Source organism: Coxiella-like endosymbiont of Rhipicephalus sanguineus (assembly GCF_018687865.1).
The window spans coordinates 1-42,126 of sequence record NZ_NIQB01000001.1 but is presented as its reverse complement, the minus strand read 5'-3'; the positions used below and the strand labels follow the sequence as shown (position 1 = coordinate 42,126).

The following is a 42,126-nucleotide window of genomic DNA, read 5'->3' as shown; positions in this document are numbered from 1 at the left end:
AGGACAGGATTGCTTCACTTTCAAGGTTAGCGTTTCTTCATTTTCGTTATATTCACTCTCTAGATCGAGTACCGGCGTCCCAGCTTGATTGTACCACCGTTTAAATTGATCGAAATTGTTGCCCGAAGCATCTGCCATCGCTTGAATAAAATCTTCAGTGGTTACCACTTCTCCATCATAACGCCAAAAATAAAGATCCATTGCTTTACGAAAAACTTCAGGCCCTAATAAGGTTCGCACCATACGGATCACTTCTGCGCCCTTATTGTAAACCGTGCTCGTATAAAAATTATTAACTTCAATGTACGAACGGGGGCGAATAGGATGGGCCATTGGACCCGCATCCTCAGCAAATTGCACGTTACGCAAATAATTAACACTTCCGATACGGGCTACACCTTTTGAAGTCACATCCTCAATAAATAATTGATCCCTCAAAACAGTTAATCCCTCTTTTAAAGTAATTTGAAACCAATCACGGCAAGTTACACGATTACCAGACCAATTATGAAAATATTCATGTCCGATCACATTTTCGATACGGATGTAATCTTCGTCAGTAGCCGTTTTTGAATTAGCTAAAATATTTTTGGTATTAAAAATATTAAGCCCTTTATTTTCCATCGCTCCCATATTGAAATCACTTACTGCAACAATCATATAAATATCAAGATCGTATTCGCGGCCAAACTTTTCTTCATCCCATTTCATTGCTTTTTTTAAAGCTTGCAAAGCAAAAGGCCCTTGATCTTTGAATCCTTTTTCTAAATAAAGACGTAATGCTACTTCTCTACTTGATTGAGTGACAAAAGTATCTTCCAATAAATCGAAATTTCCTGCTACTAAGGCAAATAAATAAGAAGGCTTTTTCAAAGGATCTTTCCAATGTACCCACTGTCGATTATCCTCCAACGTTTTTGTTTCAATCAAATTTCCATTTGATAATAAAAAAGGATATTTATCTTTATCTGCTGTAATCGTCGTGGTATAACGCGCTAACACGTCTGGACGATCTAGAAAATAAGTGATTCGACGAAATCCATGCGGCTCACATTGAGTGCAAAAATTATCCCGCGATTTATAGAGGCCGCTTAATTGCGTATTTTCTTGCGGTTTAATTATTACTTCGGTCTCTAGAATAAATTCTTCCGGAACATCGGGAATTGTTAAGGAAAAATCATTAATTTCATAATCAGTAGACGACAATGCCTGCCCATTAAGTGCTATTCGCTTCAATGTCATCGCTTCCCCATTAAGTATTAATGGCGGTGATGTTTTTATTTTTGGATTACGTTGTAAACTTAAAACAGTCTTGATGCTGGTTTCTTCTTCATGAAGATCTATGTGCATATGTACAGTATCAATCAAGAATGAAGGAAAATGATAATATTTAAGATATATAGTTTGCGGTTTTTTATCACTCATTATTAACCTCACATTTAACCAGCTTGAGATTTTATCTCTGACAAGTACAGCACATCAATAGTTAAATATTTTAAAATGAATCTCTAGCATTATAACCTATTGATTAAAGAATATTCACTAAAAGACTGCTAAAAAATTCGATAATCTACTACATTCTAGTTAAATTTCCCTCTTGAGCTTATAAATTTGGATGTTATAATGATTGGATGTTATAATGAGAAACTTGAGGCTTAATGGAAAATGTTTTTCCATTCTGGTTTTAATCCATAAACAACTAGGAGTAAGACCTTGGAAGGAATTGCAACTATGCAAGCCGATTTTTTAGTTCAAAACCTGAAGTGAAACCCATCACGACCGGTCAATCGTTTGGGTCGAGTGTCCAACAATCATTGCAAAATTATTTTGCGCAACTTGATGGTCAGGATCCTGCTAATCTCTACAACATGGTTTTGGCTGAAATGGAAGTACCCTTACTAAAAGTGGTAATGCGCTATACCAACGGTAATCAAAGCAAAGCAGCTAAAATTTAGGAATTAGCCGAGGAACTTTGCGTAAAAAACTCGCTATTTATCAGATTGATGAGCCACCTCGTTGATCCCCAACAAGCAATTAAACATACTTAATTAGTGTGTTGCAGACAAAACTGATATTGTTGCGTTTGTACAGCAGCTAATCAAACGTGGTATTGAGATAATAGCGAGCGGCGGAACTGAAAATCTATTAAGAGAACATCAAATTTTGATCATCGATGTCTCTGCCTACACAGGGTTTCCGGAATTTGGACGGTCGTGTAAAAACATTACATCCCAAAATTCACGGTAGCCTTCTAGTCAGGCGAGGGCTCGATGATGATGTTCTTAAAAGCAACATGCCCCATTCAACCTATTGATTTACTCGTTGTAAATCTTTATCCCTTCTCACAAACCATAGCGTCTCCAAACTGTACACTTGAGAAAGAATTTCAGTGCGGTTACCGTAGTGGTCGACCCTGAGGATTATTCATTGGTTTTACATGAAATAGATGCCCATCAAAATTCAACCACATTATCTACACGTAGATTTTTAGCTCACAAAACCTTTGAACATCTCTCCCATTACGATGCGGAAATTGCAACCTATTTAGCGCACGAGACTCCTTCTCCCTTTACGCCAGTATTGCCGGTAACTTTCAGAAAAAAATAGATCTTTGCTACGGAGAAAACCCTCATGAAGCTGAAGCACTTTACAGCACTACCCACCACTACCCGACAACTTAACCGAAGCTAAGCAACTAGAAGGAAAATCATTTTCGTTTAATAACTTACTTGGCAGCGATTGCGCTTATCGCACCATATCGGAAGGAGCACAAATAACCCCCGTGTGCGTTATCGTTAAACACACTATCATTAAACACACTACCCCTTTGTGGAAGGGCTGCTCAAGCAGAAGATCAGTTAGTAGCCTATGAAAAAGCTTACGCTACCGATCCTCTTTCTGCCTTTGACAGGATCATTGCTTTTAATTCAACACTAGAGGCTAAAACCGCAAAAAAATTTAGCTAAACGATTTGTTGAAGTGATTATTGCCCTCGACTTCGCCCTCGATGCTTTAAAACTCTTGAAAACTAAACCAAATTTTCGATTTCTAAAAGCTAAACTTTCCCAGAGTAAGAAAGCAAGCTACTCTTTCCACTCAATTAATGGGGGGGTGCTTGCCCAACAAGCAGACACCATCGGAATTGAGCCCAAAACCCTTATAGTGGATAATAGTCAGCGCCAACCTTCAAAATAAGATCTGCAAGATTTGTATTTCGCATGGCGAATTGTTAAATATGTAAAATCAAACGTGATAGTCTGTGCGAAAATAGAGCCACTTTGGGAATCGGCACCGGCAAAACTAGTTGAGTATTCGCTGCTAAAATTGCTGTGATGAAAGCGCAAGAAGCTGGCCTCTCGCTAAAAAATACTGTAATGGCTTCCGATGCGTTTTTCCCTTTAGTAGTGACGGTATGGAAGTAGTAGCAAAAGCTGGAATTATTGCCATCATTCAGCCCGGAGGGTCCGTAAGAGATAAAGAGGTTATCGAAGCCGCTAACAAAAGCGGACATCACAATGATCTTCACCCATCAACGTCATTTTAGACATTAGGACCGAAAAATCCCCTTAAGAGCTATGAAGCTTAAGGAATAAATTACATACAATTAGGAAAATTTATAAGTCGAATCGCTATAACCCCCAGCAAGGTCACTCTTTTGCTCCCCTAAATTTAAAATAATATCGTAACCTTCTTTTGTAATTGCTTTTCATTGCGCTGTTTTATAGGGAATGACTGATGCTAAGTGATAGTTATTAGGTTTCATATAAAGATGGGCCTACTTTGTATATCCTGTATCTTTCAAATTCATTATGGTAGATGCTCGATGATTCTCGTAGCCCCCCGTAACAAAAAAATAGCAACTATTGTGTTTAATAGCCTAATTATAAGTTCAAACGTTGGTACAATTGTTGGATCATTCGCATGCACTTCTGCATTATTTTATTCTGTTCTCGTGCCATCAAAATCTAAGTTTTTGATGTTGGAATAATTAGATAATGCGGTTTTATCAATATCTAATACAATAGCCAATTTTTTCGGATGAGGCGTTTTTTAATTATCCCGGATTCGCTGGGCCAAGTAACTCTCTCTGCTTGATGAGTTATTCGAGCAACGTCCTGGTTATAAGTGCCTAAGTTGTGATAGAAGACTATTTCTTTTTTAATATTTCTAAATTTTCAGGATGAGATACTAGAGAAAGAATAGGCATTAAATCTAGTACTCCAATAACTATTTTGCTTATTATTTTTCTTATTTTCATTCTCTTTATTAGAAAAAAAATTAGAAAAAAGCTTTTTCTGGCTTTTTTCTTTCAAATAAATAATATAAACATAAATAATATAAATAACTTTAATTATTTTTCATCATCTACCAAAGGTAACCTTAAACCGGTAACCTTAAACCCAAGCCCGGGACCGCTGACCGGATAACACCGGCTGCTTTTTCTGGTTATAAGTGATTAGAAAAACTATAACGAATATCAATTCTACTTAAGTTTGGTTATTTTGAAGGTCCACTCTTACCGTCTTTATGCACATCAAAACTTACCATTTTATAATCATCACAGCTGAAGGGATATTCCATGGTAACCGGCATTTCTGCGCTTTCTCCTGGCTTAAAGTTATGATCCGCCCATCTCGGCGATCTGGGGGTAAACGCAATGGGTTTTCTGAGTTACGAAAGTCAAAGAGGATCCAGTTCCATTGGCAAGGCCGATAGTGGATTTAAAGGTACCTGCAAAACCACTAGTTGCTGGACAACCAACAACCCCGCACTCAGTATGTAACTAATTGTTTTTTATAAAAGCTCTCGTTTCGTTGAACGTTGTCCCTTTTCCAAATTATTATTACAAACATAATCATAACATTTTACGCCAATTACGTACTTAAAATTAGCGTAATTACTTCGGACCCTAAGCATCCCAAAGAGAGGAAAGCAGAAACTGCCTTTTCAGGCTCATCAGCGGCCCTTACCCACAGAAATAACTACTACATTTATGACTCCCGTACTCAAAACAGTCCCTAGCCGCTCTAAACCAATACCTTCGATCGCTACAATGGAGTAAAGGGAGATTTCTAACCAATAACATAGGACCCCTAATCCATGAGGTGAAAAGTCATTGTTTTTATAGTCGTTTCATAAATAGGCTTAAACGCGATATAAGAAGGAGGAAAGGCATGAGCACATGCTAACTCGTAAAGCGAATGAGTACTAATACCTAAGCGTAAGTTAGCAGCGTGAATAACAGAAATATCGGCAGTTACTAAATCCTCTTGTCTTAAATGAACGCCATAAACACCAGCCTCAATGGCAACAAGTTTCTAATAATCATTAATAAAGAGTTTACTTGATAGTGTCGAGCCAAACGTACACTTTCAATTACAGATTGTTTAATAAGCGCTAACTTTTGATTTTTTAATTCGTAACTGTATCGTACGAATTCCCCAAGTTAATAACTTTCGCACCCATTCAACGCTATCAAAAATAGGATAAAAACCCAATTCACCACAACTTAAAAAAGAAGCTGAAGAAAAATTGCCTTGTCGTGCCACCGACGGCAAGTCAAGCGAACGTTGAGGAAAACCCCACCGCCCTAAATAAGATATTGTTATTAATTTCAAAATTCTCATGAATTGCTTTTGTTGGATATACATTTATCTTAAAATAAGAGAATTTTCTAATCAATATCCTCGAGCCAAAGCAGAACTAATCGCTGAGCTTAAACTACACCCCGTTCCGCGAGTACAGACCTTCTTAATTTTGGAATTAATTAACCAAAATTTCCGCTTGCTATTTGTAAAAAAAATCAACTGACTTCACTCCTAATTCTAAAAAAGCTGCGCTGCCATTGCGATATCTTCTAGCGAGTAAATTTTTTTCTGAAGTAAAATTTTAGCTTTAGAAATATTTAGGAGTTAAAAAATCTACATAGAGAAAAATAAGATCTTTTAAAGCACTAAATTCGGTAAATGAGATACCAGATGTTAATTTTAGGACCGGATCACAAACGACAAAACCTTTATAATTTTACAAATAAGAATTTTTACAAATAAGAATTGATCGTAGCCAAAATTATTTTTTTTACCTAAGAGTCCAAATTTAATGACGGATGGCACAAATGCTTTTTCTAAACTCGTAATTTGAATTTTGATAAGATGAGACAAATAAAGAATTTCCAACACCTGGTGCGCATTCTGTGCTATGAGAGCAGTGATAATAGTAGCTGCGTGAACATCAAAATCATGGCATTTGAGCAAATCAACTTGGCAACCTGCGCTGCCCAAGCAATCAGAACTGCCTATTACCTAAACAACAGCTTTTTTCATTTCGGAAGGTTCGAAAAAAGGATTTATCGATCAAAAGTGTTGTAGCTTTAGCGATATTACGTTTTTTAATTATGCCGGCTTCATAGCCCAATCGGTCAGATTTGATCGCATGGGCAAAGGCAAACCGCCCAAGCCATGGAATAGAATCATTAGACAAAGCTACCGCCGAATTTAATAAAACGGCATCAAAACCCATTTCCATAAACTCGTACTGCATGTGAGGGCCTTCCAATGCCCACGTCAATAATCAATGTGATATCGGGAAATCTTTCTCGCGAGAGGCGCAACGCATAGGGGTTCATTAATTCCTCCTCCCCAAGTGGCGAAGTCCAAGGTATTAAAATACGACAGCCGACAATCGATTAAACTGCTGGCACAAAATCAGGTCTTCCGTACAATAGAGCCACACACCTCAAACCCTTTTTTAATTAACGTTTCAGTGGCTTCTATCAAGACGAAAGGATTGGGCTGTAGGGTAGGTGGTATTCATCCTCAATGATTTCCAATTTAACCTAATGCGTATTAAATAATTCTCGGGCTAGTTGAATTCTCGGGCTAGTTGCGCTGTTATTAAAGCTTCTTTAACGGTACAGCATCCCGCTATGTTCGGTAAGATGTGACAACCCAGTGATTGTATTAACTCCCAAAAATAATTCTTTTTTTTGCGCTGCATATCTGAGTTATTACTTCGATACAATCACCTGGTTGAAGGACGATTTTTCATAATTGAGATGATTAATTACTACTTTGTTAATCGCCACGGAAAAAACTTCTGAAAAGCATTTATTAACTAGTAATTTTTTCAATGTAGTTTGAGGCAAAATTATCAGAGGTTCACTATTTAAATAGATGTTGAGCAATTTAATTACCCTTCTCACCCTCTCCACCCCTTCTCCAAGCAGGAGAGGCAAAACAATTTTTCAAAGATTTCATTTAATCAAGCCTAGTGCTAACAAAAAACTATGTCGATAGAGACCATTAATAGCGATTAAACCATGTTGCCAATTAATGCGAGGTAGATTATCGAATAAAGCAGGTCGTAAGGCTGTCACTGTTTCTACAATTCGGGCCTCGGCAAAGCCTCGATGAAACGCTATAAGCTGCTGATAATAATTCCAAACAAGTACGCACAGAAATGGACGAAGTATCTTCTGATTCAATTTCGCTTGCGCCAACTAGGTAAATCTGATTAGGCCGCGGAACGATGTAAACTCTATAATGAGGATATAGCAATTGAATAGGACGACTTAAATGTACATCAGGGGGACGTGCAAGTAAATTAATTCCCCTCGAAACAGCAGCACGTAAATTATTAAATTGATCGCTTCCACCAATTCCTCGATAATCAAATAAATATTGTTTTCCTTTCACAAAAAACTAATTAGGAATTACTTTCTCTACAAATGTATTTTTATGCCAATTCACAGTTATTTTTTTTCGCTAACGCTTATAAAAGTAAGCGGGAATCAATGTGCGCTTCCAGAGGTAAAAATAACCATCTCTAAAATTTAATTCTGGTTCTAATTTTTTAATTTCAGATTGAGATAATTTCTGAATACATAATTCTTTCATTTTAAATTGCATTTGTTTCAAGCATTGCTCTTTTTCTCCTGTATCTTCTGAGTGTGGAATCACGAGCGTTCTTTTTTGTTAAAAAAATTTGCTCAGACAACGCAGTCAACTATAGTAGCTATTGTTTTAATGAATATACACCCTGACAAAAAATCATTTTATGTGATGTTTCGCATTCAGCCACTGGCGATAACATTCTTACTGCAGCATAAGCGGTACTTTTTTGTCCGCTTTTATTATCCTTAATTAAATAAAGTCACCGGCCATCCTGCTAGATTTAATTACCAGGCTAACAAACAACCTATTAATCCAGCGCCTACAATCCGAGCTTGAATTTTCAAAGCACTTTTTCTTTTTCTAAAGCACGAACTTCGTAGCTTATCTTATAAGCACAAAACTTAGGCCCACACAATGAAAAAAATGTCAGTGTTTTCCTGATTCTTTCGGTAAGGTTTTATCATGAAATGTACAGGCTGTTTCTGGATCTAACACTAAATTAAATTGATCGTGCTACCAAAATTCAAATCGCGCTCGGGATAATAAATCATCATGTTGTCGTGCGGCTGGATGTCCTTTGGCTAAATCCGCCGCATGTCCGGAAATTTTGTAAGCGATTAAAAAATCCTCAACATCTTTTTATTTGGCAATCCTAAATGTTCTTTCGGCGTTACATAAGTCAGAAGCACACACCCCCTCTGCCAAGCAATCAACGCCACGCCAATGCTGCTTGACATATGATCGTAACCAGCAACAATGTCAGTGGTTAGTAGGCCAAGCGTATAAAATGGCTCTTCTTGGCAATACATTAATTTCATAGTCATATTTTCTTGGACCAAATGAAAGAGAATGTGTCCCGCTCCTTCATTCATCACCTGCACGTCGTGTTCCCAAGCAATGTGATTTAATTCACCTTGAATTTCTAATTCAGTAAATTGTGCTTCATCATTAGCATCTGCAATAGAACCAGGTCACAACCGATCACTTAATGAAAAACTGACATCGTAAGCACCCATAATTAAAGAAAATTTTCTTGACGATGTAGCGTGCACCATTTCACCATAATCGAACCACCACGAAAAACAATTCCCGTTATACGTTTTTTTATCAGAGGAATAAATCACCAAAAAACACCAATGTGGATTGCAAAATAATCAACGCTTTGTTCGGCTTGAGAAATTAATACTTCGCAAAAAATATCCTAATTAAGTTCTACAATGTTTCCATTCACTTTCTCTAAGGCTTCATAAAACGGGACTGTGCCAATAGGCACTGGAAAATGGCGTAAAATCATTTCACGGATTTTTTTAATTTTCTTTCCTGTTGATAAATTCATTACGGTATCAGCCCCCCCACCACACGACCTAAATTATTTTTTCTAATTCTTTGTCGAAGAATGAGCGAACTACCGAATTGCCAATATTTGCATTTACTTTAACTAAAAATCCCGCGCACCAATAATCATGGACTCACATTCAGGATGATTAATGTTAGCAGGCAAAATAGCACGTCCTTTGGCAATTTCATCACGAATAAATTCCGGAATAATTTGTTGGGGAATTTGAGCTCCTAAGGAATTTTGATGTAAACGTATTTCGCGTTCTTAATTAGTTTCGCGCGAAGCTTTTTGTTTTTGATTTTCACGAATTCCTAGATGTTCGATTTCTGGGATAATGATTCCTCGTTTTGCATAGGTTAATTGCATCATAGACTGGCATTTTTTAATCTATGGTTCACGCAATCGAGGCAATCCATGCGAGGCTTGAAGGGCAATATTCTTATCCAAGTAGGGATTTGAAGTGAAGTATCGTAAAGAATTAAGGCATACCCATTCGTCAATTGAATTTTGCAGATCCCTATACGAAGATTAGGAAAAAGTTTTCCATGATAATAATTTTTTTCGAAGCAGGATAAGAAATCATAGTTCTCCTTCAGGAATACGAAGAGAAGGGAAAGCATAGAAAACAGGTATTTCTCTTTTCTTTGAAAGCATTATCTTGTGCAGGTTCAACAGGTCTAATTAAATCGTCTCAGCTTTCGCTCCCCGAGAGATAATGAAAGAATATCGGATTAACAGCTCAAATAGCAAATGGAAGGCAAAATAAATTACTCTCTAATCTTGGCTGGAGGTTTTTTCTTAAGCAGGGAAGCTTATGGTGCTACTTATGCTAATTAATGGTAAGCAAGCAGAAGCTCCGGGGATTTCCATCCTGAACACCTCACCTTTCTTCCCTCTCTTTTCAGAATAAATAAATATAACGAAGAAGTCCTATTACAGTCTGTGGAAGAGCACCATAGGCAATTACCTGTCCTATCAAGGTAGATCCGAAAACACTAGGAAAAATAAAAATATTCCTGAAATAAAGACAAGAGTTTCACTACCTCCAAATTGAAGCTCCAAAGGATTTCTTAGAAAACGCCCAGTAAAATTAGGTAAAATTAAATTTAAAAACTACAACCACCCACCCAGCTTCCAAAATACAAAAGTATTTTGCCCCTATCGCCTCTCGTTCATATTGTTCTATACCACAAGCTGCTCGAGCAATAATTTGGTTTAGATTGTACAAATCAGGGTATTATTCGACCCTACAGCTGGGATCTAGAAAGATGAGTTCAAGGACAGTATTTCTGTATTCACAAACTTGGATGGCCGTTGCATTTTCAATCGGGAGCAGGAGAACGCATCACGGTGGCTCCCCATTGACGAATATTATCCTCATAATATCCTTCAATAATTATGGATATGAACTTGTTAAAAGCGACGCTTTCGTAAGTAGGAGCGATTCCAACATCTTGATTACTCATCAGACAATCCGCAAAGCGAATGTATACTTCTTCCGCATAAATTTTGACGGGCACGGCAATTGTGCACAAAACTAAAAAGCAACCCTGACCATGACGACAAATTTGCTCTCATGCCCAACCAACCATCTGCATAACAATGCTTTCTCGCAAAGATCTGAAACCAACTTGATAATTTCCGATTGAAAAGAGGGGAAGATGCACTATAAATTTTCCTAAGATTATTATTCGCTATCTTATTATAATGTTTTTGTCAATCATACTCGATTGAAATTAATGTTTTATTAAACTCCTATTTCCTCTCTCTAGAAAAATGCTACCATGTCGCTCTATGAAGGTTTTTATTGTCGGCAATGGAGAAAGGGAGCACGCTTTAGCATGGAAAGTGACCCAATCAGCTCAGGTTAAAAGATCTGGGTTGCTCCTGGTAACGCCGGGACCGCTCTGGAAAATAAAGTTTAAAATATTTCTATCAATGTTTCCAACATCAATGCATTAATTAATTTCACGCAAAAAATAAAATAGATCTCACCCTTGTGGGTCCCGAAGTGGCCCTAGCCGATGGAATTGTCGATCAATTTCATCAAGTAAATTTAACCATCTTTGGACCAACATAAGCAGCTGCACAATTAGAAACCTCCAAAAATTTTTGCAAAGCGTTTTTGAGTCGTCACAATATTCCTACCACAAATTTTGTAACTTTTAAAAATCAAAATGACGCTTTAGCATATCTTTTCCATCAATCTTTTCCTATCGTTATTAAGGCGAGCAGCCTTTCAGCTGAAAAAGGAGTCTTTATCACGTAATCGTTAACAGAAGCAAAAGCACTGTTATTTCCATGATGGAGGAAAAACAATTCGGCATAGCAGGACAAGAAATCGTAGTTGAAAAATTTTTATCCGGCTATGAATTAAGCTTTATTGGAATGGTCGATGGCGAACATATTTATCCCTTTCTGGTTTGCAAGATCATAAACGGCTCTTAAATGGAGATCTGGGTCAGAATATGGGTGGTATGGGGGCTTATTTAGCCGTTCCACGGTTATCGGATACCTTAGAAGAAAAAATAATGGCTAAAATTATATAACCAACTATTACCGGCCTAAAACTATTACCGGCCTAAAAGAAGAAGGAATTACTTATGTCGGATTCTTATATGCAGGATTGATGATCACGCCAGATAATGAGCCAAAAGTATTAGAATTTAACGTACGCTTAGGCGATTCCGAAACCCAACCCCTTATGATGCGCTTACGTTCCGATTTAATTAAATTAATTTTAGCCGCTCTGTCTGTTAAGTTAAATCAAGCAAATAGTATTTGGGATCCGGGGGCTGCCTTGACTGTAGTCATGACTGCTCGTAGTCACTCTATGAATTATGATAAAAGAACATATTATCGAAGTATTAGACCGTCTACTAATTTCCAATGTTAAAATTTTTCATGCGGGCACGCAAAAACCACAACGGCATCGTCACTGACGGCGGACGTATTCTTTCTGTCACCGCCTTAGGCATCGATTTACGCGATGCGCAACAAAAAGCTTATCGTGTGGTTGATCAAATTAGCTGGCCATGTAATTATCGGAACAATATTGGTTACCGCCCTATTACTTGATTTTCATCTTAAAAGAATTAAAGTTATTGCCAAATCGTAATTTGATCGAAATGATCTCACAGGAAGCCAATCGAATTAATTTATTATCTCGATAGGGTGCTCGAAAGGTTTGTCGTTGTATTTTACCATTCATAGTTTTAGGTAAAGTTCTAGAACAAATAAACAATTTCATAAATTTTAATACCAAAATTTTTGCTGATGCATTCACGGATATTTGTAAATAGAGGTCGTCATTCATTTTCGTTCTTAACTCCTTTTACTTCAGAAATTACAATTAATTGCTCTTAGCTCTCCCATTCAACAGAAAAAGCCGCAACGCCAGATAATCGGACACTTGGATCACTTTCGCTAACTGCTCATTCAATATCATCGGGTAAATAACTTTTACTTCGAATAATGATTAAATCTTTTAAGCGACCATAAAAAATAATTCCCCATCAACCACGAAACCTAAATCCCCAGTACGAAGATGAAGCCCCTGTCCTTCTTTGATGTAGGCGTTAAAGATGTAGGCGTTAAAAACGCCATTGGTCAAAATTTTATTTTCCCAATAACCTAGGGTTACGCTTGGTCCACGTAATCATATTTCTCCAACCTCACCCGCTATCAAAAAATGCGTAGATTTAGAGTCAACAATTATTAATTCGCAATCTTCGAAATATCTTCCCACACTTAAAAACGACCGATAAATGACAGAAATCCAATTAACCACACTGCCAGTAGCATATAAAATAGATTCCGAAAATCCATAGCACGGATAAAACTTAGTTATGGCTAAACCTACAACCTGAAAATTTTTGTGAAAATTCACGACATTTTTAGGTGGTTCATTTCTAAGCTGGAAAAAGCTACTCGCCAATAAATTAAATTGAGTGTCTGTAGTTGTTTTTCCGTAACACGTTGCACACATAATTCATACATAAAATTTGGTCCGCTACTAATTTTACATCGGACATCTTGGAGATAAGCTTAAACCAAATTATAGGGACGTCGCAAAAAATTCATTGGCGATAAGAGCATGCTTAGGAATACCATCAAAAAAAAGAAAAAATATCCCTTTAGTTTATTTCTTTTCCTTTTTCAAGTCCAATCGATCTGTCGTTATTTTTTTGAAATTGAATTATCTTCTTTAGCTAAAAAAATGAATAATATTTTTCAATCGTCAATACAATCGACGGACTTACATTTTTAATAATGCTCTGCAAGTGTGGCACAGAAACATCAATACAGCCAGGTATTTGATTCGGAGGATAGTCTGGTACGCGCAATAATACCGGCATACAAAAAAGAAAATAAAGCAATAATAAAATTGATATTGGTGTCATAAATTAATAAAGCCCTATCGTCACAGTTGACTGTTTTTAACAATAATTCAGCTAATCTATTGCGCTTTCTTGTTTAATCCGGCATAAGTAATTTCCTGCTTTATGCAGCCCTGGCTATTAACCAAACGATAAGCAATAGAGTTTGATTTTTTAACGCTTGGTGGTGTACAAGAAGCATAATTAAAATATGTCATCAGGTTTTTTCATTAATCTTTTTCTCGATATAATCAATTAACTCGCTAACCGTTTCTATTTTAAGAATATCGTTTCCCATTATATTTAGAACGTATTCCATATTAATCGCACTGATTAAATTCACTATATATAAGGAATTGAACCCTAAATTGGTATGAAATTTCGAGGTATCATAAATATTTTCTATAAATAAGGAGCCCAATATTTATCTCATCGTTGTATAAGATCACGATTATCAATTTCCCACGGATGGAATCCGGATTTTCTGTAAGCTTCATATAAACTGTAGGGAGTAAAAATACCTAAAGCCTCCCCAAAAAACTCTTCGCGCAATTTATTTTTATCGATAGTAATTGGTTTACCTCCTATAAGCTGATCAATTGCCATAAAATATAAAACGCTTTTAAATAAATCTTCTAAAACAAATCTTCTAAAACCATTTCGTTAAACGTCTTCCATTCGTTTTTATGCGCAGAGTTCTCGGTGGGCATATGGCCATACATATCGGTATAACGATCAAAACAAACACCTTTATGTTCCAATTCTTCCACGGTGTGATAGCCAAATAAATAGGCCATCATAGAGTCAATCTCTTGATATTTTTTCTAAAATAAGAATAAAAAATAAGAATAAACCGTCGAAGCACATAAGCAGAAAGATTTTCCAATAAACAACCTACTCGAAAAGCTACTCAGAAATCGCGATCGGGGTGATCGATTCGGGTCTAAGAGTTTAAAAAATTCATCATGCTGTTTTTGAATAATTATAGGGATTTGCGCATACCCCACAAGATTTCAACCCTTCATTAAGTTTTATGGTGCAGACGACAATGATTGCCTTCCTGTTTAATAAACTCTTTTGCATTAAACCAAAAGGCGAGCGGGGAGGGGTTAATTAGCGATAAAGCTTGTCGCATCGCTCGCATAGCATACGCTTCTATAACATGAGTATTCACCGAAAATAAATTCAGGAAATGAGATTCTAGTGGATCATCAGCAAGCTAAATTTGACTGAATTTCGAAGGACAATCGAAGTTAATTTTTGGCGACATTGGAGCTTGATCTCAGGTGGTGAGAAGAGAGGTTGAGACATTAATCATTTCTACTAGTGCTACCTCCTGGCTACTCTTTAAAAAAATTAAATTATCATTAAGTTAGAGCCCAGTCAATTATTAAGCTCAGAGCGCTCATAGGGCATAGGGGACTGCCCTCGGATTCAATCCTAAGCGCTTTAGTAATTCAAGTTCCTAATTACACTAGCTGCTCAAGTACATTACAGGTATAATAACCAATCGGATTGATTTTATGAAGTTTTTGCGTTGATCAGCAGAGAAATCCTCAATAATTTTCTAACCGGTGAAATGGCAATCGACGGTTTATTGACCAATGGTATCGAAGAGTAATCGAAAGTATTTGATTCTCAGATGGCCATTAATCCTTTGGTCGATGCTTGTGCCCCATTGCTAACTATTGCCACCCAACTGAGGGTCCAAAATCACAGACCTAATTTCAATAAACTGCATTTCCAATTATCTGATGACATAAGAGTTTTTGAGGCTAAAATTCATTCTCGAGCTTACCATTCTCATATCGTTTTAGCTGCACGCTATTTCATCTGTGTATTGATCGATGAAATTATTCTTCAAACAAGCTGGGGGAAAGACAGCGGATGGCGGCAAATAGGCTTGTTAAAGACTTTCCAAGGGGAAATGTGGGACGGAGAACGCTTCTTTTTCATTCTTAAACGAAGCACTGAAGAGCTAGCTCTTCATTTGGATCTCCTCGAATTAGGTTATCTTTGCTTAAGCTTAGGATACCAAGGAAAATATGGTGAAAAACCTGATGGGTATAGGGATTTTTCAAGATTTTTCTAAGTTACTCCTTGATCAAAACCCAAATAAAAAACGTATTTGGCGTTTACCTCCCTCTATGGGCTACCATAAGTGCTCTTGTGGTTGTTTTGATTGGGATTTATCTTTCCTACCATATTTATCTCAATAAACAGTAGCGCCTCTTATTCAAAGATTAGTAAAGTGTATCGGCGACTCAGACTAGCCAAAAAATCTCGTGAAATTTCTTTTACTTCGAAATAAAACGAAATGGATATTATTATTTAGTCTTAAAAACTCAGTAAAAACTACCCTTCTGTCTCGTTCTGAATTTGAATTAATTTCTCCCCATCAAAAATCTTTAAAAACTATTAAAATACTCAAGCTATTAATTGGTGGATTCAGCAGGACGCTGTCTTTATTGATCTTCCTGGAAAATATTGTTCTACAAAAACTCTCAACGAAGAAACCAAAGGTCTTTGGCAAATGCTTCTTGAATCATTCAAAGGCAAACGCCGACCGAATGCAATTCTCTTGACAGTAGATTATTTAACTCTTTTTCAAGATCAAGAAACTCTTTCTGAAGAAGCTCAAGGAGTAGCATCACAATTACAAACCCTATTCGCTCTAGGACCCATCCCTATTTCCCTGTTTTCCTCGTGATTACCCAATGCCATCGTTTGAGCGGTTTTTTAGATTTTTTAGATCTGGGACCAGTAAAGAACGTCAACAATCCTTGAGGTTTAACTTATTTAAATAATTCAGAAAAATTACCTTTAATTCAGAAAAATTACCTTTTCCAAAATTATTGAAAGAGCGCTTTCCCACTTTTATTAAAGGCTTTCCCCACGTTTATTCTGACGTCTTCATTATAAACAAAATCTCACCCGTCGGGTGTGAATTAAAGATCTGCCTCTGTAATTCGAAAAATTAACTGAGAAATTAGAATATTAGATCGATAACTTGCCCATTGATAAAACGCTTTTAGCAGGCATCTATTTCACTAGTAATCAACAAAGTGGCACATCCGTAAATATAATTAACTCAAGCTATTGCCGAATCTTTTCTGCTTTCTGATGTTTCTTCTCAGCTAACATGTTACCGCTCACAACCTTACTTCGTTCAAGGGATGTTCAATAAAGTGATCCACGAATCAACGCATTTCTTGCCACCGCCTATCCAATCTAGTTAGAAGCAACTCTGCATTTACCCATCGGCAATTTTAGTAATTTTAGGCACCTTTCTGTTTTGAAATCACAGCTACCATCAGAATCTGAAAATTATCAATGCGGTTAAAACCTCATTACCCACTCTCACGAACAATAATTCGCTTTCTCACGTTGAGCAGCTGCAAGAAACCTTGATGGCTCTTAGTGACAAGAAAATTTCTAAGATTGGATTTAACCAAGCCGCTAAATTACAGAATCATATGCAAAATCTGTATTCACAATTAATTTACAATGATTTTGTTCTTTATTTGGATGGAATTTTAACTACAGAGATTCATGAAATGATCAATTATAACGAATTTACTCTATACCAAGCTTTGCAAACCTATTTCATGTTGACGGAGTCATTGCATCGTAACGGTGACGTTATCTGAAATTGGTTCAGTCAACATTGGAAAAAACAATACCCCAACCAAACCCAAAAACAGCAACAATTATATCGCCATTCAAATAATCTTTTACAATTGCCTTCCTTCGTATGGCCAATTGATGAAAATACAATTATAAAAGCTTGAACAGCTTTACAGAAAAGCCCATTACCCGAAATTGTATTTGCCATGGTGTGGACAGCCAATATGAACAAAATTAAATTCCGCTCTCCTTTCAAGGAACGGACCTGTCGAATACAAATATTCCGATATTTTATCAAGTGGATTATTTTAAATGAATTTATTATAATCAAATTCCTAAATTAGCAAAGCTCGTTAGCCACTGTGACTGGATTTATAGGTTCGACGGAAAGTAACCTTACTTCAAAACAATTAAATACGTTAAATAGACCAAACCAGAAAAATTTATCTAAATAATTATCTCACAGCATGGCAACAGGCAATTAATCAAATCAAATTGACTCCTCCCTTCCCACCTGCTTAAAAGAGGCTATTAAGGATCTTCAAATGTTGGATGACAGCTAATCGTTTTTTTGGCAAACGATAGAAAAGACAGTAAATGATAATGCTATTCAGAATTATTTAAATAACACTAAAGAATTCGATTTAATGCGCTTTATTACCGCTGGGGACAATCAACTCCTTGTGCAATCGAATCTAAAAGCGCTCAATTCAATACGTGGAAAAAATCACTACCTCAATTGATCCCATCCAAGCTGCTTATAAAAACACAGTGCAACGAATGCAAAATGATCGAAAGGATGATCCTTTAACACATGCACAAGCGATAGCAACAAAAATACCAGCACCTATTAATTAGTGGGTTCCTATTCTTTCTTAAAAGATATGGAAATCTATGCTTGAGAATTCTCATCAATACTTAAATTCAATTTGGACCTCTCTAGTGGTGCCTGATTATAAGCACTCTATTTTTATTCCATATTTTCGAAGATTCCATAACCTACGTCTTGCTTAAGAATTTTAATCATTTCTTTAGACCTGATGGCGTTGTAGAAACGTTTTTTTAATGATTATTTGGTACCTTTTGTGGATAACCTCACACCCTTTATTTGGACCTAGAAGAAATTAGACTGTGAAACGACCCGAATCCCTAAAACAAGTCTCGACATGATAACTCGAGCTTCGATAATCTAAAAAATGTTTTATACCAATAACCCAGATGAACCAATACTCAATTTCACATTAACTTCCACGAGTTTCTCTCCGAACGTAAGCCGTTTCACTTTTAAATATCGGTGGTCAGACAATTAATTTCGAACCGGGTATTAACCCTGTGACACAAGTCAGTTGACCAGGTTTTGAAGGTGACTTCGTCACCTTCAGTTTCGATACCTTAACTCCGCACAAACCGACTACCACGTTAACAGGTCCTTGATCATGGTTGTATTTGATCCAACAATCTCAAATAAAAACAATCAGCAATCACAAAACTTTCCAACTGGCTATAAGATTGGAAAGCAACATAGCTCATTATCAGCTCACCGCTGATAGCCCGATTAACCCCTACTCACCCACACTTCTATCCGCATTTCGCTGCCTAGATAATCTATAAGATTCAATTACTACTTTAAGAATTTGAATATTTTATGAAAATTTTCTTTAGTAATTATCTATGAATCGATCAATTTCGTTGGTTTTTATACTTCTTCGATACTATAGTTCTAAATATGAATACGACCTTTCTAACTAAGTGGAAGAAGGAATTGAACCATGAAATCACCACTTATACCTACTTTCACCATAGCTTTGCTATTGGGTAATATGGAGCTCTCATAACTACGACGATAACTTTGACATCGCTTCAAGCTATTCTGTGGACTTTGACGGTGAGGAAACAGCTGGAGAGGATTTTCTTGATAGTCAGAATGCTATTTTTTTAGACAACAGCCCTTACAGTCTCATTGCTGAAGCCGAAAACGTGGTAGAAAGCTACGATAAGCCTAGCCAAGCGAATTCGCCCTCCGGGAGAGCCCTCCGGGAGAGTGAGTTTTTATCTTTAGTACCCGTATCCTCCGATGGTCCACTTATGATTCGGACGGTTACCTGGTTGCAAGCAGTAAGGCTAATGGGGAAGGTATCAATTACTGTCCGAGCTTAAGCAGACCTTGTCAAACCCTAACGGGTAACTTTCGAATTTCACGCAAAGGGGACACCAGTTAGTGTGTCCAGTCGTTTCCCTCTCACACAAGGGGGGGGCACCTATGCCTTATTGCATGTTTTCAAGGAGGCGATACTATCCATGGTTCCCCATATATCTCAAATCGTAACACCAGTCATCGCTGTATTCGGGTTTATCCCAGTACCCGCACAAGCTTGGCTTTCCAAATATTTCATGCGTCCGGGAACTAAAGTAATTGTATTGCCTTAACTAGGAGCTAGTCGGTTAGTGCATCGGACCACAAACAAACACCCCTTCTCTTTAATAACTCCAAAAAAGTCCGATGCGCTATTTTTTCTTCCTTATTCGCCGCTATAACCGGCAAATTCTTACGGTCGATATCTAATCGTCGAATTTGAGGCGATTGCATAACTAGGGCAGGATCTTGCTGTTCAAATAATTTAGTTTGACCACCGGTCATCAACAAATAGACCTGGGCTAGAAGTTCAGCATCCAATAACGCCCCATGATATTCACGGTTAGAGTTATCAACATGGTATCGTCGACATAGAGCATCTAAATTATTATGCTGTCCAGGATATTTTTGTCGGGCAATTACTAAGGTATCCAAAATTTTACAATAATCAGGGATCATTTTGAAAGGCTTTCCGGTCAACTTCAATTCATGATTTAAAAAACCCACATCGAATGAAGCATTGTGAATGATTAATTCAGCTCCTTTAATAAAAGCAATAAGTTCATCAACAATATCGTTAAATGAAGGCTTATCGGCCAAAAAGCTTTCCGTAATGCCATGGATATCAACAGCGTCGCGTTTGATAGAACGACCCGGATTAATATAGAAATGTAGATATTGGCCTGTTAAACGCCTATCAACCATTTCTAAACAACCAATTTCAATAATCCGGTGCCCCTCTTCTGGAACAAGACCGGTCGTTTCTGTATCTAAGATAATTTGCCGCATAAAAATCCTAGTTCATTTAAAACAACAATTCATCAATACCACGATTGGCTAGATAATCGGCAATCTCATTTTCGGGATGGCCACTATGCCCCTTCACCCATTGCCAACATACCGTATGCCGTTCAATTTCTTTTTCCAGGGCTTCCCACAATGCTTTATTTTTAACTGGTTTTTTCCCGCTGGTTTTCCATTCCCTCTTCTTCCATACAGGGAGCCACTCCGTTACTCCGCGACGCAAATATTGAGAATCTGTCGTGGCAATAACATAACAAGAGAGTTTTAGCACTTTGAGCCCTTCAATAGCGGCGGTCAGCTCCATTTGATTGTTGGTGGTATTAGGAACACCACCATAAAGTTGTCGCTCATGACCGTTATAACGCAATAAAACTCCCCATCCCCCAGGGCCCGGATTACTGCGACAGGCACCATCACAATAAAGGTATACAATATCTTGTTCTTTTTTCATAATTTCAAGGATGGGGTTGGTTTAATAACATTCTGTGCAATCACCGATTCTTTTTTCCACAAAATTCTACGATGAACTGGTGCGTAGACCTCTTTTTTAGCAGCTAATAAATAAATACCACCTGCGGTAGGGAAACAAACCTTTCCAATTATTTCTTTAATTAAGTGAAGCCGTCGATTCGACCTATTTTCAGGCAGAAAACCATAATAAAAAGTTTTGCTAAAAGAAATGGAATATTTAAAATTAATTAACCAGCGCTTTACTTGTTCGCAAGCCCAAAATTTTCCATTCCAGGGAACTCCACGTTTAATAAAAAATAATTTCTCAAGCCCCCACAAGCTCCATGGATTAAAGCCAAAAATAAATAATCTACCTTCAGGTTTCAACACTCGGAAAATTTCTTGAATTAATTTAACAGGATAATTAATAAATTCTAATACATGCACCAACACAAACACATCGATGCTGTCTGACAATAAAGGCAATTCCTGCCAATCCATTTGTATGGATAATAAATTATCAGTCGGCTCTGAAGTTAATTGAATATGATAGAGGATAGGGCTCCCTGCCGAATGTGTCAGAGTCGTTTCTCCGCCAATCTGAATTAAATATTTTCCGCGAATCGTTTTCAAGAATCGTGTCGCTTCTTCATTTTCGCAGGATAGGATCAAGGACCCCGGAGGATGTTGATACCAATCCCGCATGATCTCTAGCGACGACCCGTGCATATTCGAAAATTCCGAATTCATATTTTATACTGTCAAAGTACTTAATTTTCTTATAAAGAAAGTAATCTTTGTCTAATGTCTCACAGACTAATGTCTCACACAATTCTTGCTATTCCCACTCTTAATGATAACTACATCTGGACCATAGTGCATCTAAATAGAAACAAACGGTTATAGCAATCGATCCAGGGGAATGAAAACCCGTTCTGGAAATACTCGAACAACAAGGTTTAATGCTTAACCACTATATTACTAACTCACCATCATTGGAATTATAGGAACGGGTATTTCCGGACTTTTAGAGAAACATTTCCCGTCTGTTTATGGACGCCGCTGAGGACACTATTCCGCTCCGTGTTCGCCCTGTTAAGGATGATGATCAAATTACTTTATCTTCAATTAATATTACCTTTACCGATTTTAGCGATTCCAGGCCATACCTTAGACCACATTGCTTATTATGGCCATCAGTGGGCTTTCAGGTGATACATTGTTTCCTGACGGCGTCTTGCCGGCCGACTTTTTGAAGATTCGCCGGATCAACTCTATCATTCGTTACTCAAATTAGCAGCCCTTCCTTCTGATACTCGACTTTATTGTGGTCATGAATATACCTAAGAAAAACCTCGCTGTTTTTTTGCTTTACGCCGATGGTAAGATGAGCTTTGATAAGAAATGAGTAAAAAAATTTACTATTTTCTAAAAATTTTCAATTAGTTATCAACTATTAGGCAAAATTTTAATCAATATTTCTTGATTGTGGAGGTATTTATCAGTAATATCGCCGAATGCGAAAATGGATCTCCAAAATTACCATTGCGCTATTTGCTTTAAGTCTTATCGGCGTTACTACTATCGCAATGCCAGCCTCCTCGGGTCAGCGGTGGAAGATTAGCGATATTTTTTTCATTCGAACAACTTATGGAGGGCAATCAGTCCCTATTTTGCCATTTATGGAAAATACGTTAACAATTATTATGTCCAAAACCAAATCCGTTGGTTTCGACGTCGACAATCCTACCTTTATGAGTTAACGCAAAATGCGCGACCTTACATTTACTACGTACTTCAACAAACAAAAAAGCGTGGAATGCCGGCGGAAATTGCACTTTTGCCAATGATTGAGAGTAATTATAATCCCTTTTTGTATTCTAAGTGCGGAGCCACAGGACTTTGGCAATTAATGCCGGAAACCGCTACGGGTTTTGGCTTACTTATTAACTGGTGGTACGACGAACGACGGGATGTCGTAGCGTCAACGAATGCAGCTCTAAATTACCTTCAATATCTTCACGATTATTTCCATAGTTGGCTTTTAGCTGTAGCGGCCTATGATGCAGGAGAAGGAACCGTAGCAGCAGCCATTCGATATAATCATCACCGTGGCCAGCCTACTGATTTTTGGTCTTTACCGTTGCCCTATGAAACTCGCGAATATGTACCAAAATTGTTGGCGTTGGCCGATGTGATTAAAAATCACAACTTCTATGGTTTGCACCTCCAACCGGTGGAAAACCACCCTTACTTCACGACGGTGGTTTTAAAAACACCAATGAATTTTAAACAATTATTAAAACTCTCCGGTTCTTCTCTGAAATCGTTAAGGCTATTAAATCCGGGCTTTTGCGATCCACTATAATTCCGAACCACACCTATAATCTTCTGATTCCTACTAATAAAGTCAATGAGTTACAAGAGAATCTGACCATGCTGGGAGAACAACATTTGATGAGCTTATTATTGCATCATCGCGTGCATGCTGGGGATTCATTGAGCATTTTAGCAAATCGTTATCACACAAGCGTCGCGGAAATCCGTGAAATGAATAAATTAAAAGGGGATATGATTCGAATTGGTGAAAATTTATTAATTCCTAAAGCTCAAGCTACTCCCTATACCTCTAACAATTATCATATCTCCGAAGATAATATTCCGCGTCCTCAGCGTGTGGTGGATAACGTAAAATCTCATGAAACCATTATTCATATTGCTCACCGTTACCATGTCACTCCTCAGAAAATTTATTTTTGGAATAGGATAACGAAAGCTAAAGAATTAGTGGTAAGACAAAAATTAATCATTTGGGAGCCTAGCGCTTACAAAACTCGATATCATATTGTCAAATGGGGAGAATCGCTTTCTACTATCGCCCACCATTATAAAACCACTGTAGCCAAACTGCGCCACAGCAACCATATAGTCGGAAATACAATTCGTATTGGACAACGCTTGGTGGTATAAGAAAAATTATTGACAGGGCTGTTCTTATACGAAAAGTTTTTGCGTTAGAGGAAGAATTCTATGACCGCTCGAATTTTGGATGGGCGTGCTTGTGCAGAAAAGGTCAAAACCCATGTTAAAGAAGCTATCTTGGCGAGACAAAAGAAGGGCCTCTCCACCCCTGGTCTGTCTGTTATTTTAGTCGGAGAAAATCCTGCATCCGCTGCTTATGTTCATCAAAAAGAATTAGCTTGTCAGGCAGTTGGTATCCGCTCAATCATTCATCAAATGGCTAACACTACGTTAGAAGCTGAACTCGCAACAAAAATTGATCAATGTAATGCCGATTCAAACACCCACGGTATTCTTCTCCAGTTTCCTTTACCTACGCATATTAATTCTTTCCATTTACTCGAACGCATCCACCCAGATAAAGATGTTGATGGTTTCATCCTTATAATCTTGGCCGTCTGGTGCAGCGTCACCCTATGTTACGTCCTTGTACTCCTGCTGGAATTATGACACTGTTAAAAGAAACTAACGAGGATCTTACAAGAAAGCACGCTGTTGTGGTCGGTGCTTCAAATATTGTAGGCCGTCCTATGGCTCTAGAACTATTATTAGCCAAATGCACCGTAACCGTATGTCATCTTTTACTAAAGATTTAGCAAAACACGTCAAGGCGGCAGACCTATTAATTGTCGCCATTGGAAAACCTGGGATTATACAAAGTGAATGGATTAAACCCGGTGCTATTGTGGTGGATGTTGGTTTTAGTCGATTAAGCCAAAATAAAATTGTTGGTGACGTCGATTTTGAAACCTCTCAAGAAAAAGCCGCTTGGATAACTCCCGTTCCAGGAGCGTGGGGCCAATGACTGTTGCCACCCTTCTCGAAAATACCCTTCAAGCCGCGAGGAATGTGGATTAATTCTAGAAGGCAATAAAACTTCTTAACAGAAATTAGAAACAACTAGAAATTAGAAACAACTACCTGATAAAATTAACAGTCTATATCCTCTATTAGATATTGAACAGGTAATCAGCAACGCTACCGTTCAATCTTTCTTTAACAGTTCACGAAACAAAAGCAGCTGCGCCTGGAAGAACGGTTATTCTACCCCAGAGTGGGGGTTCACCTTCTAAGTAAACATCATTGCAATCGTTCACTTTAAGACCTGTTAACAGCGTAGCTAAAAAATGAGATCCTATACGAATATGGTAGTATAGAAGACAAGCATCGGATAAAAATCCAGGCTGAACAACACGAATGTTATCGTATTGAAACTGCCCTCAAACACCAAATATCCAGTTATAGGTTGTGAAGGTGTAACCGAATTCTCCTACTAGACCAAATTGTATCAGTGAAACAGAAGTTGGGTGGACAAGAAAATCATGTCTAGCATCAGCTACTGAAGATAGTTGATCCCAAGTATAATATATCCTAAGTATAAGAGTTATACCCAACTCCCAAACCAATATGAAAATCATTCATATCACAAACAGAAACATCAGGCCGACCTGAAAAAGCAGCAGTGGCTAAGCAACATAGTGCAGAAACCCCTATGGGAAGTTTTGTAGTTGTTTCTATTTTTAATTCTCCGTTTTCAACTAAAGTTAAAAACCAAATCAAAATAAGTTTATAGTTAAGACTATTATTAGCTTTTTGAAAAGCCAAGGTGATAAGGATATATACATATTTTAAAAATGTCAACACTTAGTTTTAATAAAAAAACATTAAATAATAGGTTTTTTAATAGGTTTTTTTGGTTCAAAATTAATTTATTCTTGCTTAAAAAATAAGCAATTAGTGTTCAATTTAAATACTATTTATGAATCTAATAATAATTCGTTTACCGCTTTCACAAATTCAGCCGGATTTTTAAGTTGCTCTCCTTCTGCCAAAAGTGCTTGATTGAGCAATAACTCGACCCAACGATTTAAGCGCTTTTTGTTTGACTCACTTTTTAGACGTAAAATCAAAGGATGAGTAGGATTAATTTCTAAAATAGGTTTTGTTTGAATAAACTCTTGACCTGTTTGTAACAATAAACGTTGCAAATGACCACTCATTTCATTTTGATCAAAACCACACAGCTGGGTGAATCAGTTAATCGATTCGTGAAACGAACTTCTTTTACTTTTTCACCTAGAGTTTCTTTTAATTGTTTGAGTATGTCGTCTAATTCTTTTTCCGCTTTTTGGACTTCTTCTTTTTCTAATTCACTTAAATCTAAAGCTCCTTTAGCTACTGATTGTAAGGATTTTCCTTCAAATTCTGCTAGATATGCAACGAGCCATTCATCCACGCGATCATGCATCAACAAAACTTCTATTCCTTTTTTTTGAAAGACTTCAAGTAAGGGACTATTTTTTGCAGCTAAATAGGTATCTGCAATAATATAATAGATTTTATCTTGCTCCGGTTTCAGTCGATTAATGTAATCTTTCAGCGAAACATTTTCTTCTTCATTATTATTATGAGTTGAAGCAAAACGTAACAAATTAGCAATCCGATCACGATTAGCAAAATCTTCTGCTGGACCTTCTTTTAAAAGCTGACCGAATGCTCTCCAAAATTTCGCATATTTCTCTTTATCGTTAGTGAGTTCTTCTAAAAGACTTAATACACGTTTGACGCAACCCGCTTTAATTTTGTTAATGATCTCGTTAGATTGTAATAATTCTCGCGAAATATTTAGAGGTAAATCGTTTGAATCCACAATTCCTTTAACGAAGCGAAGATACATTGGCATGAAATGTTCAGCGTCATCCATTATGAAAACATGTTTGACATATAATTTGAGTCCGTGCTGACCTTCACGATTCCAAAGGTCAAATGGTGCTCGCGCTGGGATATATAGTAAAGTTGTATATTCTAATTTACCTTCAACTCGATTGTAAGCCCAAGCTAATGGATCTTCAAAATCATGAGCAATATGTTTGTAAAGTTCTTTATATTCTTCTTCTTTAATTTTATCTTTAGGTAATGTCCATAAGGCATTTGCACGATTAACAACCTCTTCTTCAGGTTCTTTCTTATTTTTAACCTCATCCTCCTTAATGGTTATTTTTTTCATTACAATAGGACGTAAAATATGATCAGAATATTTAGTAATAATCGAACGTAAACGCATGGAGTCTAAAAACTCTTCTTTCTCTTTTTTAAGGTGCAAAATAACTTCAGTCCCACGCGAAGATTTATTAATGTTTTTAATGGTATATTCACCTTTCCCATTTGATTTCCATTCAACACTCTGGTTTGCTTTCATACCTGCTCGCCGTGTGCGCACTATGACGTGATCAGCCACAATAAAAGCCGAATAAAACCTACGCCAAATTGACCAATTAATTGAGACTCCTCGGCGTTTTTTTCTGTTAATAATTCACGAAAAGCACGTGTTCCCGATTTAGCAATAGTGCCTAAATTTTCAATCACTTCCTCTCGATTCATACCGATGCCATTATCACGAATGATAATGGTGCGACTGTCTTTATCAATATCAACCCAAATTTTTAATTCGGCATCGCCTTCATATAAAGTTGCATCCGAAAGGGCTTGGTAATCTAACTTATTCTCTGCATCGGAGCTGTTGGAAATCAATTCTCGTAAAAAGATTTCATCGTTGCTGTAAAGGGAATGCGCTACCAGGTGCAATAACTGCTTAACCTCAGCTTCGAACGACAAAATTTCCGTTTGGGGTTGAAAAGACATTACGTGACTCCTAGAAAGGTTTTACTCAAAGCTTAACATAAGGCAAGACGACGAATTTCAAGCCAAAAAAAGGGGGCAAAAGCCCCCCTTTTCCGATACTGTTTTGATTACATTAAGAATTTGTAACCAATACCAACGGTAAAGAGGTCCGCAACAGGTGTTACGAAGTGACTGGAGGAAGCACTTCGGTAACCTGGTACGAACGTATATTGAGCGTTCACAGACCAATTTGGCGTGAAGTAGTATTGAACGCCGACAGAAAACAATGGATTCCAGTAGTTTGAACGAGGACTGATAAAGTTAATCAGGTCTGAGGTTACTGAAGCAGAACTGGATTGATTGTAGGTATAAGCAACACCTAACTTACCAAATACATAAGTATTTTCGTAAATAGGTGCCATAGCCTTCAATGCTGCATAAGGAATGCCACCTTTAATTGTAAAGGTTGTTGGATTAATAGTAAATTTTGCTTTAGGCAAATAGAACCAACCACCTTCAACAGCAAAATATTGGTTAAATTGATAACCTAAATCACCACCAAAAGTAAAGCCACCATTTTCTCGGGAAGAGCTTGAAAGAACGCCCAAATTGTTGAGTGTACCGGGTAGAGTCGTTACATCACTTTTCCAGGGACGATAGACATAACCCACATTACCTTCAACATAAACACCTGCATAGCTCGGAGCAGGTACATAATCAGGACCGCCAGCTACTACAGCGGAAGTAACACCGACGCTAGCAATACCAGCAGTAGCGAATGTTATTAATTTTTTTACCGACATTAAATTTCCCCTATTGATAAATTAATATTGCTGCAAAGAGCGAACCTATTCTAATAGCAACTTCTCTCTTAATGCAACCTTTTTAATTTTTTTAAAGAAAATTTGTTTTCAAGCTTTATTTATTTTAAAAATAATTTAAGAATAAATAATTTAAGAATTAAGAAATTAAGTTTATTTTATAATAGTTAGTTATTAGTTAAGTTGCAATAAAAAATAAAACTCTAAAAAGTGGCTAAACCGATGAGTTCATCTTTAACATTGCTTCACAAAAAAATAGAGAACGTCGACTGAAATAATAAAATTTTTCTGAATAAAGCGACGCGGCTTTGAAACTTGTTTTAAGGATTCAATTTAGTTTTTGAGTGAAAAAACCTTTGTCTGTCGTTAATTTAAATAGAAATAAGTTCGATAATAATTAAAAAAGCAAGAGGTTACTATTAGACTTCTACATAGGTTTCGGCATTCCTCAACCAGCGCTGTAATAATCGAGTAGCCTGAAGCGGATATTGATCGAGCATTCGGGTAGCAATTGATTGTGCTCGAGATAATAAACATTGGTCCCGAATTAAATCTGTAATACGAAACGGTAGCATTCCAGCCTGCCGCGTTCCCAATAATTCTCCGGGTCCTCGCAATTCAAGGTCCTTTTGGGCTACTACAAACCCGTCTTGTGAATTACGTAGTAAAATCAAGCGATCGCGCGCGTATTGTGACAGTGGTTTTTGATACAGTAAAACGCAATAACTTTTATCTTTCCCGCGTCCTACCCGACCTCGCAATTGATGAATTTGGGCAAGACCCAACCGCTCTGCATTTTCTATTATTATTAAACTCGCGTTAGGCACATCCACACCGACTTCAACTACCGTTGTTGCAACTAATAAATCAATGCCGCCTGCTTTAAAGTCCATCATAACCGCGTCTTTTTCATTCCTACTTAATCGTCCATGAATCAGCCCTACGGTCAAATGATTTAGTAATTGTCGCAATTTTTGATACGTGGCTTCTGCGGCTTCGCATTGCAACATTTCAGAATCTTCAATTAATGTACAAACCCAATAGGCTTGCTTACCCTGTTCGCAATTTTGTTTAATTCGAGCAATCACTTCATTGCGTCGCGCATTAGACATTAAAACAGTAGTAATAGGCTTTCTTCCGGAAGGCAATTCATCAATCGTAGAGACATCAAAATTCGCATAGGCCGTTAACGCCAAGGTTCGCGGGATGGGCGTGGCTGTCATGATTAATTGATGCGGATAGATAGAATTATTACTCCCTTTCTCTTTCAAAGCTAATCGTTGATGAACCCCAAAGCGATGTTGCTCGTCGATAACAATCAAACCCAATTTAAGAAAAGCCACATCTTCTTGAAAAAGCGCGTGGGTTCCCACAATCACTTGATCCTCGCCCTGACGTATTTTCTGTAATGTCTGTTCTCGCGCTGAATTATTTAAACTCCCAGTCAGCCACCCTACTTGAATTCCCAAAGGGTTTAACCATTTTTGAAAGGCACGATGATGTTGCTCGGCTAATATTTCTGTCGGCACCATTACAGCACATTGATAGCCGTTTTCCACTACTTTGATAATTGCCATCGCTGCCACAATAGTTTTGCCTGAACCTACATCCCCCTGCACTAATCGCTGCATAGGATGCGATCGCTTTAAATCTTCATTAATTTCAGAAATAACACGCTCTTGGGCTGCTGTTAGTTTAAACGGTAATGCTTGACGTAATTTATTCTCTTTCTCTGCTTCTAAATTTAAAACCGGCGCCAAATACATTTTTGCACGTGAACGTAATTTCAGAAGCTCAATCTGTTGCGCTACTAATTCTTCAATAATTAATCGTTGTTGTGCCGGATGTTTGCCTGCTTTTAACAATTTAAGAGGGGCATTCGAAGGAGGACAATGTACATAGAGCAATGAAGCTATTAAGGTTGGCAAATTAAATTCTTGACGCAAAGATTCTGAAAATAATTCTTCAAAAACATCTCGTTTTTTTAAATAATTCAATGCTTGAGATAATAAATCGCGTAATTTAGTTTGCGGTAATCCTTTCGTAGTTGGGTATACAGCAGTTAAATTCTCTTCGGTGGGAATAGGAATAGTTGCGTTAACCACCCGATATTCTGGATGAACCATTTCCAATCGACCTTGATAATTCTGCCGAGCCGTACCAAAACACTTCAATCGCAATCCTCGTTTCATTAATTGTTGGTATTGTTGAGAATTAAAATGATAGAATCGTAGGATGAGAGATCCCGTTCCATCCCCGATGCAACAATGCAAACTTCGTCTTCGACCATAATTGATATTCGTAAATTCAATAAAACCCTCAATAGTTGTTTGATCACCGTGCCGCAATGCACCCAATGACGTTAATCGAGTTCGATCTTCATATCGTAACGGTAAATGAAACAAAAGGTCTTGGAGAGTATGAATGTTAAGACTAGCTAAAAGTTCAGTCATTTTAGGCCCAACGCCTCTTAACGAAGCAACAGGAATTTCATAGAGCACGTTGTCTCATTCTCCCAACACCATGAGTGCATCCATTTCTACCAACGCATTTTTTGGTAATTGCTTAACTACAACTATGGTTCGCGCAGGATAAGGTTCTTCGTAATATTCTTTCATCACTTCATTGACTACAGAAAAATTTTCTATATTCACCAAATAAATAGTTAATTTTACAATTTGAGAAAGACTCCCACCCGCCGCCTCAGCAACCGCAGCAATATTTTTAAAAACACGATGAACGTGTTCTTTAAAGTTACCCTGAACCATTTCCATAGTTTCAGGATCAAGAGGAATTTGACCTGAAAAATAGACAGTGTTACCAGCCTTAATCGCTTGGGAATAGATACCGATGGCATGTGGTGCCTTGTTAGTTCCAATTATTTGTTTCATCTCTAAAATCCTCCTATTATACGTTTAACCAAACCGACGTATAATTTTAACCACTTGTTTGACTTGACGTAACCTTCTTAAAACTTTCGCGAGATGTGCACGGTCTCGCACAGAAATACGAAACATAACAATATAATGTAAACCTTCACGTTCTTCTACCGTAATGTCTTCAATATTAGCTTCAGACTCCGAAAAAGCTAAAGCTAACATAGCCAGGGCCCCCCGTTCGTTAACAACTTGAACACGGACTACCGTCGGAAATATTTCTTTGGCTTTTTCCGACCACCGCAGAGGAATACATCGATCCAGTAGATGCCGCACTTTTGAAATCGAAGAACAATGTTCCATGTGAACCAAAATTCCTTTGCCAACATCAATAACACCTACAATGGGATCACCGGGAATGGGATAACAGCACACTGCGAAATTAACAAGCATTCCCTCTGTACCCTTGATCACCAACGGTGTCTCAGAAGTAGGTGGCATTTCTGTTTCCGCTTCAGCTTCTTTGGCCACAGCCGCCAATCGTTGCACTACTAAGACAGCTACGCGATTACCGAGGCCAATTTCCTCTAACAAATCGTCAAATGACTTCAATTGCATTTCTTTTAAAGTAAAGTCGATAGTTCGTTGCGATATTTTTTTAGAGAAAGCGCATAATTTTCAAGGGCCTTTTTCAACAATTGTTTCCTAAAGAAACGGACTCTGAACGCCGTTGCATTTTTAAAAATTGACGAATACTACTTCGCGCTTTACTTGTTACTACAAAGTCTAACCATGCAGGATTAGGCCGGCCCGATTCCGAAGTGATCACTTCTACCGTTTGCCCATTGGCAAGTCGAATCGATAAAGGAGCCATATGTCGATCGATTTTCACGGCGACGCAATTATTTCCAATATCCGTATGAACGGCATAGGCAAAATCGATTGCAGTAGCGCCAGCTGGCAATTCCATAATATCTCCCCGCGGAGTAAAGACATATACTTCTTCACGAAATAAATCGATTTTTACATTTTCTATAAATTCCAGAGGATTTAGCGCATCTTCCTGCAATTCCAATAAATTCTTTACCCAAGCTTTAGCACGTATTTGTGATTCAGTAAGAGGAGTATCGGTCGTTTTATAAAGCCAATGTGCAGCAATACCTGTAGTTGCCATTCGATCCATTTCCGCAGTGCGAATTTGCACTTCAATAGGCAAACCATAGGGTCCAAAAAGCGTGGTATGCAACGATTGATAGCCATTGGCTTTTGGAATAGCGATATAATCTTTAAAACGCTCTGGCACAGGTTTAAACAATCCGTGAATAATTCCCAATGCGCGATAACAGGAATCAAGGTCATCCATGATGATTCTAAAAGCATACATATCCATAATTTCATTAAAGGGAATATGCTTAGTGTGCATTTTGTGATAAATACTATACAAATGTTTTTCCCGACCCGTTATTGTGTAGGAAGACAAATTACTTCGACTTAAACCCTCATCTAGGGTTTTTTCAATTAAATCGAGCATTTTTTTTCGATTACCCCGAGCTTTTCGAACAGCATCTTTCAAAACTCGATAACGCATTGGGTAAAGCGCGGCAAATCCTAGCTCTTCTAATTCAACTGATAATTCACGAATCCCAAGTCGTTTAGCAATTGGTGCAAAAATACCTAAAGTTTCTCGCGCAATCCGTCTTCGTTTTTGTGAATGAAGTGAACCCAGAGTACGCATGTTATGCAAACGATCTGCTAATTTAACGATAATCACACGAATATCGCGCGCCATAGCCAAAACCATTTTTCGAAAATTTTCTGCTTGGGCTTCAGCACGGCTAACAAATTCAATTTGGGTTAACTTGCTTACACCATCGACAAGTTCAGCAACTTCTTCCCCAAATCCTTCGGCAATTATGTTTTTTTCGATGGGCGTGTCTTCGATAACATCATGCAATAAAGCCGCCATAATGATTTGATAGTCCATTTTCATTTCGGCCAAAATGCAGGCAACAGCCACGGGATGACTAATATAAGGTTCACCTGTTCGGCGTTTTTGACCACGATGAGCTTTCTGAGCCATCAAATAGGCTCGATGGATAGAATCGATTTGTTCGTCACTCAAGTAATCGAGCTTTCGTCGTAACTTTTTGAAGGGGCGCAAGACTTCCTCCTTACAGAATAGAGGTGTTTCGCCTTAGTCCTCTTCTCTAAGTTGCGAATCGGCCACAGGACTTGCGACAGGCAAAATAGTGTTAGATTTTTTCACTTCTTCTTTTTCGGCTTGAGCTTCAACGTCTTGCGTAACATCGTATCCAGCAGCAATTTCCCGAAGCGCGATAACGGTGGGCTTATCATTATCTCGTGGAACCATAGGATCAGCCCCGCCTAATTCCAGTATATGTGCTCGCTTTGCTGCTTTTAAGACGAGATCAAAGCGATTTTCAACGTATTGAAGGCAATCTTCAACGGTTACGCGTGCCATGGAGAGACCTCTTTATTTAAGAAAATTATTTAACTGTTCCTCAAAAAAGTTATTTTACTGCTTTTTCAATAGCTCTGCCAGAAGCCCTGCCAACTTTTCCTCTTGTACGTATCGCTGCAATCGTTCAGCATTAATAATGTGAACTAGGCTTTGGACTGCTTGATTAAAATCATCATTGACTACAAGATAATCGAAATCTGTATAATAAGTCATCTCTTCGCGAGCCATTGCCAATCGCTGGTCAATAACAATACTTTTATCTTGGCGTCGCTTAATCAGGCGTTCTCGCAAAGCCTGCGAAGAGGGGGGTAGAATAAAAATGGTAAGCACAGGTGGAAATAACTTTCGTATTTGTTTAGCACCCTGCCAATCAATTTCTAATAAAACATCCTCCCCCGCTTTTAATCGCTCGAGAACCCATTCGCGGGCAGTCCCATAATGGTATCCATAAATCGTAGCATACTCTAGAAAAGCACCATCTTTTATCATCGTCTGAAATTGATCTTCGTCGACAAAGAAATAATCTACACCTTCCCGATCACCGGGCCGCAATGGTCGAGTGGTATGAGAAACGGAAATTTTTATTTCATCCAATTCGTTTACTAAGGCACGAACCAAACTGGTCTTCCCCGCACCAGAAGGAGCCGATATAACAAAAAGATTCGCTTTGTGTCCTTTATGCAATATCTTGTACCTGTTCGCGCATTTGTTCAATCTGAGCTTTTAGTTCAATGACTGCCTGCGAAACGCTGGCATCGATTGATTTATTTCCCAAAGTGTTTGCTTCTCGATTTAATTCCTACATCAAAAAATCCAAGCGGCGCCCCCACTACTTCACTTTGATCAAGCACTCGTTTAACCTCATTAATATACGTCTCTAAGCGTTTCAGTTCTTCAGTAATGTCTACTTTCTGAGCTAGCCATAACATTTCTTGCTCTAAACGTTCTTTGTCTAAACCTACGGCTAATTCTTCAAAGCGAACTATCATTCTTTCTCGCGCAGCTTTTAGTAAAATAGGCATACGTTTTTTAATGGAAGAAATTAATTTTTTACTAATTTTAAGACGGTCTTCCCAAAAGAGTTGAAGTTCCTTACCTTCTCTCTGGCGCACCCTCACACATTCATCTAAAGTGCTTTTTAGCAGATCCGAAATAGCCCTTCCTATGCACTTCGGTTTCTTTTGTTTGTAATATTCCGGGCTACGCTAATACATCCATTGCGTTAACGGTAGCCGAATAGAAAAAGGTAAGAACGGGCCTCACTAGCCTTGGCCAACCGTTCTGTAAGGGCCTGATTAACGCTAACTTCAATAGAAGCTTTTTGGCCGGGCTGAAAGCGTAATATCGCTTCTATTTTACCGAGACTTAAATAATTTTGAATAATTTCCCCCGAGGACTGTTCAAAATCACGCAGAAAATGTGGCATACGTAAAGTGACTTCTAAATAACGGTGATTTACAGTTTGAATTTCCTACGTTAATCTCCCCCAGCTGACTTCATAAGAACGCCGGGCGAAAGTAGTCGTGCTTGCAACCGTACAAAATCCTAAACACGCACTAACGATGGAGAACATAATAACATAGGAATCGGACGGATAGCGGCTCAAATTTGCGATGGGAAGAGATTTCTGCGAATTCTGACTAGGTGTTTTTTCAGCTTGTTTATTATCTAACAAACGATAGTGTGGTATATAAACCCCTCAGATTCATCTAAAAAATAATTAAGAGGTAGTCATGCGCCCAAGTAAGCGAGCAACGAATGAGTTGCGCTCCCTTTCCTTCACTACTCAGTTTACTCCTTACTCCGAAGGTTCTGTTCTTGTTGAGATGGGACAGACCAAAGTAATCTGCACTGCTAGTATCGTCGAGGGCGTTCCCCGTTTTCTTAAAAATATCGAGCAAGGGTGGTTAACTGCCGAATATGGAATGTTACCTCGCTCTACCCATAGCCGTATGGAACGTGAAGCCGTACGTGGTAAGCAAGGTGGGCGAACAGTGGAAATCCAACGGTTAATTGGCCGTTCCTTACGTGCCGCTCTCGATTTAAAATTACTAGGTTCTTACACCATTATCCTTGATTGCGATGTCATTCAAGCAGATGGCGGAACTCGAACGGCAGCTATCAATGGGGGCTGTGTCGCTATGGTACAAGCATTGCGGTATTTACAGAGAAAAGGTATCTTACAAACAGATCCTCTTAAACATTTAGTCGCAGCTGTTTCTGTCGGGATTTATAACGGTACGCCCGTTTTGGATCTCGATTATACCGAAGATTCGAATGCTCATACAGATATGAATATCGTAATGACCGACAACGATGCCTTTATTGAAATTCAAGGTACTGCAGAAGGAGATGCTTTCCATCCCCAAGAATTAGAGGCGTTGATTGATCTTGCGCGCCAAGGCATTAAAAATATTATCGGAAAACAAGAAGAAGCTTTAAGGAAAAGCTAGTGGAAAAGTATATCGCAAGGAATCAACTCCCTATTGGTGTCTTCGATTCAGGGATGGGTGGACTCACAGTCTTGCGAGAACTCGTTAACCATTTACCTTATGAATCTTTTATTTACTTGGGCGATACGGCACGGTTGCCTACGGTACCAAGAGTCGCGAAACGGTCACGCGTTATGCCGCTCAAATGGCGTCCCTTCTGGTCGCTCAAGGAATTAAATTATTAGTAGTAGCTTGCAACACAGCCTCCACGGCGACACTTCCATTTCTTAAAATGCAATTTCCCGATATTCCCATTATCGGCGTTGTCGAACCAGGAGCACGGGCAGCTATTAGCGCCACCAAGAATAATCGAGTGGCTCTGCTCGCTACTGAAACTACTATTCAGTCGGGAATCTACCAGAAAACGATTCTCACATTAAACCCCGAAATTAAAATTAGTAGTCAAACCTGTGGGTTATTTGTGGCGTTGGCGGAGGAAGGTTGTATTAACAACGAAATTGCGAGACTTGTTGCAAAACAATATTTGGAGCCGATTATTAATGATCATCAGCAATGCGATTCTGTTATTTTAGGATGCACTCATTTTCCCGTTTTTATTGAATCCTTAACTGCAATCTTGGGAAGCGAAATAAATATTATTAATTCAGCAACGGCAACTGCAATGGCAGTAAAATCAATTACTCAAAAAATGAATCTAGAAAGTACTGCTCAAAGTCCTCAGCTGACTTTTTTAGTTACCGACTCCCCCGAACGATTTTCTCGCATCGGCGAAATTTTTTTTGGCCAGCCTATTGAGGCTAGCATTGTATACTTGATCGATGGAATGAGAATCAATAATTAAAGGCTAAATATATTAGCGAATGACTTGCTTTGCTCGAAAAAACTGTCTAAAACAATTAACAATCATAATCAATAATCAGGGGAGCATGATCAGAAAATCGTTGTGCTTTATAAATATTTACCGATTTCACACAATTTTTTAAATCTGGAGTAATGATTTGATAATCAATTCGCCACCCGACGTTTTTCTCCCACGAACGCCCACGACTTGACCACCAAGTATATTGATCAGGCTCCTTATTAAGCACACGAAAAGCATCTACCATTCCTACTTTAGTAAATACTTCATCTATCCAGCACGCTCTTCGGGGAGACAACCAGAATTTTTCCGATTACCTTTAAAATTTTTAATATCAATTTCTTTATGCACAATATTCCAATCACCACAAATAATAAAAGAACCTTTCACACGACGCATATTTTTTAATTGTTTCATATAATATTTCATAAATTCAAATTTAATTTTTTGTCTCTGCTCTCCTGTTGTGCTGGATGGCATGTACAATGAGACTACACTTAACGAATCGAAATCTACTTGAATGTAACGTCCCTCTTTATCAGCCTGTTCCCAACCCAAATGTCTCACTACTCGTTTTGGTTTCTCGCGACAAAAGATTCCTACCCCACTGTAACCACTTTTTTGAGCATCATGATAATAGCAATAGTACCCTTCGGGATGAAATTGATCTCCATTGGTGATATCCAGACAAGCCTTTATCTCTTGAAGACAAACTACGTCAGCATTCTGGGTCTTAAGCCAGTCAAAAAATCCTTTACGGGCAGCGGAACGGATACCGTTAGTATTTAAAGTGATAATGCGCATAGTTGTTCTCTTCTCAGTTTAATGTTTAAATTAATATCATTACATCTGTTCCTGTTCTCTTTTTCCTACGGAAAAAGAAAGAAAATAAAAAGGTATTTTATGAATCAGGCTACAGAAATAGCAAAAATACTACTCGATATCAAGGCTGTTACTTTAAATTTACGAGAACCTTATCGTTATTCCTCGGGGCTGCTATCTCCTATCTACTGTGATAACCGTCTAATCATTTCTTACCCAGAAAAACGCAAGAGAGTTATCGATGCTTTATTACACTTAATTGAAGAAAACCATTTACAATTCGATGTTATAGCGGGTACTGCCACGGCAGGCATACCCCATGCAGCTTGGATTGCGGATCGATTAAACTTACCAATGGTATATGTGAGAGATAAATCAAAAATTCATGGAAAAAAAATCAAATTGAGGGTAATTTGGAGCAAGGGCAAAAGGTACTTGTGGTCGAAGACCTAATTAGTATTGGGAAAAGCGCCATCGCTGCTAGCCTTGCACTTTGCCAATTTGCCACTGTTAAGGATTGTATTACTATTTTTTCTTACCAATTATCTAATGCGCAACAAAATTTTGCAAACGCTAACCTTAATTATTATACTCTTTCCGATTTCAAGACATTGATCAAAGTTGCTGTTTCTGAAGGCTATATCACTGAAGAAGAGAGACAAAAAGCATTAGCTTGGAATAAAGATCCCAAAAATTGGGACCCTTAGAAAGGAAGCGTTAAAGTGTTATCCACCTTGAGCAATTGCGTTCTAAAAATATCTTGAATACGCTTTAATTCAGATTCTGTATCTGCTTCAAAACGCAAAATTAAATACGGCGAGGTATTAGAAGGTCTAATTAACCCCCATCTGTGCTGAAATTCCACCCTTAATCCATCCAGCGTAATCAATTTCGCCTCACCGAAATCCGCTTGATGAACCAATTTTTGCATAAAAATCGCTTTCTCTTCTTCAGCCATAGGCAATTTTAATTCAGGTGTATTTATACTGTTAGGCAAACTTGCAAATATTTCACTCGCTGATTTGTCTTGTTGCGAAATAATACGCAATAACCTTGCCCCTACATAAATGCCATCATCAAAACCAAACCATTCATCTTTAAAAAAGATATGCCCACTCATTTCACCTCCTAAAGGTGCATTTATTTCAAATAATTTAGCTTTCAAAACCGAATGCCCTGTTCGCCACATAATCGGGTTTCCACCATGTTTTTTAATAATTTCGGGCAAGTGGCGAGAACATTTAACATCGAAAATAATATCTGAACCAGGTAGTCGCGAGAGTAAGTTCATTGAAAAAAGCATCATTTGTCGGTCGGGCCAAATAATTTCACCCTTATTCGTCACCACTCCCAAACGATCAGCATCACCATCAAAGGCTAAACCTATATCTGATGAAGTCTTTTTTACCGTATCGATTAAATCACTTAAATTTTCGGGAATTGTTGGGTCTGGATGATGATTAGGGAATCGACCATCCACCTCACAAAAGAGTTCTATTACCTCACAACCTAATTTTTGATACAAATTAGGAGCAATCTTTCCAGCTACTCCATTGCCGCAATCAACCACTATTTTTAAGCAACGCTTTAATTGGATTTGTTTTAAAATAAAGTCTTCATAATCTTGAACAATATCGACATCGATCTGCTTTCCTGTGCCCTTCACAAAATGGCGTTCTTGAATCCGTGTGCGCAGAGCAGCGATTCCCTGGCTCGTTAAAGTTTTTCCATCCAATACAATTTTGAAACCGTTGTGATGTCCTGGGTTATGGCTCGCGGTAACCATCACCCCTGAATTCGTTTCTAACCAATTAGTAGCAAAATACACAAGAGGAGTAGGCACTATCCCAATATTAAGAACAGTAAGGCCTGTTTCACAAAGTCCTCGTACTAAAGCCGCTGTTAGCTGGGGACTGGATAATCGTCCATCACGACCTACGACGATGGCCTTTTGTCCTTGCTCTCGCGCTCCACTACCAATGGCTAAACCAATAGGGTAAGCAACATCAGCATTAAGTCCTCCCGCACCGACTGGACCTCGAATATCATAGGCTCGAAAAACATCTGCTGGAACGGACTCAGGCAGATTAGCTTCCGAATTAATGTCGACCGGAGCTTCCAAATCCACCCATGCCTCGTTCACTATTCTCAAACTCCTCAACCACTTCAAATTGCGCTTTTAAAATGGGAACAATCACTAATTGCGCAATTCGCTCTCCGGGTTGGATAGTGTAGGGAACTTTGCTGCGATTCCAGCAAGATACCATTAGTGGACCTTGATAATCAGAATCAATTAAACCAACGAGATTCCCTAACACAATTCCATGTTTGTGCCCTAATCCAGAACGGGGCAATATAGTGGCTGCTACATTAGGATCCCGCAGGTGAATTGCCAATCCAGTGCTGATCAGGCGAGTTTCCCCAGGGTGAATTTCAAGCGGATAATCGATACAGGCCCGCAGATCAAGCCCCGCCGAACCTGCCGTTGCATAGGCCGGTAACGGTACCTGATCCCCCAGACGTTTATCCAAAATTTTTATTTGAACCGAATGCGACATCGCGTCTCCGTGAAAAGGTAAAATGTACCGTTTATTCCCATTCTAGACAAGCCATTCCAATTCTTTTCTGCAGTTCTTGGCTGACAAGAAGGACTTGAGGGAATTCCTGGGCTCTTCCATCCCGGTATTGCGACTTCACTTTCGCTCTCTATACTTACAGCCATGCCAATCACCAAATGGCTATCCAACAGAACGGCCAAAAGAAAAACTCCTTCGGGGAAATGCTGAAACTCTTTCGGATGCCAAACTCATTGCTATAATCATTTAAAAAAGCAAAAAGGCGTTCCGCGGTTGCGATGCTGTCGAGCTGGCACGTGAATGACTTACTATTCCGGAAATCTGAAGAATCTTTTAAATAGTGATTTTAAGCTACTTTCTGACCTACGAGGGGTAGGGAAGCAGTTTACTGCCAACTCAAAAAAGCCACTGCAAAAATACAACGCCACTATCTTTCAAGAATCATTGACGCGCAAAGGCAATCTGTTCTGCACTCAAGATATCTAACGTTTTCTTTCCGCTCAATTGCGTCACCATGAAAATGAAGTTTTTAGCTACCTTTTCCTTGACAGCCGACATCGAATCATCTAGTTTAAAAAAATATTCTATGGCTCGATTAATCAAGCCTCAATTCATCCTCGCGAAATCATTAAACGGGCACTCTATCATAACAGCGCTGCTTTAATCATGGCCCACAATCACCCTTCGGGTATCCCAGAGCCAAGCCAATCGTGTTGCCATAGAAAAATCTCAAAAAAGCACTGACACTCATTGATGCACTTTTTGGATCATGTCATCATTTAGGAAAATGTGAATATAGGCCCTAGGTAATCATACCGTTGGATTATCCTCGCTTTGTGCTTGTGCTGATTCAGCATTTCTGATATAAACTAGAGCGTTATTATTCATATTTTGGAGAACACTGTCATGGCAAGAGTATGCCAAGTGACTGGGAAGCGTCCCCAAAGCGGGAACAACGTCTCCCATGCAAACAATAAAACCAAGCGCCGTTTTTACCCAATTTAAAAAAACGTCGGTTCTGGCTGCCGGAAGAGAAACGCTTTATAACTCTGACGGTGTCGACTCACGGAATGCGAATTATCGATAAGTTGGGTATTGAGGCAGTAGTTAAAAAAATCCGTGAACGTAAAAAATAAGTAAAGTAAATAAAGGATTAATCCATGGCCGTCAGTCCTCGTGAAAAAATAATGCTCCAGTCAACTGGTAAAACCAAAGCAGGTAAACCAACGAATATCTATTACACAACCACAAAAAATAAACGAAATACTGAAAGAAAATTAAGCATCAAAAAATTTGATCCTCGAGCTTGGAATCCTGAAACAGGCAAATGCGGAATGCATATAGCCTTCAAAGAAAAGAAAATACCCAAATAATTTTTTTTAGATCCCCGTAGACGCAGAACCCTCCCATCGGGATCTAAAATCCTATTTCTTCTTTGTTTGTAACCGCTGATACCTTTGCATTAAAACTTCTTGAGATTCTGGGATTCCCACAGAGATACAATCCACCGGACACACCTGACGGCATTGGGGTTCATCAAAATTCCCCACACATTCGGTACACCGATTAGGATCAATTTCATAAATTAATTCTCCCATAGAGATAGCATCATTCGGGCACTCAGGTTCGCAGACATCACAATTAATGCATTCTTCTATAATCTTTAACGCCATAAATTAATTAATTATATTTTCTTTCTTTTTTCTAATCGTTGAGCAACAAGTGGAGGTACAAAAGGAGATATATCACCC

The 42,126-nt window shown here is 38.2% G+C and carries 49 protein-coding genes and 14 pseudogenes; 28 read left to right on the top strand and 35 right to left on the bottom strand.

Going from position 1 to position 42,126, the window contains the following annotated elements:
- Window positions 1-1,425 (bottom strand): aminopeptidase N (gene pepN / locus B1F79_RS00315; protein WP_251365525.1); only part of this gene is annotated, 1,425 nt, incomplete at its 3' end.
- A 288-nt stretch (window positions 1,426-1,713) separates the two neighbouring features.
- Here pepN and fis point away from each other — a divergent pair.
- From fis to B1F79_RS06215, 7 genes and pseudogenes are all read left to right on the top strand, one after another.
- Window positions 1,714-2,020, top strand: a pseudogene (gene fis / locus B1F79_RS00310) (DNA-binding transcriptional regulator Fis).
- 53 nt (window positions 2,021-2,073) lie between these two features.
- A complete protein-coding gene (locus B1F79_RS00305) occupies window positions 2,074-2,247 on the top strand; it encodes a hypothetical protein (protein WP_308159709.1) in 174 nt (57 codons plus the stop codon).
- A gap of 156 nt (window positions 2,248-2,403) precedes the next feature.
- Entirely contained in the window at window positions 2,404-2,607 is a 204-nt protein-coding gene (locus tag B1F79_RS00300) for a hypothetical protein (protein WP_251365524.1), read from the top strand.
- Window positions 2,608-2,731: 124 nt separating this feature from the next.
- Window positions 2,732-2,872, top strand: a pseudogene (locus B1F79_RS00295) (hypothetical protein); the annotation flags it as partial.
- 16 nt (window positions 2,873-2,888) lie between these two features.
- Window positions 2,889-2,966: pseudogene (locus B1F79_RS06690) on the top strand (hypothetical protein); the annotation flags it as partial.
- 13 nt (window positions 2,967-2,979) lie between these two features.
- Complete coding sequence (locus B1F79_RS00285; protein WP_251365523.1) at window positions 2,980-3,195, top strand: hypothetical protein; 216 nt, start codon at window positions 2,980-2,982, stop codon at window positions 3,193-3,195.
- Window positions 3,196-3,412: 217 nt separating this feature from the next.
- The gene (locus tag B1F79_RS06215; RefSeq protein ID WP_285896327.1) at window positions 3,413-3,544 is read left to right on the top strand and encodes a hypothetical protein; all 132 of its coding nucleotides are present in this window, start codon (window positions 3,413-3,415) and stop codon (window positions 3,542-3,544) included.
- A 1,549-nt stretch (window positions 3,545-5,093) separates the two neighbouring features.
- Here the strand turns inward: B1F79_RS06215 and B1F79_RS00280 are convergent.
- From B1F79_RS00280 to B1F79_RS00235, 10 genes and pseudogenes are all read right to left on the bottom strand, one after another.
- Window positions 5,094-5,306 (bottom strand): thiamine phosphate synthase, encoded by a 213-nt coding sequence (locus tag B1F79_RS00280; RefSeq protein ID WP_251365531.1) that lies wholly within the window; start codon window positions 5,304-5,306, stop codon window positions 5,094-5,096.
- An 81-nt stretch (window positions 5,307-5,387) separates the two neighbouring features.
- Window positions 5,388-5,627 (bottom strand): hypothetical protein, encoded by a 240-nt coding sequence (locus tag B1F79_RS00275; protein ID WP_251365522.1) that lies wholly within the window; start codon window positions 5,625-5,627, stop codon window positions 5,388-5,390.
- Window positions 5,628-5,678: 51 nt separating this feature from the next.
- Window positions 5,679-5,807, bottom strand: coding sequence for a bifunctional hydroxymethylpyrimidine kinase/phosphomethylpyrimidine kinase (locus B1F79_RS00270; RefSeq protein ID WP_251365521.1), 129 nt, complete (start codon window positions 5,805-5,807; stop codon window positions 5,679-5,681).
- A gap of 180 nt (window positions 5,808-5,987) precedes the next feature.
- A complete protein-coding gene (locus B1F79_RS00265) occupies window positions 5,988-6,281 on the bottom strand; it encodes a bifunctional hydroxymethylpyrimidine kinase/phosphomethylpyrimidine kinase (RefSeq protein WP_285896326.1) in 294 nt (97 codons plus the stop codon).
- Between the two features lie 4 nt (window positions 6,282-6,285).
- Window positions 6,286-6,567 (bottom strand): beta/alpha barrel domain-containing protein, encoded by a 282-nt coding sequence (locus tag B1F79_RS06685; protein WP_372443081.1) that lies wholly within the window; start codon window positions 6,565-6,567, stop codon window positions 6,286-6,288.
- Window positions 6,568-6,861: 294 nt separating this feature from the next.
- A complete protein-coding gene (locus tag B1F79_RS06680; RefSeq protein WP_372443083.1) occupies window positions 6,862-6,996 on the bottom strand; it encodes a hypothetical protein in 135 nt (44 codons plus the stop codon).
- Between the two features lie 256 nt (window positions 6,997-7,252).
- Window positions 7,253-7,483, bottom strand: coding sequence for a hypothetical protein (locus B1F79_RS00255; protein WP_251365519.1), 231 nt, complete (start codon window positions 7,481-7,483; stop codon window positions 7,253-7,255).
- Between the two features lie 280 nt (window positions 7,484-7,763).
- On the bottom strand, window positions 7,764-7,958 hold the full coding sequence (locus B1F79_RS00250) for a hypothetical protein (RefSeq protein ID WP_251365518.1): 195 nt from the start codon (window positions 7,956-7,958) through the stop codon (window positions 7,764-7,766).
- Window positions 7,959-8,232: 274 nt separating this feature from the next.
- Window positions 8,233-9,851: pseudogene (gene thiC, locus B1F79_RS06675) on the bottom strand (phosphomethylpyrimidine synthase ThiC).
- 702 nt (window positions 9,852-10,553) lie between these two features.
- Window positions 10,554-10,766 (bottom strand): hypothetical protein, encoded by a 213-nt coding sequence (locus B1F79_RS00235; RefSeq protein WP_251365517.1) that lies wholly within the window; start codon window positions 10,764-10,766, stop codon window positions 10,554-10,556.
- Between the two features lie 241 nt (window positions 10,767-11,007).
- Here B1F79_RS00235 and B1F79_RS06210 point away from each other — a divergent pair, with 241 nt between their 5' ends.
- From B1F79_RS06210 to B1F79_RS00205, 6 genes and pseudogenes are all read left to right on the top strand, one after another.
- Complete coding sequence (locus B1F79_RS06210) at window positions 11,008-11,193, top strand: hypothetical protein (RefSeq protein ID WP_308159705.1); 186 nt, start codon at window positions 11,008-11,010, stop codon at window positions 11,191-11,193.
- A 37-nt stretch (window positions 11,194-11,230) separates the two neighbouring features.
- Window positions 11,231-11,311, top strand: coding sequence for a hypothetical protein (locus B1F79_RS00230; RefSeq protein ID WP_308159708.1), 81 nt, complete (start codon window positions 11,231-11,233; stop codon window positions 11,309-11,311).
- A gap of 45 nt (window positions 11,312-11,356) precedes the next feature.
- Window positions 11,357-11,500 (top strand): hypothetical protein, encoded by a 144-nt coding sequence (locus B1F79_RS00225; protein ID WP_251365516.1) that lies wholly within the window; start codon window positions 11,357-11,359, stop codon window positions 11,498-11,500.
- Window positions 11,501-11,532: 32 nt separating this feature from the next.
- Window positions 11,533-11,780 (top strand): annotated as a pseudogene (locus B1F79_RS06670) (hypothetical protein).
- Between the two features lie 77 nt (window positions 11,781-11,857).
- Entirely contained in the window at window positions 11,858-12,127 is a 270-nt protein-coding gene (locus tag B1F79_RS00210) for a hypothetical protein (protein WP_251365513.1), read from the top strand.
- Window positions 12,121-12,309 (top strand): phosphoribosylglycinamide synthetase C domain-containing protein, encoded by a 189-nt coding sequence (locus B1F79_RS00205; RefSeq protein ID WP_251365512.1) that lies wholly within the window; start codon window positions 12,121-12,123, stop codon window positions 12,307-12,309. Before B1F79_RS00210 ends, B1F79_RS00205 begins: the two co-directional genes overlap by 7 nt.
- A gap of 580 nt (window positions 12,310-12,889) precedes the next feature.
- On the opposite strand, the gene B1F79_RS00200 is transcribed toward B1F79_RS00205, so the two are convergent.
- The 6 genes from B1F79_RS00200 to B1F79_RS00175 form a co-directional block, all read right to left on the bottom strand.
- A complete protein-coding gene (locus B1F79_RS00200; RefSeq protein WP_251365511.1) occupies window positions 12,890-13,219 on the bottom strand; it encodes a hypothetical protein in 330 nt (109 codons plus the stop codon).
- 223 nt (window positions 13,220-13,442) lie between these two features.
- Window positions 13,443-13,634 (bottom strand): hypothetical protein, encoded by a 192-nt coding sequence (locus B1F79_RS00195; protein WP_251365510.1) that lies wholly within the window; start codon window positions 13,632-13,634, stop codon window positions 13,443-13,445.
- A 193-nt stretch (window positions 13,635-13,827) separates the two neighbouring features.
- Window positions 13,828-14,031: a phosphopantetheine-binding protein gene (locus B1F79_RS06205; protein ID WP_285896325.1), complete on the bottom strand. Its 204-nt coding sequence runs from the start codon at window positions 14,029-14,031 to the stop codon at window positions 13,828-13,830.
- A gap of 8 nt (window positions 14,032-14,039) precedes the next feature.
- Window positions 14,040-14,216: a hypothetical protein gene (locus B1F79_RS00185; protein WP_251365508.1), complete on the bottom strand. Its 177-nt coding sequence runs from the start codon at window positions 14,214-14,216 to the stop codon at window positions 14,040-14,042.
- 29 nt (window positions 14,217-14,245) lie between these two features.
- Window positions 14,246-14,410, bottom strand: a complete 165-nt coding sequence (locus tag B1F79_RS00180) for a hypothetical protein (RefSeq protein WP_251365507.1) — start codon at window positions 14,408-14,410, stop codon at window positions 14,246-14,248.
- A 224-nt stretch (window positions 14,411-14,634) separates the two neighbouring features.
- Entirely contained in the window at window positions 14,635-14,784 is a 150-nt protein-coding gene (locus B1F79_RS00175; RefSeq protein ID WP_251365506.1) for a hypothetical protein, read from the bottom strand.
- Window positions 14,785-15,243: 459 nt separating this feature from the next.
- On the opposite strand from B1F79_RS00175, the pseudogene icmH reads away from it, so the two are divergent.
- From icmH to B1F79_RS00150, 5 genes and pseudogenes are all read left to right on the top strand, one after another.
- Window positions 15,244-15,702, top strand: a pseudogene (icmH, locus tag B1F79_RS00170) (type IVB secretion system protein IcmH/DotU); the annotation flags it as partial.
- Window positions 15,703-16,143: 441 nt separating this feature from the next.
- Window positions 16,144-16,320 carry a hypothetical protein gene (locus B1F79_RS00165; RefSeq protein WP_251365504.1) on the top strand — a complete coding sequence of 59 codons (177 nt, stop codon included), beginning with the start codon at window positions 16,144-16,146 and terminating at the stop codon, window positions 16,318-16,320.
- 697 nt (window positions 16,321-17,017) lie between these two features.
- On the top strand, window positions 17,018-17,260 hold the full coding sequence (locus B1F79_RS00160; protein WP_251365503.1) for a hypothetical protein: 243 nt from the start codon (window positions 17,018-17,020) through the stop codon (window positions 17,258-17,260).
- Between the two features lie 694 nt (window positions 17,261-17,954).
- Window positions 17,955-18,095 carry a hypothetical protein gene (locus tag B1F79_RS00155; RefSeq protein WP_251365502.1) on the top strand — a complete coding sequence of 47 codons (141 nt, stop codon included), beginning with the start codon at window positions 17,955-17,957 and terminating at the stop codon, window positions 18,093-18,095.
- Between the two features lie 1,014 nt (window positions 18,096-19,109).
- Window positions 19,110-19,394: a hypothetical protein gene (locus B1F79_RS00150; protein ID WP_251365501.1), complete on the top strand. Its 285-nt coding sequence runs from the start codon at window positions 19,110-19,112 to the stop codon at window positions 19,392-19,394.
- A 277-nt stretch (window positions 19,395-19,671) separates the two neighbouring features.
- Here B1F79_RS00150 and dnaQ read toward each other — a convergent pair whose 3' ends face one another.
- Genes dnaQ through B1F79_RS00135 form a run of 3 tightly spaced genes read right to left on the bottom strand, consistent with a single transcriptional unit; the run spans window position 19,672 to window position 21,594 of the window.
- Window positions 19,672-20,379, bottom strand: a complete 708-nt coding sequence (dnaQ, locus tag B1F79_RS00145) for a DNA polymerase III subunit epsilon (protein ID WP_251365500.1) — start codon at window positions 20,377-20,379, stop codon at window positions 19,672-19,674.
- 16 nt (window positions 20,380-20,395) lie between these two features.
- Window positions 20,396-20,848, bottom strand: a complete 453-nt coding sequence (rnhA, locus tag B1F79_RS00140; protein ID WP_251365529.1) for a ribonuclease HI — start codon at window positions 20,846-20,848, stop codon at window positions 20,396-20,398.
- Window positions 20,842-21,594 (bottom strand): class I SAM-dependent methyltransferase, encoded by a 753-nt coding sequence (locus B1F79_RS00135; protein WP_251365499.1) that lies wholly within the window; start codon window positions 21,592-21,594, stop codon window positions 20,842-20,844. Before B1F79_RS00135 ends, rnhA begins: the two co-directional genes overlap by 7 nt.
- 767 nt (window positions 21,595-22,361) lie before the next feature.
- Between B1F79_RS00135 and B1F79_RS00130 the strand changes: the two genes are divergently transcribed.
- The 4 genes and pseudogenes from B1F79_RS00130 to folD all read left to right on the top strand — a co-directional run bounded on the left by B1F79_RS00130 (window position 22,362) and on the right by folD (window position 24,723).
- Window positions 22,362-22,607 (top strand): hypothetical protein, encoded by a 246-nt coding sequence (locus tag B1F79_RS00130; protein ID WP_251365498.1) that lies wholly within the window; start codon window positions 22,362-22,364, stop codon window positions 22,605-22,607.
- 56 nt (window positions 22,608-22,663) lie between these two features.
- Window positions 22,664-23,212, top strand: coding sequence for a transglycosylase SLT domain-containing protein (locus tag B1F79_RS00125; RefSeq protein WP_251365497.1), 549 nt, complete (start codon window positions 22,664-22,666; stop codon window positions 23,210-23,212).
- Complete coding sequence (locus tag B1F79_RS00120; RefSeq protein ID WP_251365496.1) at window positions 23,197-23,814, top strand: LysM peptidoglycan-binding domain-containing protein; 618 nt, start codon at window positions 23,197-23,199, stop codon at window positions 23,812-23,814. Before B1F79_RS00125 ends, B1F79_RS00120 begins: the two co-directional genes overlap by 16 nt.
- A gap of 60 nt (window positions 23,815-23,874) precedes the next feature.
- Window positions 23,875-24,723: pseudogene (gene folD, locus B1F79_RS00115) on the top strand (bifunctional methylenetetrahydrofolate dehydrogenase/methenyltetrahydrofolate cyclohydrolase FolD).
- Between the two features lie 513 nt (window positions 24,724-25,236).
- Here folD and B1F79_RS00110 read toward each other — a convergent pair.
- From B1F79_RS00110 to B1F79_RS00060, 11 genes and pseudogenes are all read right to left on the bottom strand, one after another.
- The gene (locus B1F79_RS00110; protein WP_251365495.1) at window positions 25,237-25,470 is read right to left on the bottom strand and encodes a hypothetical protein; all 234 of its coding nucleotides are present in this window, start codon (window positions 25,468-25,470) and stop codon (window positions 25,237-25,239) included.
- Between the two features lie 152 nt (window positions 25,471-25,622).
- Window positions 25,623-27,507 (bottom strand): annotated as a pseudogene (gene htpG, locus B1F79_RS00105) (molecular chaperone HtpG).
- Between the two features lie 107 nt (window positions 27,508-27,614).
- Window positions 27,615-28,289, bottom strand: coding sequence for an outer membrane beta-barrel protein (locus B1F79_RS00100; protein WP_251365494.1), 675 nt, complete (start codon window positions 28,287-28,289; stop codon window positions 27,615-27,617).
- Window positions 28,290-28,726: 437 nt separating this feature from the next.
- On the bottom strand, window positions 28,727-30,808 hold the full coding sequence (recG, locus tag B1F79_RS00095) for an ATP-dependent DNA helicase RecG (protein ID WP_251365493.1): 2,082 nt from the start codon (window positions 30,806-30,808) through the stop codon (window positions 28,727-28,729).
- A 6-nt stretch (window positions 30,809-30,814) separates the two neighbouring features.
- Window positions 30,815-31,198: a RidA family protein gene (locus B1F79_RS00090; protein ID WP_251365492.1), complete on the bottom strand. Its 384-nt coding sequence runs from the start codon at window positions 31,196-31,198 to the stop codon at window positions 30,815-30,817.
- A 24-nt stretch (window positions 31,199-31,222) separates the two neighbouring features.
- Window positions 31,223-33,344: pseudogene (gene spoT / locus B1F79_RS00085) on the bottom strand (bifunctional GTP diphosphokinase/guanosine-3',5'-bis pyrophosphate 3'-pyrophosphohydrolase).
- A gap of 33 nt (window positions 33,345-33,377) precedes the next feature.
- Complete coding sequence (gene rpoZ, locus B1F79_RS00080) at window positions 33,378-33,665, bottom strand: DNA-directed RNA polymerase subunit omega (RefSeq protein ID WP_251365491.1); 288 nt, start codon at window positions 33,663-33,665, stop codon at window positions 33,378-33,380.
- A 54-nt stretch (window positions 33,666-33,719) separates the two neighbouring features.
- A complete protein-coding gene (gene gmk, locus B1F79_RS00075) occupies window positions 33,720-34,349 on the bottom strand; it encodes a guanylate kinase (protein WP_251365490.1) in 630 nt (209 codons plus the stop codon).
- Window positions 34,342-34,440: an endoribonuclease YicC domain-containing protein gene (locus B1F79_RS00070; protein ID WP_251365489.1), complete on the bottom strand. Its 99-nt coding sequence runs from the start codon at window positions 34,438-34,440 to the stop codon at window positions 34,342-34,344. The genes gmk and B1F79_RS00070 overlap by 8 nt, the downstream gene beginning before the upstream one ends.
- Window positions 34,430-34,777, bottom strand: coding sequence for an endoribonuclease YicC domain-containing protein (locus B1F79_RS06520; RefSeq protein WP_251365488.1), 348 nt, complete (start codon window positions 34,775-34,777; stop codon window positions 34,430-34,432). The genes B1F79_RS00070 and B1F79_RS06520 overlap by 11 nt, the downstream gene beginning before the upstream one ends.
- Window positions 34,778-34,887: 110 nt before the next feature.
- Window positions 34,888-35,133: a YicC/YloC family endoribonuclease gene (locus tag B1F79_RS00060; RefSeq protein ID WP_308159706.1), complete on the bottom strand. Its 246-nt coding sequence runs from the start codon at window positions 35,131-35,133 to the stop codon at window positions 34,888-34,890.
- Between the two features lie 265 nt (window positions 35,134-35,398).
- Here B1F79_RS00060 and rph point away from each other — a divergent pair, with 265 nt between their 5' ends.
- On the top strand, window positions 35,399-36,118 hold the full coding sequence (gene rph / locus B1F79_RS00055) for a ribonuclease PH (RefSeq protein ID WP_251365486.1): 720 nt from the start codon (window positions 35,399-35,401) through the stop codon (window positions 36,116-36,118).
- 53 nt (window positions 36,119-36,171) lie between these two features.
- A pseudogene (gene murI, locus B1F79_RS00050) lies at window positions 36,172-36,959 on the top strand (glutamate racemase).
- A 55-nt stretch (window positions 36,960-37,014) separates the two neighbouring features.
- Here the strand turns inward: murI and B1F79_RS00045 are convergent.
- Window positions 37,015-37,781, bottom strand: a pseudogene (locus B1F79_RS00045) (exodeoxyribonuclease III).
- A 99-nt stretch (window positions 37,782-37,880) separates the two neighbouring features.
- On the opposite strand from B1F79_RS00045, the pseudogene pyrE reads away from it, so the two are divergent.
- A pseudogene (gene pyrE / locus B1F79_RS06515) lies at window positions 37,881-38,506 on the top strand (orotate phosphoribosyltransferase).
- Here the strand turns inward: pyrE and B1F79_RS00035 are convergent.
- Both B1F79_RS00035 and dut read right to left on the bottom strand, forming a co-directional pair.
- Window positions 38,503-39,903: a phosphomannomutase/phosphoglucomutase gene (locus B1F79_RS00035; protein WP_372443082.1), complete on the bottom strand. Its 1,401-nt coding sequence runs from the start codon at window positions 39,901-39,903 to the stop codon at window positions 38,503-38,505. The pseudogene pyrE and the gene B1F79_RS00035 sit on opposite strands and share 4 nt — an antisense overlap.
- Complete coding sequence (dut, locus tag B1F79_RS00030; RefSeq protein WP_251365485.1) at window positions 39,899-40,357, bottom strand: dUTP diphosphatase; 459 nt, start codon at window positions 40,355-40,357, stop codon at window positions 39,899-39,901. The genes B1F79_RS00035 and dut overlap by 5 nt, the downstream gene beginning before the upstream one ends.
- 127 nt (window positions 40,358-40,484) lie before the next feature.
- On the opposite strand from dut, the pseudogene radC reads away from it, so the two are divergent.
- From radC to rpmG, 3 genes and pseudogenes are all read left to right on the top strand, one after another.
- Window positions 40,485-41,086 (top strand): annotated as a pseudogene (gene radC, locus B1F79_RS06510) (RadC family protein); the annotation flags it as partial.
- 195 nt (window positions 41,087-41,281) lie between these two features.
- Window positions 41,282-41,511 (top strand): annotated as a pseudogene (gene rpmB / locus B1F79_RS06665) (50S ribosomal protein L28).
- Window positions 41,512-41,535: 24 nt separating this feature from the next.
- Window positions 41,536-41,748 (top strand): 50S ribosomal protein L33, encoded by a 213-nt coding sequence (gene rpmG / locus B1F79_RS00010; RefSeq protein WP_251365483.1) that lies wholly within the window; start codon window positions 41,536-41,538, stop codon window positions 41,746-41,748.
- 51 nt (window positions 41,749-41,799) lie between these two features.
- Here rpmG and B1F79_RS00005 read toward each other — a convergent pair whose 3' ends face one another.
- Window positions 41,800-42,048: a YfhL family 4Fe-4S dicluster ferredoxin gene (locus B1F79_RS00005; RefSeq protein WP_048875539.1), complete on the bottom strand. Its 249-nt coding sequence runs from the start codon at window positions 42,046-42,048 to the stop codon at window positions 41,800-41,802.
- Window positions 42,049-42,126: the final 78 nt, after the last annotated feature.

What these genes read in the sequence shown, in the direction of transcription:
- B1F79_RS06215 (WP_285896327.1), top strand. Translation starts at nt 3,413, where the DNA reads ATGGAAGTAGTAGCAAAAGCTGGAATTATTGCCATCATTCAGCCCGGA.
- B1F79_RS00275 (WP_251365522.1), bottom strand. Translation starts at nt 5,627, where the DNA reads ATGAGAATTTTGAAATTAATAACAATATCTTATTTAGGGCGGTGGGGT.
- B1F79_RS06680 (WP_372443083.1), bottom strand. Translation starts at nt 6,996, where the DNA reads ATGCAGCGCAAAAAAAAGAATTATTTTTGGGAGTTAATACAATCACTG.
- B1F79_RS06210 (WP_308159705.1), top strand. Translation starts at nt 11,008, where the DNA reads ATGCTACCATGTCGCTCTATGAAGGTTTTTATTGTCGGCAATGGAGAA.
- B1F79_RS00205 (WP_251365512.1), top strand. Translation starts at nt 12,121, where the DNA reads ATGTTAAAATTTTTCATGCGGGCACGCAAAAACCACAACGGCATCGTC.
- B1F79_RS00200 (WP_251365511.1), bottom strand. Translation starts at nt 13,219, where the DNA reads ATGTGTGCAACGTGTTACGGAAAAACAACTACAGACACTCAATTTAAT.
- B1F79_RS00195 (WP_251365510.1), bottom strand. Translation starts at nt 13,634, where the DNA reads ATGACACCAATATCAATTTTATTATTGCTTTATTTTCTTTTTTGTATG.
- B1F79_RS00185 (WP_251365508.1), bottom strand. Translation starts at nt 14,216, where the DNA reads ATGGCAATTGATCAGCTTATAGGAGGTAAACCAATTACTATCGATAAA.
- B1F79_RS00180 (WP_251365507.1), bottom strand. Translation starts at nt 14,410, where the DNA reads ATGATGGCCTATTTATTTGGCTATCACACCGTGGAAGAATTGGAACAT.
- B1F79_RS00165 (WP_251365504.1), top strand. Translation starts at nt 16,144, where the DNA reads ATGCTTCTTGAATCATTCAAAGGCAAACGCCGACCGAATGCAATTCTC.
- dnaQ (WP_251365500.1), bottom strand. Translation starts at nt 20,379, where the DNA reads ATGCGGCAAATTATCTTAGATACAGAAACGACCGGTCTTGTTCCAGAA.
- B1F79_RS00135 (WP_251365499.1), bottom strand. Translation starts at nt 21,594, where the DNA reads ATGAATTCGGAATTTTCGAATATGCACGGGTCGTCGCTAGAGATCATG.
- B1F79_RS00130 (WP_251365498.1), top strand. Translation starts at nt 22,362, where the DNA reads ATGCGAAAATGGATCTCCAAAATTACCATTGCGCTATTTGCTTTAAGT.
- B1F79_RS00125 (WP_251365497.1), top strand. Translation starts at nt 22,664, where the DNA reads ATGCCGGCGGAAATTGCACTTTTGCCAATGATTGAGAGTAATTATAAT.
- B1F79_RS00100 (WP_251365494.1), bottom strand. Translation starts at nt 28,289, where the DNA reads ATGTCGGTAAAAAAATTAATAACATTCGCTACTGCTGGTATTGCTAGC.
- B1F79_RS00090 (WP_251365492.1), bottom strand. Translation starts at nt 31,198, where the DNA reads ATGAAACAAATAATTGGAACTAACAAGGCACCACATGCCATCGGTATC.
- rpoZ (WP_251365491.1), bottom strand. Translation starts at nt 33,665, where the DNA reads ATGGCACGCGTAACCGTTGAAGATTGCCTTCAATACGTTGAAAATCGC.
- rph (WP_251365486.1), top strand. Translation starts at nt 35,399, where the DNA reads ATGCGCCCAAGTAAGCGAGCAACGAATGAGTTGCGCTCCCTTTCCTTC.
- dut (WP_251365485.1), bottom strand. Translation starts at nt 40,357, where the DNA reads ATGTCGCATTCGGTTCAAATAAAAATTTTGGATAAACGTCTGGGGGAT.
- rpmG (WP_251365483.1), top strand. Translation starts at nt 41,536, where the DNA reads ATGGCCGTCAGTCCTCGTGAAAAAATAATGCTCCAGTCAACTGGTAAA.
- B1F79_RS00005 (WP_048875539.1), bottom strand. Translation starts at nt 42,048, where the DNA reads ATGGCGTTAAAGATTATAGAAGAATGCATTAATTGTGATGTCTGCGAA.